Source organism: Pedobacter sp. L105 (genome assembly GCF_009765875.1).
Taxonomy (GTDB): Bacteria; Bacteroidota; Bacteroidia; order Sphingobacteriales; family Sphingobacteriaceae; genus Pedobacter.
In genome coordinates this window covers 1,239,348-1,297,018 of the sequence record NZ_LMUP01000004.1, presented here as the reverse complement: position 1 = coordinate 1,297,018, position 57,671 = coordinate 1,239,348, and the positions used below count along the sequence as shown (strand labels likewise).

Here is a 57,671-nt window from a genome sequence, read left to right as displayed (position 1 = left end):
GGTGTTTTCATGACAGTGCAGGATGGTTGTCAGGATGCCACAGGGTGCAATTTCTTACCTGACAACATAATTTAGTTTAACCAAATATAGAAGGGAGCTGTGATTTCAGCTCTTAAAATTATTTATAAACTAAATATACTGTTATGAACAAAAAAATTCTACTCTTCCTTTTTCGGGGTAAACATTGGCTGATGTTTTTGTGGATAGTGCTTTTCAGTACTATTTCTTATGCACAAGATTTAAAAATTAAAGGTAAGGTTACTAGTACGGATGATGGTACGCCTTTACCTGGTGTATCGGTGTATGTGAAGGAGACTAAACAGGGCACTTCTACCAATACTGAGGGGAACTTCGCCCTGTCAATTGCTAAAGGCAGTACGCTTGTCTTTACTTTTATAGGTTATGATCCTAAAGAAGTTTTGGTTAATAGTGATGCTCTGCTAAATGTTAAACTGAATGCCAATAGCGGGGCATTATCTGAAATTGTGGTAGTAGGTTATGGCGTTCAGAAAAAAAAGGACCTGACCGGAGCTGTCTCAACTGTATCCGTAGAACAAATCAAAGATCTGCCCGTAGTATCAGTTGATCAGAAATTAGTTGGCCAGGTTGCTGGTGTGCAGATCAGCACCACAACAGGATCACCAGGAGGTGGCTCTACCATCAAGATCAGGGGTTCGGGATCAATTGGAGCAGGTGATAATCCTCTTTTTGTAGTAGATGGTTACCCTATTTCCAATTCCAGCGGACATACTTATAATCCTTTAAATGTGATCAATCCGGATGATATTGAATCTGTAACGATATTAAAAGATGCGTCGTCGACAGCAATCTATGGATCAAGAGGATCGAATGGCGTAGTGGTAATCACAACAAAAAAGGGTAAAAGCGGTGAGCCTGTGGTGACGGTTAATTCATATGCAGGTACCCAGAGCGTTCCTGAGAAAGGCCGGCCTAAAATGCTGAATGGTGAGCAGTATGCCCAGTTTAGAAAAGACATTATCACAGATGATTTTGCTTTTAGGGGAGCTACTTTAACCGAAGCAGATATCCCTGTGGAATTTAGAAACCCTTCACAGTATGGTGCAGGAACGGACTGGTACAATACAGTACTGCGCACGGCCGTACAAAATAACCTGGATGTAGGAGTGAGCGGCGGAACTGATAATACACATTATAATTTTTCTGTAGGGCGCATCAATCAGGAGGGAACGATAAAATATACAGACTTTGAACGTTATGCAATCAGGGCTAATATTGAGACCAACATCAGTAAAAAACTAAAAGTTGGGATCAACCTTGCGCCGACTAATAGTGTCCAAAACCGGAATGATTTTGATTCCGGCGGCAGGGATGTAATTACCCGTACACTTTGGTTAAGTCCGATTGTTCCGGTAACTGATGCCTCAGGAAACAGGACTTCTTATATTTCCTCTCCGGGATCTATCGGCGCTCCAAACCCACTCAATTCATTGCAGTTTGCAGGGACAAATGATAAAATTTTCCGTGGTCTTGGAGGTGCTTTCGCAGAATATGAAATCATCAGGGGACTGAAAGCAAAGTATAGTTATAATGTTGATTATAGTAGTGAAAACTCATTCAACTTTAATCCTTCTACCGTAGGAGGAGAAAGTAACCCTGCACCGGTAGTGCCAAACTCAAATACCTATAAGAATACTACCTTTAACTGGCTTTCAGAAATGCTGTTAAGTTATGATAAAACGATTGCAACAGACCATCGTATCAGTGCGGTAATAGGTTATACCGCACAAAAGGAACGTTCAAATTCTATTAGCCTCTTTGCTGATAATTATCCTGATGATCTGGTTAAAACAATTAATGCGGCATCTATCATCAGTTCTTACGGAGAAGATATTCAAAAGTGGTCGCTAATTTCGTACCTGGCAAGACTAAATTATTCTTTTAAAGACAAGTACCTGGTTACCGCTACGGTGAGAACAGACGGCTCATCCCGTTTTGGAAGTAATAAACAATATGGTACATTTCCTTCTGCTGCCTTAGGCTGGCGATTATCACAGGAAGATTATGTCAAACAGATCAAGTGGCTGAGTGATTTAAAACTGCGTGCCAGTTATGGGAAAGCCGGGAATTTTAATATAGGTAACTATACCTATACATCAAACATTGGAACAGCAAATTATGCCTTTAATGGTAACCTTGCCAACGGCCGCGTATCTACTACACTGAATAATCCTGATCTTACCTGGGAGAACTCAAATGAACTTGATGCCGGTGTTGACCTGGGGTTATTCAAAGACCGTATTTATTTGAACGTAGATTACTACAACCGCTTAACTAAAGGGATGCTCTTTAATAGTGAAATTCCTCAGTCTTCAGGATATTCAAACGCAATTATTAATTCTGGTACGATTAGAAACAGAGGGTTAGAGATCGGCTTGTCTACACACAATCTGGAAGGAGGATTTAAATGGAATACCAACTTTAATATCGCTTTTAATAAAAACAAAGTGCTGGCCCTGAATGCAAACAATGATCCTATATACAGCGGTTTGAGTGGCGAAGGGTCTTACACACATATTACCCAGGTTGGACATCCGATCGGAGAGTTCTACGGGTATGTAGTAGAAGGTGTTTATAAAGATCAGGCAGACCTGAACAATTCGCCTAAACATGTAACTTCTGTAGTTGGCTCAATAAAGTATAAAGATGTAGACGGTAACGGGATCATAGAGCCGGATAAGGATTTTGCAGTGATCGGACATGCCCAGCCAAACTTCACTTATGGCTTTACCAACTCCTTTTCCTATAAGAGATTTGATCTGAATGTGATATTTGTAGGTTCACAGGGCGGACAAGAGCTGAAAACGGCAAACCAGTATTTGCTCAATATTGATGGGGTATTTAATGTTGATCAGAAAGTGCTGAACAGGTGGAGATCACCATCAGATCCGGGGGATGGAATGACTCCCACTACCAATGGCTCCAGGGTAATTTATCGCGATGTGAACTCTTCATGGGTTGAAGATGCAAGCTTCCTCCGTTTACAGAATGTAACGCTAGGATACAATTTTGCTTCCGGTTTCCTTGCCAGATCAAAGGTAATCAAAGGGGCACGTTTTTATGTCAGCGGGCAAAACCTGATCACTTTTACCAAATATAACGGTAATCCGGAAGCGAATACTGCTACTGGAAGTGCATTGACACCGGGCGAAGATTTCACCAATTACCCTTTGGCAAGAACGCTGATCCTGGGTTTAAATCTAACTTTTTAATCATTTAGAAAGCATTAATTAGAAATACCATGAAACATATTACAAAATATATACTCCTCCCTATTTTTACGATTATGCTGACAGCCGTTAGCTGTAAAAAGGATTTTCTTAACCAGGCACCGGAAGCAACTATCGTAGGACAGAATTTTTTCAAAACTGAAACGGATATCAAACAAGCGGTAAATGGTGCTTATAGCTCTTTAATAGGTATGGGCTTAACCAGTTACTGGCTTTTTGGTGAAATGCGCTCGGATAATACAACTTATCAGTATAATCCCACAGATAGAGGTCAGGAACAGCGGGAATTTGTAGATGAGTTTTTGGCAACCGCTACTTCTCCTAAAATTCAGCAATACTGGCAGGAAAGTTATACGGCTATATCCCGCTGTAATGATGTGCTGGATCATGTGGATAAAGTAACGATGACTGATCAGTCGAAAAATCAGTATATAGGTGAGGTTAAGTTTCTACGTGCTTTTCACTATTTTAATCTGGTGAGGCAGTTTGGCGGTGTTCCTTTGCGGCTAACGTCTGTTCAGTCTCCGGGTGATGCTATGTCTAAAGGCAGGGCATCAGAAAATGATGTTTATACGCAGATCATTGCTGATCTGACGGCTGCCTCAGGAAGCCTTCCTGCAAAATACACTGGTGTGGATATAGGCCGTGCAACAAAAGGAACAGCATTTGCCCTTTTAGGAAAGGTATATCTTACACAAAAAAAATATACTGAAGCGCTGACAGCTCTTCAAAATGTAACAGGTTATGCACTGTTACCAGATTATGCCAGCGTTTTTGATCCCTCTAATAAAAATAATGCAGAGTCAATCTTTGAAATACAATACCTGGGAACAAAACCGGAACTGGCCAGTAACTTTTTGTATCAGTTTGCACCTTATACCTCTGGCAGTATTGTTACGGGAGATGCAGGGACCCAATTGGGGAGCGGTAACGGATGGAACATCCCTACACAGGATATGATTGATGCTTATGAAACGGGAGATGTCCGTAAAGATATATCACTCGCTACAGGTTATACCGGTGCAAATGGTGTGTTCGTAAGTGTGCCTTATGTTAAAAAATATAACCATGGATTTGTAGACAGGGGCCGTACAAATGACGATTTCCCATTGATTCGTTATGCCGATGTGGTATTGATGATGGCTGAATGTTTAAACGAACAGGGGTTTGCAGCCAACGGACAGGCTTTTACTTTGTTAAATAGTATAAGAACACGTGCGCATTTACCGGAAAAAACCAGCGGAAATGCCAATACCGCATTGGCGGTTAATGATCAGGCTGCCTTCCGGGATGCCGTTATGCAGGAGCGCCGTGTGGAACTCGCGTTTGAAAATCAGCGCTGGTATGATCTGGTTCGTTCTGGTAACGCTGTTGATATCATGAATGCTCATGGACAGAGGCAGATTAAGCAATTTTCAAATATTCCCGCGGGTTCATATATTGTCACAGCGAATAAATTATTGCTTCCATTACCACAACATGACGTTACTCTTGATAATTTAACGCAAAATCCTCAATAGTTATGTACTTTTATGAATAACCAATCTAATATAAACTGATTATGATAAATAGATATTTATTCCGAATGCTATTGACAGGAGTAATCTTTTCAACTGTGTTTATCGTCCCCGTCTTTGCGCAGAAACTGCAGTTACAAGATCTGAAAGTAGAATACATGCATCATCCTATAGGTTTGGATAATGCACATCCCAGATTTAGCTGGAAACTGGAAAGTGCCCAAAGGGGCACCATGCAGCAATCTTATGAAATTCGCGTGGCAGCAACGCTAAGTGATGTCCAGTCGGGTAAAAACCTGATTTGGGAAAGTGGAAATGTCAAAAAGGACGAATCCATACAAGTGAAATATGCTGGTCCGGAGTTAAAATCCAAAACCCGTTATTTCTGGCAGGTGAGGGTAAGCGATAATCATGGAAATACTTCTAAATGGACTGCGCCGGAATTCTGGCAAATGGGTATGCTGAGCCCTGCAGACTGGTCGGCAAAATGGATTACTACTTTTGTTGGTGATACTTTGCTTGGTCCGAGTCCATATTTCAGAAAATCATTTGTTGCTGAAAAGTCGATTAAATCGGCTACAGCCTACATTACCGCTCATGGAATGTATGAGGCATATTTAAATGGTAAAAAGATAGGGGCTGATTTTTTTACCCCAGGCTGGACCAGCTATAACAAACACTTGCTTTATCAAACTTATGATGTAACTCAACTGTTAAAAAATGGGGGCAATACCCTTGGCCTTACTTTAGGAGATGGCTGGTACAAGGGATATCTTGGTTTTGGCGGACAACATAGTTATTATGGTAAACAGTTAGGCGGATTATTGCAGCTGGAAATTCAATTCACAGATGGTACCAAACAGATTGTACAAACTGATGAATCATGGAAATATCAGCTGGGGCCAATTATCACTTCAGATCTTTATAATGGTGAGAACTATGATGCGCGTTTAGAACTTACGGGCTGGGCAGAAAATGGCTATAACAGCAGTACATGGAAAGACGTGGCAGTGGTACCTGCGGGCAAGGAGCTTATTGAAGCTAGTATCAGTCCCCTGGCGCGTAAACACGAAGAATTTAAACCTAAACAGATCATCACCACTCCAAAGGGAGAAACCGTGATAGACTTTGGACAGAACCTGGTGGGCTGGGTGCAGTTTAAGATAAAAGGAACCAAGGGTACCATTGTCAAAATTGAACATGGGGAGGTACTCGATAAGGAAGGTAATTTTTATACGGCAAACCTTCGGACTGCCAAGCAGCTCGTTACCTACACATTAAAAGGAGCCGAAGAAGAATCTTACGAACCTCACTTTACCTATCAGGGCTTTAGGTATATTAAACTGGAAGGTTTTCCGGGCAAGCCAAATCCTGATGACTTTACAGCCGTTGCCATCTATTCAGATATGAAACCTACGGGTACATTTACTACATCTAATCCCATGCTCAATCAGCTTCAGCACAATATTCAATGGGGACAGAAGGGGAATTTTGTAGACGTTCCTACAGATTGTCCGCAGCGCGATGAGCGTTTAGGATGGACAGGGGATGCACAGGTGTTTTCCCGTACTGCATCATTTAATATGGATGTAGCAGGTTTTTTTACCAAATGGCTAAAAGATGTGCAGGCTGACCAATTGCCGAATGGAAGTGTGCCTTTTGTGATTCCAAATGTTTTAGGCGATGGATCTTCAGGTTCAACCGGCTGGGCAGATGTAGCCACTATTATCCCCTGGGATATGTATCTGGCTTATGGCGATAAGCAGCTGCTGAGCAATCAGTATAAAAGTATGAAGCTTTGGGTTGACTTCATGACTCAAAAGAGTACCGATAATTTATGGAATACCGGCTTTCATTTTGGCGATTGGTTATTTTATCATCCCGATGATGACAGTGACGGGCGGGCGGCAATTACGGATAAATACCTTATTGCACAGACATTTTACGCACATTCTACACAATTGTTAATTAATGCTGCAGAGGTATTGGGCAATGAGGAAGATGTGAAAAAATACACTAGCCTGTTAGCTGATATTAAAAAAGCATTTGTAAAAGAGTATGTTACCCCCAATGGAAGACTGGTTTCAGGATCACAAACTGCTTATGTGCTCGCCCTTAATTTTGATATGCTGCCCGAAGGGCTTCGTCAGCAGGCAGCCGACAGATTGGTGGCTAATGTTAAAGATTATGGTAATCATCTTACCACAGGGTTTTTGGGTACGCCATACCTTTGCCATGTATTGAGCCGTTTTGGTCATTCGGACGTATCCTATACTTTGCTTTTACAGGAAACGTATCCATCCTGGTTATATCCTGTAAAGGCGGGCGCTACAACGATATGGGAAAGATGGGACGGACAAAAGCCTGATGGATCTTTTCAGACAACAGGTATGAACTCTTTTAACCATTATGCCTATGGTGCAATTGGCGATTGGATGTACCGCAATATGGTGGGACTGGATACTGAAGATTCTGGTCCCGGTTATAAGAAAATAACGATCACTCCGGAACCTGGTGGAAATTTGAGCTATGCTGCTGCAAGTTTGGAAACCCTGTATGGAACTACAAGTGCCAAATGGACCATCGAAAATAATGTGTTTATGCTGGATGTAGTAATACCAAACAATACCACAGCAACGATTAAACTTCCCGGTGCAGCGTCTGCATCAGTTACAGAGTCGGGAGTTGCATTAAGTACAGCTAAAGGTATTTCTGCATCTGCTGCTGATGGCACCAGCTTAAAAGTTAACCTTGGTTCTGGTTCTTACCATTTCAAATATAACCGTTAAATATAAAAGCCTCCTGCTGACCTTAAATCAGAGGAGGCTTTTTTAAAACACACATTTATTTACCAGAATTTCACGTATAAAGCAGTAATAATTAAAAGGGTTAAAATGATTAAAGCCATAGTTTGCGGTGTAACCTTAAACATGCTTTTATCCAGTTCAAACGCTTTAGGATTAATTTTTGGTCCTGCAAAACTCATGATCACCATGATCAGCATGGTAAACCCGAAAGATAGACCCATGCAAATGTGGAATGGAATTTCATATCCTCCTGCGCCGTTAGGATAAGCAGTATACAGGATCGTTTCATGCCCCATTACAGCAGGGGCAAATTCGTTAAAGAAAACCGAGAACAGGAAACCTGCAATTACACCTGCGATAGCTGCCGCACCAGTAGTCCTTTTCCAGAACATTCCCAGGAAGAACATGGCGAATACGCCGGGACTAATAAAACCTGTGTATTTCTGGATATAGGTGAAACCACCTACACCGCCAATACCCAATAAGTCGTTCCAGGTAAAAAGAACCGCAAGGACCAGTCCGATGACAACTGTTGCTTTGCCTACAAAAACCAGGCTTTTTTGATCGGTATCTTTTTGGAAATATTTTGAATAAACATCCAATGTGAAAATAGTAGAGATACTATTTACCTTGCCAGCCAGCGAAGCTACAATAGCTGCGGTCAATGCTGCTACAGATAGCCCTTTTAATCCGGTTGGTAAAAAGGTCAATATGGCAGAGTATGCACCATCTTTACCGCCAATCAGCTGTGGAAGATATCCTTTGGCATACAATACATAAGCTGCAATACCAGGCAGCATCACGATTACAGGCATTAATAATTTTAATAGTCCTGCAAACAGGATACCTGTTCTTGCAGTTTGAAGATCTGCACCCAATGCCCTTTGTGTGATGTATTGGTTACAGCCCCAGTAGTTTAGGTTGATGATCCAGATCCCTGCAAGGTAAGACATCAGACCCGGGAACGTTAGATATTTACTGATTTCATTTTGAGTGGAAGTAGCCGTTGGCCGGGGAATGATCATCTTAAAATGTTCAGGAGCCTGATCCATTAAAACTTTAAAACCCGCTATGGCATTGCTGCCAACACCAAACTTCTGCCCAACAACGGTCAGGGCGATATAACTGGTTACCAGTCCCCCGAAGATGAGTACAGCTACCTGTATCACATCGGTATAGGCTACCACTTTCATTCCTCCCATGGCAATAAACAGGGCGAAAACAGCCAGTCCAATCATGATCACATGCAGGTATTGCCCGCCGGTTAGCCCGTTAATTGCTACAGCACCCAGGTACAAGATGGAGGTAAGGTTTACAAAAACATACAGGAACAACCAAAAGATAGCCATGATCAGTGCGACAGATTCATTATACCTTGTTTTTAAGAACTGAGGCATTGTATAAATCTTGTTTTTAAGATATACTGGTATAAACCATACGGCTACGATTATCAGCGCGATGGCCGCTATCCACTCGTAAGCGGCTACGGCAACCCCAAGGAAGAATCCCTCACCACTCATTCCGATGAACTGTTCTGCGGAAATGTTGGATGCAATGAGGGATGCTCCTATAGCCCACCAGGTCAGTGTACCCTCTGCCAGGAAGAATGCTTTGGCATCTTGTTCATTCTTTTGCCGTTTGTGATAGATGGAGTATCCATACAGGGAAACTGCTAAAAAATAAATGATAAAAACTACATAATCTGTAGTTGCTAAACTATTGGTCATAATTTTATATTTGGTTAGGGTATTTTATGTGACTAATGTTTGTTTAACTGGTAGTAGACCTCATTCCACTTTAATTCATTACGTAACTGATTTATGGTAGTTTGATTATCAATGCCAACATACTCAATTCCTGCGATATCTGCAAAATCTGTCAGGTGTTCGGCCGTTAAATTCTGACTGTAGCAGGTATGATGTGCACCGCCCGCATAGATCCATGCTGCGCATCCGGTTTTCATATCTGGTTGTGGTTTCCATAATACACGGGCAACAGGCAATTTAGGCAGTTCATGTTTTTCATCTACCCCATCTACAATGTTAACCAGCATACGGAACCTGTTTCCCATATCAATAATAGAAGCATTCAGCGCGGGGCCATTTGCAGCATCAAAGATCAATCTCACAGGATCGGCTTTGCCGCCAATCCCTAAAGGATGTATTTCACATTTAACAGGTCCTTTAGCTAAAGCCACATCAACTTCAAGCATGTGTGAGCCCAATACAAATGAGTTTTTAGGTTCAAAATGATAAGTATAATCTTCCATGAATGCATTGGCACCATCAAGACCGCTTCCCATAACTTTCATGGTCCTTACCAGGACAGCTGTTTTCCAGTCGCCCTCTCCTGCAAAACCATACCCCTCACTCATCAGGCGTTGCACTGCAATACCAGGAAGCTGGCTCATACCATGCAGATCTTCAAAAGTATCTGAAAAACCTTTGAAATTACCCTGCTCCAGGAAGCTGCGCAATCCCAATTCTATTTTGGCGGCTTCTCTCAGAGAAGCATGTTGTGCGCCGCCTTTTTTTAGCGTTTCGGCCAGCTGGTAGCTGTCGGCATATTCTTTTACCAGTTTATCAATATCAGTATCCAGGCTTTGGTTGATCACTGCTACCAGATCGCCAATGCCATAGGTATTTACTGAGTAGCCGAATTTTATTTCCGCTTCAACTTTGTCCCCTTCGGTTACGGCAACATTACGCATGTTATCGCCAAAACGTGCAAATTTAGCGCCTTGCAGGTCAAACCAGCCGGCAGCAGCCCTTAGCCAGGTATTCACACTTTCACGCACTTCAGGATCTTCCCAATGTCCTGCTACTACCTTACGGTTGATGCGCATGCGGGAAACAATGAAACCAAACTCACGGTCTCCATGTGCACTTTGGTTCAGGTTCATGAAATCCATATCCATGGTGCTCCATGGAATATCGCGGTTGAATTGAGTATGGAGGTGAAGCAATGGTTTTTGCAGGATTTTTAATCCGCCAATCCACATTTTTGCCGGGGAAAAAGTATGCATCCAGGCGATGATACCAATACAGTTTTCTGCAGTATTGGCTTCCTGGCAGATCTGATAGATTTCTTCGGAAGTTTTTACGGTCGGTTTAAAAACAATCTTTACCGGGATTTGCGGTGAGTCGTTTAAAGCACGGGCAATTTGCTGGGAGTGTTCGGCTACTTGTCTTAAGGTTTCTTCTCCGTATAAATGCTGGCTTCCGGTAATGAACCAGGCTTCTAGTTGTTTAAGGTTGGTTGTCATAGTTTTTCGTTTATTGACCGTAATAGGAATCTACTCCGTGTTTTCTATCGTAATGTTTTTTTATCAAAGCATCTTTCATCGGGCGCACATCATTTCTGATCTGTTCTGTAAGGAAGGCCATTTTTGCCAGTTCTTCTACTACTGCGCTGTTGTATACTGCTTTGTCTGCAGTTTTCCCCCAGGTGAAAGGCGCATGGTTACCCACCAGGATCATCTCTACTTCCGTATAACTTAAGCCCAGTTCGGTAAGGTGCTCCATGATCTGGAAACCAGTTTCATACTCATAGTTGCCTTTAATCTTTTCGTCTCTCATAGGAGGGGCACAGGGGATAGCTGCCGTGGTATGATCTGCATGGGTTGTTCCATAAACCGGAATTGACTTTAACGATTGCGCCCATGCTGTTCCATAAGTGGAATGGGTATGTACTATACCGCCGATGTTTTCCCAGTGTTTGTACAATACCGCATGTGTTTTGGTGTCTGAGGAAGGCCTTAAATTACCTTCCACAGTGTTGCCATCAAAATCTACGATCACCATGTTCTCCGGCGACAGTTCTTCGTAAGGAACACCGCTTGGTTTAATGGCAAATACTTTATTCTCCCTATCGGCAGCACTGGCATTTCCAAAGGTGAAAAGCACCAGTCCCAGTTTAGGCAGTTGCATATTGGCTATGTATGCCTTTTCTCTAATATCATGATAGTTATTCATTAGCTTTTATTGTTTTAGTGGCATTCATGAGCTCGCAGGCTCGGTTACTTATTAGCTATGATTTGGGTGTTGCTCGATGTAATTTCCTAAAGCCTTGTAATGTGGAAAGCGTGCGGCGTAATATGTTACGTTTTCCGCTACAGGGTGATATTCTGCATCGAAGCCGCGACCCATTCCTATCATCGCTGCTTCAACAGTAGGATAAACTCCTCCAACTACGGCAGCAAACATCGCCGCGCCTAAAGCGCAGGTGTGCTCAAACTGGTGAATACGGATAGGCATATTCAATACATCGGCCATCATTTGCATGATGTAAGGTGATTTTTTTGCCACTCCACCGATACCGATAATCCCCTCTACAGGAATCCCTTCAGAAATGAAGCGGTCTACTATATTTTTAGCACCAAAACAGGTTGCTTCGGCCAGTGCCCTGAACAAGCGCGGTGCATCTGTACCCAGATCGAGATTGCTTAGGGCTCCTTTAAGTTCCTGATTGGCATCGGGGGTTCGTCTTCCGTTAAACCAGTCGATCCCCAGTTCATCATCATTATTTTTAGGCAGCAAGGCCGCTTGCTTACTCAGTTCAGGAATGATCTTGTCCAGCATTTCCTCCTGCAGGGCATTTGCTGTTGCTTCGTCGATCACAGCAGATTGCAGCAGCAGGTTTTTTAGCGGCCAGGCCAGTATGTTTTTTAACCAGGCATAAGTATCTCCGAAAGCAGATTGCCCTGCTTCCAGGCCCATCATACCGGGAATGACAGAGCCATTTACCTGTCCGCAAATCCCTTTGATTAGCTTGCCGTCCATATCGGCCATTGGGGTTACTAGTATATCACAAGTGGAAGTACCCATTACCTTACTCAGGTGGTAAGGCTCAATTTGTCCGCCTACGGCACCCATATGGGCATCAAAAGCACCAACGCCAACCACAACCGAAGTGCTGAGCCCCAGTTTATCTGCCCATTCCTGGCTTAAAAAGCCAGCGGGAACATCAGAAGTATAAGTTTCCTTAAATAAGCGTGAGGTGTATCCATCCAGTAAAGGATCAAGGGCGGTAAAGAAATCATTTGGTGGTAAGCCATCAAATTCTTCTGCCCATAAAGCTTTATGGCCGGCAGCACAGCGGCTGCGTTTCATTTCTTTGGCATCAGTGCCTCCTGTAAGCAAAAAAGGGATCCAGTCACAGTGTTCTACCCAGGAATAACAGGCAGCTCTGACCTTTTCATCGGTACGAAGAGTTCTCAGCAGTTTGGCCCAGAACCATTCTGAAGAGTAAATGCCGCCGCAATAGTCCAGATAATTAATATCGTATTTTGATGCATGTTCGTTAATCTGCGCAGCCTCTTTTATCCCGGTATGATCTTTCCAAAGCACAAACATAGCATGTGGGTTATCCTGAAATTCCGGGAGTAGTGCCAGTGGCGTACCTGTTTCGTTGACCGCAACAGGAGTAGAGCCTGTTGTATCCACAGCAATTGCTTTTACTGCATCTGCAGCAACCTGGCCGCCTGCTTTTTGTAAACAGGTTTTAATTGTATATTCCAGTCCCTCCATATAATCCAGAGGATGCTGTCTGAACTGATTGATTGAAGGATCACAGAATAATCCTTTTTGCCATCGCGGATAATTAAAAACTGAAGAAGCGATTTCTTCACCATTTTCCGCGTTGACCAATACAGATCGAACTGAGTCTGATCCGTAATCCACTCCAATAACGTATATATTTGGTTTCATAAAATAGATAAATGTCTAATTAACGTTTATTTATTTTATAAATGAAATATATTAGAAATTTTTAGTGATTAAAAATTTTGTTACGCTGAAAATCATGAGTTTATAGTGCTCTTCAAGTGGTAGATATACTTCTAACAGCTCCACTGTTACTAGGCGTAGAAGACTCTTAAAGGACTAAAATCTCAACTAATTAAGTTTTCGGGGTTAGGGATAAAATTGAGAAAGGCCTGGAATTTTGCTTTATATTTTTTCTTATCCAATTTAAAATAAAAGGCACCCTTTTTTGAATTTGACTTATCCTTTTCTTCCAGTTTAATGAGCAGTCCGGTGGAGGTTAGTTTCCTGATAAAATTTCTGTTATCGATCTTCGTATTGTACACCCCTTCATACAAACTTTGCAGCTGAGGGATGGTAAACTTTCGTGGTAAAAGTTCAAAAAGGAGCGGATGTAAGGCGGCTTTATATCTTATTTTTTGTTTGGCAATTTCTACCATTTCGCCATGATCAAAAATCAGCTTAGGCATTTCATTTATTAGAAACCATTCTGCATGATACCTGTCACTAATTTGTGTTTCATACTTGTGGATATCGATCAGTGCAAAATATGCAACAGAAATAATACGTTCCATCGGATCTCTGGATGGATTTCCAAAAGCGTGCAACTGTTCCAGGTAAACCCCATCTAATCCCGTTAATTGTAGCAGGATTTTATTGGCGGCTTCATCCAAACTCTCGTTGGATTGAGTAAAACCGCCCATTAAACTCCATTTGTCCTTCTCTGGTTCAAATCCTCTTTTAATGAGCAGGATCTTTAAATTCTCGCCATCAAACCCAAAAATAATGCAGTCTACTGCAACCAACATTTTTGTTTCTATTGTGTTTTCAATCATTAAACGTATTTTAGGAATCGTTGATAATATTAAGTAAAAGATTTATCACTACAAATTTTACTGAGATAATATTAATCGTTGTTTTGACGGTTAATATAATTTTATCTACTTTGGTATTGACTATATATAAACTGTAAATATAAATATGAAAACGAATCAAAATTTATTTCTTGCATTGCTCCTGGTTTCTGGCATACTGGGAAGCTGCAATTCTTCATCCACAAAAAAAACGGTTTCGACAGACTCGGTAACCACAACAACTGTAACTACTGCCCCTGCAGCTAAGGTTCCCGATTCTGCTGCTTTTACCAGTACTGTAGACAACAAGAAAGTCCATTTATATGTATTGAAAAATAAAAGCGGAGATCAGGTTGCTATAACTAATTTTGGCGGAAGATTGGTTTCGCTGCTGGTCAAAGATAATAAAGATCAGCCGGTAGATGTGATTCTGGGACATGATAGTTTGAAATCTTACCAGCGTAAAGAGCAGTCTTTCTTTGGTGCCCTGATTGGGCGATATGGCAACAGAATAGCTAAGGGTAAATTTACACTAGAAGGTAAAGCTTATCAGCTACAGATCAATGATGGAAAGAATACATTGCATGGTGGTTTTGATGGATTCTTCGGGAAAGTATGGGATAGCAAACAGCTTGACGACCATACTTTAGAATTGAATTATTTTTCTAAAGATGGGGAAGCCGGTTATCCTGGGAATTTAAATGTAAAAGTTATTTATACCCTTCAGGAAGATCATTCTTTGAAGATCAATTATCATGCAACCACAGATAAAGCTACAGTGATCAATTTAACGAATCATGCTTATTTCAACTTAAACGGGGCAGGGGATAAAACCATCACCGATCACCTGCTTACCATGGAAGCTGATGAATATGTACCTATAGACAGTACTTCTATACCGACTGGTAAATTAGAGAAAGTGGCTGGTACTCCGTTTGACTTTACTAAAGCCAAGCTGATTGGTGCCAATATCAATGATACAGATCCGCAATTGAAAAACGGAAAAGGATACGACCATAACTGGGTGCTAAGAAAAGGAACAGGCTTGCGTAAAGCGGTTACGGTGAGCAGTGCAAAAACAGGTATTGTTATGGAAGTGTTAACTGAAGAGCCGGGCATTCAATTTTACAGTGGTAACTTTTTAACGGATAAAATGAATTATGGTAAAGGAAATGCAACTTATGGCTATCGTTCTGCGTTCTGTTTAGAGACACAACATTTTCCGGATTCGCCGAACCAGCCTGCTTTTCCATCAACAGTGCTGAAGCCTGGTACAGCTTATAATTCTGTGACTGTTTATAAATTTTCTGTCAAAAAGTAATTACAGGCAAACAAATCGGGAGAACTGATATTATTAAAGCATCATCATAAACATTTAAAAATGGATTCAAACAATAACATTGAGGAATTAGCTATAAATACAGTAAGAACATTATCTATTGATGCTGTTCAAAAAGCTAATTCCGGCCACCCGGGTATGCCTATGGGGGCAGCTCCTATGGGACACGTGCTTTACTCTCATTACATGAAATTTAACCCTAAGAACCCTTCCTGGGTAAACAGGGACAGATTTATTTTGTCGGCCGGGCATGGCTGTATGTTACAATACAGTTTATTGCATTTAACAGGTTTTAATGTAACGATGGATGATTTAAAAAGCTTCCGTCAATTAAACAGTAAAACTGCAGGTCACCCTGAATATGGCCTGATTGATGGTGTTGATGTAACTACGGGACCGCTTGGTCAGGGTTTTGCCAATGGTGTTGGTTTTGCTATTGCCCAGAAACATCTGGCAGCAAGATACAACAGACCTGGATATAGCCTTTTCGACTATAAGATTTATGCCATCTGCAGTGATGGTGATATGATGGAGGGCGTAACTTCTGAAGCGGCTTCCCTTGCTGGTCATATGGAACTGGGAAACCTGATCTATTTATATGATGATAACCATATATCTATTGAAGGTGATACTGATATTGCTTTTACTGAAGATGTGGCCAAACGTTTTGAAGCTTATGGCTGGCATGTGCAGACCATCGCTGATGGAAATGATGTCACAGCGATCATCAATGCTGTTCGGAATGCAAAATCAGAAGTAAACAAACCTTCCCTTATTAAAGTCCGTACACAAATTGCTTACGGAAGTCCGAATAAAGCAAATACTGCAGGATCACATGGTTCACCACTAGGTGCAGATGAGATCAAACTGGTTAAAGAATTTTTTGGTTTTGATCCTGAAAAATCATTTTATGTTCCTGCTGAAGTAGACGAATATTATCAGGCTGCAGGAAAAAAAGGAACTGAAGCAAACCAGAAATGGGATGAGCTTTATGCAAAATATAAAGAAGAGTTCCCTGAGCTGGCTGCTGAGTATGAGCAGGCAAAAAGTGGTGAACTTCCTCCAAACTGGAAAGATGCCCTACCTGTTTTTGCGCCTTCAAAAGATAAAATAGCTACGCGTATGGCATCTGGAAAGGTGTTAAATGCAATAGCAGATGTTATTCCTGGATTAATTGGTGGTGCTGCAGATTTAGCCCCATCAACAGAAACTAACCTGAAAAAATATACTTCATTTACACCAGAAGACAGAACAGGCCGTAATTTCCACTTTGGTATTCGTGAGCATGCCATGGGTTCTGCCCTGGTAGGGATGGCATTAACTAAAGGAGTAATTCCTTTTGGGGCAACTTTCCTGATGTTCTCTGAGTATATGCGCCCTCCAATCCGTTTGGCTGCGATCATGAAGATCCGTCCTATTTTTGTATATACGCACGATAGTATCGGATTGGGAGAGGATGGAACAACCCACCAGCCAGTAGAACAGCTGATCTCTCTGCGTTCTATTCCAAATATTACGGTAATCCGTCCTGCTGATGCCAACGAAACTGCACATGCATGGCGTGTAGCGCTGGAACATAAAGATGGACCAGTAGTGCTGGTATTTACAAGACAAGGTTTGCCAGTACTTGATCAGGACAAATATGGTAAAGCAGAAAATCTGGAGAAAGGTGCTTATGTTCTTTCTGATGCTGAAGGTGATGCAGAATTGATACTGATGGCTACAGGTTCTGAAGTCGCGCTGATCATGGATGCCCAGGCTAAATTGAAAGAAGAAGGAATCGCTGCCCGCGTGGTGAGCATGCCTTCATGGGAATTGTTTGAGAAACAGGATGCTGCTTACAAAGAATCAGTATTCCCTAAAGCCATCAGAAAACGTTTGGCTGTAGAAACCGGTTCTCCGCTGGGATGGCATAAATATGTAACTGATGAGGGAGATATTATAGCCATGCACACTTTTGGGGAATCTGCACCTGCTGAGGAACTGTATAAAGTATTTGGATTTACTATTGAAAATGTAGTGAATAAAGCTAAAGCACTATTGGGTAAATAATATTGACCAACGTTAATTAATCATAAAGCCCCTGGTCATACCGGGGGCTTTTTATGTAGAAGGGTTTATTCTGTTCTTGATTTTTTGAAATAAAGATGCCGCGTTTTCATACGGTTTCTCGTCTTTTTCCTGAAAATAACCGCTCAGGGTTTCATATTCCTTTTTGTAAACCTCATTTTCGCTAATGAGGCGTAGGAACTCCTGATTTTCGTCTTCTGAAATCTCATTGGATAATTTTCTGCCAAGCAATTCTGTAAATCGTTGATCAATCATGGAGAGCGTTTTTGCAATTAATATAGAGAGGTACCTTTTTTAAGAGGAATTGCCTACAATATGATTAATATTTGCAATAATGACAAGCGATTGCAACAAAATTATTACTGTTCCTGTATTTTTTTCAATTGGATGCCATAATAACCCTTAAGAATAATCCTCAGCTTGGCTATTGACCTGAATAACTGTGTCTGAACAGTACGTGGTGAAATTTCCAGAATTTCAGCTACTTCTTTGTACTTCATCCCGTTTTCTTTGATCAATCTGAAGATCAACCTGGCCTGCGTAGGAAGTATTTCAATTGCCTGGTCTAATTTATAATGTAGTTCTTTATTGTTTAACTGTTTTTCAGGATCGTTACCGTCGATGAAATGAATCCCCGGAGAAGACTCGATTTCTACTAAGCGCACGTTTGCGTTTTTTTTGATATGCTTTAAGGATTGATTTCTGACAGCGATGAACAAATAAGTTTCTAAGTTCAGAATAATCGTTGCGTTTTTCCTGTTCTCCCAGCAACGGACAAAGACATCAGAAACGATCTCTTCTGCTACTTCTTTTTGCCCAATATAGTACGTACAGAACTTGATAAGACGATTTAGCAGCAAGCTATATAAAACTTCGAAAGCTTTAATGTCGTCGTCTAAACACACGTTAGTCCAGAGGGATGATAAATCAGATTTCGATGTTTTCAAAAATATGTTTGTTTATATAAATGGGTGTGCAAATTAAAGGATAATAATAAGTGTTTTTCAAGTTTTGTTTGTCGCTGTAAAAATATTTTTTTTTCATGTAGGCAATTTCCGCCTGAAAGGGGTCTCTTCCTTGAATAACCAAAATATAATATTTAACAGTCAACACCAATATGAAAAAAACATTACAATTGACATGTTTATTGCTTTATGCCTCTGCACATCTGTTTGGGGCGGCAAAAACAGACCATCCCGTTTCCAATACATCCCCGGCGAAACAACTATTTGCCCAGGATGCGATCAAAGGAACAGTAAAAGACTCTACCGGCACTACCCTTCCAGGGGTATCGGTTCAGGTAAAAGGTACTAAACTTGTTACGCAAACTAACATGACCGGTCAGTTTGGTATTGCTGCAAAAGCAGGAGATATTCTTGTTTTCTCTTATATAGGCTATCAGCAAAAAGAAGTTACTGTAGGCAGTCAGTCTATGATTGAAGTAGTAATGAAATCAACTGAGCAAAATCTGAATACAGTAGTGGTAACTGCATTGGGTATAAAGCGGTCTGAAAAGTCACTGACTTATTCCACTGACCAGGTTTCCAATAAAGACCTGACCACGGTGAAAACAGATAACCTGATGAATTCACTGAATGGAAAAGTTGCCGGTGTAACCATCTCGCCAAGTGCATCAGGTGTGGGTGGTTCTGCAAAAGTAATTTTGCGTGGGAACAGATCGTTCTCAGGTAATAACCAGCCATTGTACGTAATTGACGGTATACCTATTTCTAACGGGTCTAACAGTAATGGTCAGCCAAACAGCACTTACGGTGGAAGTACCAACGTAGATGGCGGTGATGGTATCTCTAACTTAAATCCGGACGACATTGAAAGCATGACCGTACTAAAAGGAGCTTCTGCTTCTGCATTGTATGGTAGTGATGCTGCCAATGGTGTGATCGTGATCACCACAAAAAAAGGTAAGGCAGGAAAAACTACGATTAACTTTTCTTCTTCTGTTCAGGCAGACAATGTTTCCTACAAACCGAAATTCCAAAATGACTACGGACAAACCTCTGCAGGTGCACAGGATAGCTGGGGCGCTAAAATTACAGGCCCTGCTCAGGACAACTTAAATTCCTTCTATCAGACAGGTTATAACTTTACCAATTCGATTAATTTATCAGGAGGTAATGATGTTGCCCAGACTTATGTTTCTTATGCCAATACCAGTGCCACTGGAATAGAGCCGGGTAACAAACTGGAAAGGAATAACTTCAACATGCGTGAAACTGCAAAGTTTCTGAATAATAAATTAACAGTGGACGGAAACGTAAACTATATTGCGCAGAAAATAGACAATACACCTGGTTTAGGGCTTTATTTTAACCCGCTTACCGGATTATACCTTTTCCCAAGAGGAAACAACATCTCACCTTATAAAAACCAGTATGAATTAGCAGACCAGACAGGTTATGCCAGACAAAACTGGTTTATCAATCAGGATGTGCAACAAAATCCATGGTGGATCACCAATAGGAATCTAAATTTTGCCAACCGTAACCGTATATTATTAAACGGTAGTATAAAATATGATTTTACCAGCTGGTTTAACATTCAGGCGAGGGGCAATTTAGACCGCAGTCAGGATAGTTATGAGCAGGACTTATACTCAGGTACCAACTCTGTTCTGTCTAAAGCAAACGGTTCATTTATTTTGAACAACCAAACCGTAGAACAAAGATATGGCGATTTTCTTGCTACAGTGACTGTGCCAATGAAAGGTGATTTCAAGTTAGACGGAATAGTGGGTACAAGTTATAAAAGTATAGTTACCACAGGTACTAACCTGGGTTCAGGATTGGGTTTGAATACGCCTAATTTATTCATTGCCCAAAATACCCTGCTAAATTCTGCAGTAAGTAATGCTACAACAATTCCAAGAAATGATAATATAGTAGAGTCGATTTTTGGAAATGTGAATCTGGCTTACAAAGACTGGGCTTTCCTTGCTGTTACAGGAAGAAGAGACTGGTCATCTAACCTGGCCTTTACCCCTACAGATTCTTACTTTTATCCATCAGTTGGGCTTTCTGTACTGTTAAACCAGGCTTTAAAATTACCAGACGTTATCTCTTATGCTAAACTTCGCGGTAGTTATGCTGAAGTAGGTAATACTGTTCCTCAGTATGTAACCAACCCGGTAAACTATACAGATGCAAGTGGTTCGGTGATTTTGAATACCGTAGCTGCATTTCCCACATTGAAACCAGAGCGTACAAAAACCTGGGAAGGTGGTGCCGATTTTAGGTTCTTCCAGAATAAGCTGAGCCTTAGTGCTACAGTTTACAAGTCAAATACCTATAATCAGTTCATTCAGGTTACTCCGTCTGTAGCTACAGGCTCTTCTCTGGGTTATGTAAATGCCGGTAACGTTCAGAATACAGGATTTGAATTGTCACTGGGATATGAAATCATTAAAACTTCTAAATTCTCATGGAATACCAATTTAAACAGTTCAAGAAATAAAAACACTGTAATTGACGTAGACTCTAAAGACAATATCGATCAGTTCATCTTAACTCCAAGTGGAAATAACTCTTTTGAGTCAATCATCAGCAAAGGTGGTTCGTTTGGAGATATTTACGGAGTAACCCTGCAGCATGATGCTCAGGGCCGTGTGATTATTGGTTCAAATGGTGCGCCTCTAACCAATCCAGGATTTAATTATGTAGGAAATCCAAATCCTAAATTCCAATTGGGCTGGGGCAATAGTTTCACGTATAACAATTTCACCCTGAGCTTCCTTGTTGACGGTAAATTTGGCGGACAGGTAATGTCTATCACGCAATCAATGATGGATCAATATGGTGTTTCAGAAGAAACAGGTGCTGCACGTAATGCGGGAGGCGTAAGTGTCAATGGTGTAGATGTTAACGGAAATCCAGTGAGCTCCGTTAATGCTCAAACATGGTATACTGCCGTTGGTGGTAGAGCTGGTGTTTCTGGTCAATATATCTATAGTGCAACTGTAGTACGTTTGCGTGAAGCTTCCTTAGGTTATACTTTCCCTGTCAAAAACAGTGCGGTTAAAAGCTTCAGGGTATCTGCTACAGGACGTAACCTGATCTATTTCTATAAAAAAGCTCCTTACGATCCTGAGTTAACGATGTCATCAGGAAACGGACTTGCTGGTGTGGATGTATTTAATCAGCCTTCTACACGCTCTTATGGCCTTAACCTTAACGTCACTTTCTAATACCTTATTAATTTTCAAACACATGAATACAAATCATAAATTAATAAACAGCAAAAGCCTGACTAAAAGTGGTCGTGGTTATACGGCTGTTATATGTGCCGTCCTGTTACTTACAGTAGCAGGCTGTACCAAAAACTTTGAGAAGAATAATACCGATGGTACCGGGATTCCACTTTCTCAGGTATCTATTCCTACTTTATTCCCGCCTTTACAATCCGCTATTTTCCATGATTATCAAACCGCGCAAAATTTAAGTGCTGATGGCTTCGCTGGATATATGATGTCGCCAACTCCATTTAAAGCTGCTTATGATTTAAACTACGGATTGGTTGATGACTGGGATAAAAATGGTTTTAATGATGCTTATACCCTTGTAATGGGACCCCTGATCAGAATTGCAGCATCTGGTTTGAAAAAAACTGCTCCTGATCTTTGGGCAGTAGGACTGATCACAAAAGTTGAAGCAATGCACCGCGTTACTGATAAATTTGGCCCTATCCCCTACAGTCAGGTAGGTAAATCTTTAACAACAACTCCCTACGACAGTCAGCAAGCTGTGTATACACAATTTTTTGCCGAGCTGGATACAGCAGTAACCAGCCTGCAAAGTTATGTAGCAGCGAATCCTGGTAAAATGCCTTATAGCACTTATGACAGGATCTATGCTGGTGATTATACCAAATGGATCAAGTTTGCCAATTCATTGCGTTTACGTTTGGCGATGCATATTGTAAAGGCAGATCCTGCCACTGCAAAAATTCAGGGAGAAAAAGCACTGAACCCGGCTAATGGCGGTGTGCTGACTACTGTTTCTGATGATGCGGCTATCGCTGTTGCTCCGGGTTCTGAAAATGATTATTACCTGTTGTCCAACGATTATGGCGATTGTCGCTTAAATGCAGCTATTGCTACCTATATGACTGGTTATAATGATCCAAGGTTGCCATCTTATGCTTCACCTGCTACAGATGCTCTTTTCCCAGGTCAGTATATCGGTATCCGTATCGGTTCTGCAATTAAAGCTAAAACTGATTATATCACTTATGCAAATATCAACATCAGCAAAACCTTTTTACTGGCTACACCTCCTGAGCAGATCATGACTGCTGCTGAAGTATGGTTCTTAAAAGCAGAAGCCAGTTTAAGAGGATGGGCAAATTCTGGTGATGCCAAAAGTGATTATGAAACAGGTGTACAAACCTCTATGCAGCAGTGGGGAGTTGACGGAACTGCTTACCTGAATGATGCTACCAGCACACAGGCAGCGTATGTAGATCCAAAAAATTCAGCTAATAATTCTCCGGCAGTGTCTACGATCACCATTAAATGGGATGCTGGCGCAAGTCAGGAGCAAATGCTGGAACGTATTCTTACACAAAAATGGTTAGCTGTATTTCCTGAAGGACAGGAAGCCTGGACTGAATTTCGCCGTACAGGTTATCCAAAGCTGTTCCCTGTTGTGGTTAACACCAGTAATGGTGCTATTGATACACAGACTCAGATCCGTAGGCTGGCTTATCCATCAAATGAATATAACACCAACGGTGGTGAAGTATCAAAGGCTGTTCAGTTACTTGGAGGAAAAGACAATGGTGGTACCCGCGTATGGTGGGACATCGCCAAAAGCAATTTCTAATTTAACCTAAATACATCTTATACAAGATTTTTTCGTTCTTTAGAGACGAAAGAATCTTGTATTTTTATTTTATAACAAATTTTAATGAGCAGGAAAACAGCTTACCTGACCCTTATTTGCGGTGTCATTTTCAGTACGGCGTCAGTCGCACAAACAAATTTAACTCAATATGTTGATCCCATTATAGGTTCTTCCGGTCACGGACACGTATTTGTAGGCGCCAATGTACCCTTCGGTGCCGTACAGCTTGGGCCAATCAATGTTTTTGAAGGCTGGGACTGGTGCAGCGGTTATCATTATTCCAGTAATACCATCGTTGGGTTTACCCATACCCATCTGAGCGGAACAGGTATAGGAGATTTAAACGATGTTTTAATTATGCCGGCTACCGGTACCTTACACCTAAATAAAGGGACAAAAGAAGATACAGAGAATGGATACCTGTCTACTTTTTCTCATGACCATGAAGTAACGAAAGCCGGATATTACAGTGTGGTATTGGATAAGTACCATATCAAAGCAGAACTTACAGCTACTGAAAGGGTGGGGTTTCATCGTTACACTTTTGCGCCAAACCAAGATAAGCCTCATGTGATGCTTGATCTGGGTGATGGCATAGGCTGGGACAGACCGGTAGATACCTATATCAAACAAGTAGATCCAACAACTTTGGTGGGCTACCGTTATTCTGCCGGCTGGGCAAAGGATCAGCGTTTGTATTTTGCCATTAAATTATCGCAACCCATTGATCATCTGGTGCTTTATGACAGTACTGTTGTAGTACCAGGTGTTGCCGGAAAAGCCGTAAGGATGAAAGCTGTGCTGAATTTTAAATCGATTAATAAAAATGTGCTGCAGCTGAAAGTTGGTATTTCACCGGTAAGTTATGAAAATGCCCTTGCTAATATCACAGCGGAAGCACCTGGCTGGAGTTTCGATGAGATCGTAGCACAGTCCACTTCCAAATGGAATAAAGAATTATCAAAAATTCAGATCAAAGGCAGTGACGATGTAAAAAAAGTTTTTTACACCGCGATGTACCACACCATGATTGCCCCATCAATCTATAATGATGCCAATGGCGATTACCTGGGAACCGATAAAAAAGTATACCATCAGCCAGGATTCAATAACTATACAACCTTTTCTTTGTGGGATACCTATCGTGCTTTCCATCCCTTGTATACGATCCTGCATCCTGATAAGGTATCTGATATTGTCAATACGTTTCTGGCTATTTACAAACAACAGGGACTTTTGCCGGTATGGCATTTAATGGGTAATGAAACAAATACCATGATTGGCTACCACGCTGTACCAATTATTGTAGATGCCTATTTAAAAGGCTTCAGAAATTATGATACAGCTCTTGCTTATGAAGCGATAAAGAAATCTGCCATGCAGCAAACAGACGGTATAGAGTATATTCAGCAATTGAAATATATTCCTGCTGATAAAGTAGGTGAAGCCGTAGCTAAAGGTCTGGAATACGCTATTGATGATTATTGTATTGCCCAGATGGCTAAAGCGATGCATAAAATGGACGATTACGCTTACTTTAGTAAAAGAGCTGAGTTGTATAGTAACTACTTTGACCCAAGGGTGCAATTCATGCGCGGTAAATTAGCAGACGGTAGTTTCCGTACACCTTTTGATCCCATCGCTTCTGTACACCGTAAGGATGATTATACAGAAGGAAATGGCTGGCAATATACCTGGCTGGTTCCGCAGGATCCTGAAGGCTTAATTCAGTTATTTGGCGGCGAGGCCGGATTTACCAAAAAGCTGGATTCTTTGTTTACGATGAAAGCAGTAAAAGAGGCAGGCAGTTCACCTGATATCAGTGGCCTGGTTGGTCAGTATGCACAGGGTAATGAGCCCGATCACCATACGCCCTATTTATATGCCTATGCTGGTCAGCCATGGAAAACAGCCCGCGTAATTCGAAGTATTACAGATTCATTGTATACTTCTAAACCTGATGGGTTGTGCGGTAATGAAGACCTAGGCCAAATGTCATCCTGGTATGTGTTCTCTGCCATGGGATTTTATCCTGTTAACCCTGCAAATGGAAATTATGTCATCGGTTCCCCTCAGGTGGATGATGCCGTAATTCATGTTTCAGCAACAAAAACCTTTGAAATTAAAGCTGAAGGGAACAGCAAGACAAATATTTATATCCAGCGGGCAGAGTTAAATGGAAAAACTTATCCTTTTTCCTATTTAAAACATACAGATATCATAGCGGGAGGGAAACTCACCTTGTTTATGGGTGACCAGCCTTCAGCTACCTGGGGAGTTAAAATGGAAGATCGTCCTAAGTCTGATGCCCTAAGGTAAAAGGTCATCCCTATTCTATAAAAAAATCGGTATGTTATATTTCGGCTGAAACCTTTGCTCGCTGCGCTTGCAAAATTTCTAGGCCGAAATATAACATACCGATTTTTTTACAGGGTTTCCTTGGGATTATTCTAACCCCACCATGCGATTAACATCATCAAGGCCAACCTGCTATAAGCACTATGCAATGGATAACCTCCAAAAAAAAGCAAGTGCTAAATCATTGCCTCGAAATTTTGCAAGCGTAGCGGGCAAAGGTTTCAGCAATGATTTAGCACTTGCTTTTTTTCAGCGAAGCCAGATTTATCTTTTATCGGCTATTCCAGACTAATCAGTCATCTATTTAGTCAAGTTTAACCAAATGAGCTTCGATCTGTTTACGCTGCGACTCATACTGGGCAGGAAGTTTTAAGCTTTTACCCAATTCTTCCAGAGGTTCGTCAACTGTAAATCCTGGATTGTCTGTAGCGATTTCAAACAATACACCTCCTGGTTCCCTGAAATATAAAGAATGGAAATAATTACGGTCAATTTGCGGTGTAATATTTAATCCCATTTTGGCAATTTTCTCCCGGAAAGCCATTTGTATTTCATCATTTTCCACTCTAAAAGCAATATGATGTATGGTACCACCCGCATTATTAGCTCTTTTTTCTGAAGGTAACTCTAATAAATCGATCACATTTGCATGGGCAATGGCATCAGTACTGTAACGGTAACGGTTGCCTTCCTGGGCTACCAATTTATAATCGAATATATCAGTAAGTATTTTAGCAGTAGCAGTAATACTGTTCAGGGTTAAAGTGGTATTGTAAAATCCCAAAGTTGCTACGTCTGCCTTTACTTCATCAGTCTCGTAAGGTTTCCTGATATCGGTTTCTTTAGCTTCAAATAATTCAAGTGTTAAGCCATCAGGATCAGTGAAGGAGAGATATTTTTCTCCAAAACGTTCAGCAGGCTGATCATAAGGTACATGATAAGTTTCAAAGCGTTTCATCCAGAAATCAAAACTTCCTTTAGGGACTGCATAACCTATTTCTGTCGCCATGCCAGCACCTTTACTGCCTTTTTGTATATTTCCCCATGGGAAGAAAGTTAAGATCGTACCGGCACTGCCTTGTTCGTCGCCAAAGTAAAAATGGTATGTGCCCGGGTCATCAAAATTTACAGTTCTTTTTATAAATCTAAGTCCCAATACTTTAGTGTAAAAATCGAAATTGCGTTTTGCATCACCAGCGATAGCTGTAATATGGTGAATGCCTAATATTCTATTTTCCATAATTAATTTTTTTGATACCTCAAATATCGGCTATATTAAAAGCTGCGACGTTGAGGTGTGATAAGAAATAGAGGGTCCTGCAGAAAAAATGCTGATAAAAATCTTTGGTTAAGGCAACCTTTTCTTGTTTCTGTTCGTGATAAGCAACAGCAAGCAAGCAATTATAAATGGTCCCTGTATCGATTGTTATTATCACGAAAAATGAAGCTGAAGGTATAGCCGACTGTTTAAAGATGGCTGTACTGATCAGTGATGATATCGTTATTGTTGACAATGACAGTACGGATGAAACATTAGCTATTGCACTGGCACATGGGTGCAGGGTATATCAGGATTGCTGGAAAGGATATGGCGCCAATAAAAATGCAGGTATTGAGCAGGCCAAATACGATTGGATATTAAGCATTGATGCAGATGAGGTTCCTGATCTGGACTTGATCCGTTCCCTGCACAACTTAAAACTGAATGATATTTCATCGGTATATGATATCAAATTCAGGTTATACTTTGGAAAAAAACCTGTGCGCTTTGGTTACTGGGGCAGAAAACATCATGTGCGTTTGTTTAACCGTAAGCTGGTAAAGTGGTCTGAACAGCAAAAAGTACATGAAAATTTAATCTTTCCGCAGGGGGTAAAGAAGAAAAAAATTGAGGGTTGTCTGCATCACTACTCTGTTAAAGATGTTCATGAGTGCAGGAGTAAGGCTGTGTTTTATGCTAAACTAAGTGCCGAAGAATATCTTCAGCGGGGAAAAGAAGCCAACTTTATTAATTTATTTATCTCTCCGGCCTTTAGTTTTTTTATGGGTTACATCCTGCTCCTTGGATTTTTGGATGGGAAGGAAGGATGGATTGTCTCTAAAACCATATTCATGAATAAATGGCTGAAATATCATCATCTGAACAGAAAGAAACAGGGACGAAGGAAGAGCCCTTTGCTGGAATTGACCTCAAGTTGAATATGAATTGAATGGGCAAAAAACTGTCGGGCAATCTTTCCATCAATGCACTTCAATTGGTGTTAAACCAGATCCTCGGGCTGGGTATATTTTATGTGTTGTCTTATGGGTTGAGCAAAAGTGATTTCGGACAACTGAACCTGGCACTGGCAATTCTTCTGGCTGCGTTTAATGTGCTGTCGCTGGGAATCGACCAACTGATTATAAAGAAAATAGCCTCAGGAGCTGCTGTTGAAGATACCCTCTCGCTCTATGTTTGCCATGTGCTGATTACCGGGCTTTCATTTTATGGAGTGTTATTAGCCGGTAAGTATTTATTTCCGCAGCTGGAAATTTATAACCTTGTATTGCTGATTGGAATAGGTAAGTTAATGTTATTCTTTTCTACTCCTTTTAAGCAGGTGGCTAATGGGATGGAGCAATTCAATTTATTGGCTTATATGTCTGTAATTTCAAATCTGGTACGCTGTGTAAGCTTATTGATTTTTGGCTTCTTACATCTCCTGTCAGTACAAACGATCATCATTATATTTATAATGGGCGACCTGGCTGAATTACTGGGTGCTGTCTTTTTGTTTAAAAGAGGTACCCATACCCGGGTAAAGATAACGTGGAACAAAAGGGGTTATATACAGCTGCTCCGTGAATCCCTGCCACAAACCGGAGTGGTGGTGATCACTTCTGCACTGGCACGGTTTGACTGGATCTTTATTGGCTTTATCCTGTCTGCTGTTAAACTGGCTGAATATAGTTTTGCCTATAAAATCTTTGAAATAGCTACTTTCCCTATGCTGGCTATTGCCCCTTTGCTGATACCGCTTTTTACAAAAATGTTTCAGCAGAAAGATATTGCCGCGGAAAAGCTAAAGTTCTTAATCAGGATGGAGCTCATCGTTGCGGCATTTACTGCTTTAATACTCAATATCTGCTGGAGCCCGCTGATAGACAGGGTCACTTCTGGTAAATACGGAATGGTCAATGCAAAAACTATTTTCATTTTGTCGTTATGCATGCCCTTATTGTATATAAACAACTTCTTGTGGACAATCAGCTTTGCACAGGGACGGCTCAAAATGATATTATCTTCCTTTATCATCACCCTTGTGGTCAATGTTGCAGGAGATATCCTATTGATCCCGGGGTATAAAAATGAAGGTGCTGCATTTGCATTTTTATTATCCTGTCTGGCTCAGACTATCTTTTATTGCAGGAAGAATAATATTTCTGAACTCAATAACAGCTGGTATTCCCTATTGGTCTGTACTGGCTGTGCATTACTTAGCGGTCTGGCTGCAAATGCGATCCTTTCAAATATATGGCTGATCCTGATAGCTTCCATTTTTTTTTATCTGTTACTACTGGTTCTTACGGCACAGCTGCGGCTAAGCGACAGGCGGAATTTTCAAAAACTGCTTCATTGGTAAAATAAGAAACATTCAGTACCGATTAAGGCAACCTTTTCTTTCCGCCAACCGTAATCTTAACGATTCATAAAAAAGGGAGGGAATGAATATCAAGGCAATTATTTTAGATTTAAAAGGGTTAAAGAATAAAGTAGACTGGACGCTGCTATTGTTCCTTCTCCTTTTTTTGGATGTAAAATTAGGTGTCAAGATTATTGCAATCCTGTTGATCTATTCGCTGCGGTTTAATTTCCGCTTTGGCTTTAAACTAAAGGATTCCAGGCTACCTCTTTTTTATGTATTGATCGTGCTGATTGGAATAATTGGCTTTCTAATAAACAGGAGTTACGCTGTACCTGATTATGCACTGGTACTTGGTAGTGGAATAGGGTTTTGGTTATTAAGTATCCTGGCTATTCATCAGATTAAATTGGCAGTTGAGCGTAATGATGTAATGGTCATTCACCAGACTATACTATTGTTTTTTTTGATTAACGCAGCTTTCTCTTTTTTAAAGCTGGGTTTGATTATAGTGGAAACACACAGCATTAACCCTTATACTTATCAGGGGAATTTTCAAAAATATTTCCTGGGTACAGGTGATTATATCAAAGGTGTCACATTTGATACATCCACTACCAATGCGGTTTTAAATGCATTTGGAATTGTTTACTTCCTGAGCAGGAATAATGCTGTTATGCTGCTGCTGTGCATGACCGTGCTCTTGCTTACCGGAAGTAATTTTATCAATCTGACCCTGCTTTTTATCCTGGGGTTATTATTCATTTTCAAAAGCACTAAAGATCAAAAGAGCCTCATTGTCTTGTGCCTGGTATTTCTGGTAGTGTTTATGGCCAAGGTATCTCCCCAAAACAATAGTTATGTTATAGAAACGCTCAGGAATGTTTTCCACCAGAAAAAAATAGTTAATGAAGAACAGCAGGGGCCAATCGTGCGCATTACTGAGCGGCCGGATCAATCCCTCAGCCCTGATGAAAAGAAAGAAAAGATTGCAACATTATATATAGACAGTATTTACCGTACCAGTGAAAAAGTCAGGTTAGAAAAAGAAAGGGCACTTCCAAACCTGGCTAAAACCGCATGGATTACAAATGACGGAAGGATTAACGTTCCAAAGGATGATATCAATTCAGCTACTTTTCAAAGTTTAACCAGTACACCTGTAGAGCAGTTGCAATTGGTGCAATTTATTAAAAAGCATCAGGCAGAACTCCCCATTTCTGGAAAGCAGGACCAATGGTTTTCTTTACCCGGAAAAGTTATTAGTCTGCTGCAAACTGTAAATTTCTTTAAACACCATAGCGGTAAGCTGATCGCCGGTGCCGGTATGGGCAATTTTTCGTCAAAACTAGCTTTCAGGGTATCTGGGCTTGGTATTTCCGGAGGTTATCCTGTGAAATATACTTATATCAATCCTGCCTTTCTTGCAAATCACCTGGATCTTTATTTGAATTTCTTTAGCAAGCGTGCAGGTTTACATTCCCTAACGAATAGCCCTTTTTCAGTATATGACCAGCTTTTTGCTGAATATGGATTATTGGGTATGCTGGCTTTTTTTACCGCTTATATATATTTTTTTACCAGACACTGGAAAGTGTTGACTTATGGGTTACCTATACTGATCATCACTATGGGCGTATTGTTCATCGACTACTGGTTTGAACAATTATCCATCCTCATCTTTTTTGAATTATTTCTTTACCTGAACATCAAGGAATCTTCAGTTACAACTATACAGCTATGAAAACCGCTCCAGAAATTACAGTTTTGATGCCTGCTTATAATGCCGGGAAGTATATAGCTGAAGCTATAACGTCTGTACTAAAGCAGTCTTTTCGCAATTTTGAATTGCTGATTGTAAATGATGGATCAACTGATGATACAGTAAAGATCATCGGATCTTTTAACGATCCCAGGATTGTAGTGATCCACCAGGAGAATAAAGGTATCGCTGCTGCCCTGAATTCCGGTCTTGAAAAATCCCGGGCACCCTATATCGCCCGCTTTGATGCCGATGACATCTGCAACCGTGACAGGCTCAAAATACAGTATGATTTTATAACCGCTTATCCTGAATATGATATTATAGGCTCTGCAGCTGATTATTTAGATGTAGAAGGCTGTTACATTTTTACCCAGCACCCTGTGGCCCATCTCAATGAAGAGATTCAGGCCCTGAAATATACGGTATGTCCTTTTATTCATTCCAGTGTGTTTTATAAGAAAGAAGTGATCTTAAGCAATGGCGGTTACAACGAACATGCCTACACTTTTGAAGATCACTTTTTATGGGTAAATATTCTTCAGCATGCAAAAGCATGTAACCTGTCGAAAGCGCTGATTAAAGTAAGGCTAAACCCTGAGTCTATTACTATCGATGAAAAATGGCGTACCCGTAAGTTCCGTAAAATTAAATACAGCACGCTTAAAAATCAACGGATTACAGCAGCAGAAGGGCTTGAGTTACAGGAAATCGGCGAAAGCCAGTATCTCCCAAAGATAAAGGAAGGTGCATATTATGCGCTATGCTGTAAAAAATTCCTGGTGAACAATTATCAGCCCGAAAAAGCCCGCTGGCACGTGACCAAAGCTATAGAACTCCATCCTTTACGCATAGATAATTACCTGTTATACGCGATAAGTTATTTCCCCGAAAATTTCATTAACTGGTTTTATAAATTATGAAAGTAGCCATGATTGCAAGATCTACCTTTTTTTCTGCTCCTGGCGGTGATACTGTTCAGGCAGTACAGACGGCAAGGAACCTGACGGATTTAGGTATAGAGACAGATGTACGTTTGTCTAACGAAACCATTGTGTATGAAGACTATGATCTGCTGCATTTTTTTAATCTCATACGCCCTGCGGATATTCTTTACCATAGCAAAAAGGCAGGAAAACCATTTGTTGTTTCTACGATCTTATGCAATTATAGTGAGTACGATAAATTTCACCGTAAAGGTGCGGGAAAGCTGTTTAGCATTTTACCTGCCGATGGGATCGAGTATTTAAAAACGATGGCACGCTGGCTGCTGAGGAAAGACCATTTATCTGGAAAATCTTATATCTGGAAGGGGCAGCGCAGAAGTATTATCGAAATCCTGAAAGGGGCGGCTATGATCCTGCCCAATTCTGAATCAGAGTACCAGCGGGTAAAAAAAACATATGCAGAAAAGGCGAATTACCTCATCGTACCTAATGGTGTTAACCCGGCTCTCTTTCAATACGACTCCTCGATAAAGAAAGATCTCCGCCTGATCTTATGTGTGGCCAGGATTGAAGGACTTAAAAATCAGCTTAACCTGATCAAGGCATTAAATAACACTCCTTACAAGTTGTTAATTATAGGGTCGCACTCCCCCAATCAGGCTGCTTATTACCGCCAGTGCCGTGAAATTGCATCCGAGAATGTCAGTTTTATCGATCATATCTCACAGGAAGCCCTGGTGAAATATTACCAGAAAGCAAAAGTACATATCCTGCCCAGCTGGTTTGAAACCACCGGATTGAGTTCAATTGAAGGAGCACTGATGGGTTGCAATATCGTGATCACGGATAAAGGCGATGCCAAAGAATATTTTGGTGACGATGCCTTTTATTGTGACCCCGGAGAACCTGAAAATATTCTTGCTGCGATAGAAAAAGCTATTGCTGCGGATATCAATGAAGGGCTGCGGCAAAAGATACTGGAAAAATATACCTGGCAGCATGCGGCATTACAAACACAAAAATCTTATCAATTAGCGATCAATCAATGAAATTAAGAATAGCAATACTAGGCACCCGTGGAATTCCTAATTATTACGGTGGATTCGAACATATTTCTGAATATGTTTCTGAGGGATTAGTTAAAAGAGGACATTCGGTAACGGTATACAACTCACATAATCATCCTTATACCAAAAGCAGCTGGAATGGAGTGGAGATCAGGCATTGTTATGATCCTGAATACCTGATCGGTACAGCAGGGCAATTTGTGTATGACCTGAACTGCCTGCTGGATGCCAGGAAAAGAAAATATGATGTGATCCTGCTAATGGGTTATACCAGCAGTTCTGTATGGGGTAAATTGTATCCGCAGAACAGTGCCATTATTACCAATATGGACGGACTGGAATGGAAAAGATCCAAATATTCTAAACCTGTACAGGCTTTCCTGAAGTATGCAGAAAAATTAGCTGTGAAACATAGCCAGTATTACGTGGCTGATTCCATGGTGATCCAGTCTTACCTGAAAGATAAATATAAAATTGACAGCAAATATATTCCTTATGGGGCCGACCTGTTTTCTGAGAATGAAAGGGAGCAGTTCACCAAATCAGAAATCTTAAAAGAAGATTACTTTCTGCTGATGGCCAGAATGGAACCGGAAAATAATATTGAAACGATTTTAGAAGGTTTTAACCAGAGTACTTCGGAAAGAAAATTCAAGGTGCTGGGCGATACCGGTAACCGCTTTGGAAAATACATTACGCATAAATTTAAAAATGACGACCGCATCCAGTTTAAGGGATCAATTTTCGATAATGCTAAAGTGAGGTCTCTACAGAATAATTCTTATTTGTATTTCCACGGGCATAGTGTTGGAGGTACTAACCCATCATTGTTGGAAGCAATGGCCAGTGAAGCTTTAATAGCGGCCCATAACAATCCTTTTAACAAGTCCGTATTACACACAGATGCCTTTTATTTTAACAATGCCAATGAGGTGAAAAACATCGTTGAAACAGTAAAGCGGATGGAAACTGAAAAAAACATGGTGAACAACAACCTGTATAAAATTAAGAACCAGTTTAACTGGGAAACCATTGTTGATCAGTATGAAGAATTTGTGCTGGAGTGTTTCTATAATTTCAATTATGAGAGAGTTATTCTTTATCAGGGATAACCTGGCCAACAAAATCAGTTATTACCATGTGCTGCTGTTCATGGCTAGTTTGCCTTTTGACCGGTTTTATAGCCATCTGATTTTAATCAGCCTGATTGTACATACGCTGATCCATTTTAAAAGGGAAGCTGTTCAACCTGTTTTTAATTTACGCATGCTGATGCCGGTTTCGGTTTTACTGATCACTATAGGCAGTACAATTTATAGCATAAACCGGGCAGACGCCTATAACGAATGGAGCAAACAAATTACTGTTTTGCTGTTCCCTTTGGTGTTTTGTGTAAACCCGCTTGATCTCAGGAAATGCAGGGCATCGTTATTACTTGCTTTTTCGCTCGTCTGCACAGCAACTGTAACCTATCTTTACCTGGATGCCATCTGGTCGGTCAGGTATTATGGGCTTCCCGTTTCATCGTTGTTCTCCTATGCCTTTACCAATCATAATTTCGCATCGCCTATTGATATGCATGCTACCTACCTTTCCATGCAGCTAGCCATAGCGCTGATCTATCTATTCTCTGTATTGATTAAAGAACGGGGCTTTTATGACAGGTTATTCTACCTGGCTTGTATAGGCATACTTTCGGCCGGATTGGTTCAGCTTGGGGCTAAATCAGTTTGTTTTTGTGTGCTGCTGATTGTTATTACTGCTGTTCCCTGGTTTTTACTGAAGGGGTCGGCACGCTGGAAATTTATGCTGATCACAGCTTCCATTTCCTTGTTATCTTTGTTGCTTGTTGTAAAGCAGCGGACGTTTAGAGAACGTTATATCAATGACCTGCGCTTAGATTTATCCACAACCTCAACAGGACTGGTAGAAGACCCACGAGTGGCCAGGTGGTATGCTGCCGGTGAACTGGTGGCCAGATCTCCGCTAATCGGGTATGGAGCTGGTTCAGAAATCGCCCTGCTGCGCCCGCTTTTCTTTGATAAAAAATTCTACAACTCCTATTTGCACCGGTTAAATGCGCATAATCAATACCTGAGTTTTCTGATCAAATCGGGCGTCATAGGACTACTTGCCTACATGGTTACGCTGATCGCTGGATTCAGACTGGCATTGCGCAGAAAGGACCTGCTCTTTTTTCTGTTCTTGGTATTGGTCACTTTTGTTTCTATATCCGAAAACATACTGGATGTAGATAAAGGTATTTTATTCTACGCCTTCTTCTTCTCCTTTTTTGTATATGCTACGGAGCGGTCATCGGAAATTGTTGAAATTTAATTTAACGAAAAATTTAATGATCTGTGGCAACCAATCAGTTAGTCGCTCCGTTATCATTATATAGTTATCGCAGCCTCATTATTCAAGCTCATTACGGGAATCAGAAACCATCCAAAAAAACAGCAATGCCGGAAATTAAAGAAGACATATTAGCTACCCTTGCTTATTTTGATATATTCGACTATCCGCTGAGTAGCGTTGAGATCTATTCTTTTCTCAGGAACGGATATGATCAGTATAATTTTGATCAGACTTTAGTAATGCTGATTGTCCAGGGAGCTGTTTACCAGTTTGATCAGTGGTATTCGTTGAAAAATGATTACTCGCTGGTGCCCCGCCGGCAAAAGGGAAATGAAAAAGCAGCAGAATTAATTGATGTGGGTAAAAAGGTGAGTGATTTTTTAATTCAGTTTCCTTATGTACGCGGAATTGCAATTTCAGGATCACTGTCAAAAAATTATGCAGATGAAAAATCCGATATTGATCTTTTTATCATTACTGCCAGGAACAGGCTCTGGATTGCACGTACACTCATGCACATCTTCAAAAAATTAACCTTTCTGGTTAACAAGCAGGATTACTTCTGCATGAATTACTATATTGATGAGCAGCAGCTGGAGATCCTGGAGAAAACTACTTATACGGCTATAGAAATCGTTACCCTGATAACCCTGCATGGAGCTCCGGCATTTGAACAGTTCGGGGCTGCCAATACATGGACAGCAGATTATTTGCCAAATAAGACTATCGATCTTTCACAAGCAAAAGCTGTTAAAAACTCCCTGTTAAAAACACTCTTTGAAAAAGCCTTTAACAATGCTGCCGGTAATGCTATTGATAACGCCCTGATGAAAATTACGGCTGGCAGATGGCGTAAAAAAACAGCACTGAAAAAGTTGAATGCTAAAGGCTCGGTAATGGGAATGGATGCGAATAAACATTACGCAAAACCTGATCCCAAAAATTTCCAGCATAAGCTGTTGAAGCAATATGATCATAAAGTAGCTGATCTTTTGCAGGACCCCAAAAGCAGTTTAGCGCATTAGCTTATTTTTTTACGAAGGAGATGATATAATAATCCCCAATTGAATTAAAGGGCCAGCTGTATCTTAATTTCTCTTCAGTCTTTTTGAGTGTTTTGTATACGGCGGGATGTTTCTCAGCAAAACCTTCTATATAAGAAGGAGGTACAATCGTACACAGGCCTTCTACAGACAAAAGATCAAATGAAACTTTCATTTTGTTGATTACATAGGATGGATTATAATACCAGCAATTAAAATAGGTGCCTTCTAAATGTGCTTTACGGCCATTCTTGCTAAAGAATCTTCTAAAGGCGGTTTTAAACTTTCCTTTGAATACCAATAAAACCTCCCATAAACAAAATTGTGGTAAAATAACCAGGGTAACTACCCCATTTTGTTTTAACAAAGAGGGGAAAGATGCCAATACCTTATCGAGATCGCCAGTGCAGTTTAAACCTGCAAAATTTGAAAATATATGGGCATAGGGACCCTTATTTTTTAACTGGTGGAGCTGGGTATAGGAGCACATTTCATTGCTGATCAGGTGTTCCATTTTATTGTCTTCAACTTTTTTCCTTAATTGGCCCTGCATGCCCTGTGAAATATCTGTAGCATGTACCCGGTGTCCTTTTTTAGCAAAAAATAAGGCGTCGTCACCCGTTCCGCTGTTGAGTTCGAGTATCGATCCGGATTCATTTAAATATTTCAGCACATGTGCCCTTACCCGTTCCCGTTTATAACTTACAATCGTATTGCCCGCATAAATTTCATCAAAAATCAGAGACTGCTTACTAAAGGCTTCTGCAGCATACTGTTCTTTAGTTGTTCCTATCATGCTTTTTCCAGTCGGTTAAGTTTGAGTTTTTCAATAAATGTTGCCGGCGTATAATATAAAACCGACGCTGCCTTTTTTAAGCTTTTGAAATTAGCTTTAAAAGGGTTTTTGATCAATTTTAACAAACTGTTCTTTGCCAGGTGCTGATGGTAATTTCTGTGGACATATTTTGGCAGCTGTTTATAATAGGATGCAGGATAGGTGTTGTTAAATAATAAGGCCATTTCATCCGAGTCTGTCCAGTTGGTTTTGTATTTCAAATCGGCCTTAACCCTCTCATAAAATACCGTTCCCGGCAGGGGATAAGAGATAGAAATACCGATTTCAAAAGGCAGTAGTTCATTGATCATCCGGATGGTGAGCTGAATATCTTCTTTATGTTCTCCCGGATAACCGAATTGTATGAAGAAACAGGGATGGATGTGATGCTTTTTCATCAGCATAGTAGCCAGATGAATTTGTGCTATCGTGGTGCCTTTGTCCATGGCATCAAGGATCTTTTGAGAGCCGCTTTCAGCGCCTATCCATACGTTGTCACAGCCGGCTAAAGCCAGGGCTTCCACTACTTCTTCTTCTGCAAGCAGATCGGCTCTTGATTGTATTTTAAAGCGGATACTCAGGTTGTTTGCCAGCAGTAATGCAGAGAGATCGGCAATCCATCCCGGTTTTAAACCAAAGATATCATCACTAAACCAGATATGGTCTATCTGATAATTATCCTTTAGCAGTTTGACTTCTTCTATTACGTTCTCCGGACTTCTTGAATTGTAGCGGTTACCATAAATAGGTTTGGCGCACCAGTTGCATTTAAAAGGACAGCCCCGGGTGGTATTCATATTGATGGAAAAATAACCTGAACTTTCCATCCAGGTGTCCCTGTAGCGGTCTATATTAACCAGGTCCCATGCAGGAAGAGGGAAACTGTCAAGATCTTTTAATACAGATCTGGGTGGGGTTTTAACAATCTTACCGTCCGCAACATAAGCCAACCCTTTTACAACCGAGTAATCCTGCTGATCATCCTGAAGATAGTTTGCCAGTTCCAGCAGGGTATGTTCTGCTTCGCCGATGATAACGAAATCTGCACCTTCATTCAGGTATGCTGCATATCGGTCCGTGGAATCAGAACTGGCAACAATTACCTTACATCCTGCTGCTTTTGCCAGCTTGCACATGCTGAAGGCAGCTTCACGCATATTGGTAAGGCACATTTTGGTGAGGTAATTGAAACCATCATCATAAATTACAAAAATATCAGGCTCAGCCTGACGAATAGAAGGAATCACTTCATCAGCATTTGCTGAAAACATAGTGTCAAATAAAGATACCTGGTAACCATTTTCCCGTAAGAATGAAGCTGCATAAAGCGTTCCCAATGGTGGGTAGGGTTGCCCTAATGCCCACTGTTTAGGATCAAACCTTGAAAAGTAAGAGTGTGTAAACAGGATATTCTTCATTTTATATTTTTATAAGATGTTTTTTATTCATTAGGTAAGCTTTGCAAGTGGCGATAAATTCAAAGTACATACACACTTTGCGCAGGTGCTGTTGGTATGGGTATTGAGGCCTTTACGAAAACTGATTGCTTCGGGACTGTTTAACAACTGGTCTAAGGAAGCATCCCGGATATTACCGATGGCCTCATGAAAAAAACAAGGGCGCACACTTCCGTCTGCTTCAATTACCGTTGATACCCAGGGGGCATTACATTTTTTAAAGGGAAATTCATTTAAGCCATAAAAAGCAGCATAATACTGGTAGATATCCTGTATTTTTTTTGGTGATTCTGCCATAAACCCATTACTGAATTGATGTTGGTTAACTTCCAGTAAGGCCGTCACCACGGCTTGAAGCTCCGGTAGCTGCTGTTCTGAAATCAGGATCTCATTTTGCTTGGGTTCACTCCATGACTGCTGACGGTTAAATGCATGACTGCTTACATCTGCAGGCAGGAAACTCACCTCATCTATGCCCATTTCGGCGGCAGCATCAATAATAGCCTGCCACTGCCTGAAATTAATCTGGTGGATAACAGTCCTGGCGGTGATCCTGTAGCTGGGCTGTAAGGATTTAATGTGTTTTACACCTTCCCTAAGCTTTTTAAATGCATTGGGTATATTTCTGATCGCATCGTGTAATAACTCATCACCATCCAGTGAAACGATCAGATCGTCTACCCACTCCAGCAGTTGATCGGCGTTATTTTTAATAGAAAGCCCCGTAGTGAGCAGACTGATTTTTATATTTTCCTTTTTAAGGATCTGGCAAAGCCTGAAAAAGTTAGTGTTCAGTAACGCTTCGCCACCAGACATCACTACCTGCTGTGTGCCGAATTTTTTTAACGCGGTCATTAATTCGCTCACATCCTGTTCACTTAACTGCTTCAGATTTTTGTTATCTTTCCATATATCACACATCACACAGCGGCAATTACAGGCGCTGTGGGGCATTAAGATAACTACAGGTAATGCAGAGATAACATGGGTTTGTAAAGTCCTGTAGCGTTGATAGGTGTGATATAGTGATTTGACCGGCATAATACGATGGATAATGAAAACCTTTTAAAATCCCTGTGTTTCAGGCTGCCTGTACTTCCATACTTTTTGCAGCAGCTTTATTTCATAGGGGTACTGATATAAATTCGTTTTGTAACGAAGGGTAGAAGCAAACCTGATCAATACCTTTTTTAAATTGCTTAAGCGGATATCGGTAACTGTGGGATAAACACCATTCAGCACGGTTTCAAAATTTCTGATCTTATCAATCATTTCGGGCGTTAACCAGGGTGTAAGCGGGTTTTTACGCAGATCGAAATTTTCCCAGGCAGGGCTTATCCAGTCTTCCAGTGTTTGAGGGAAACTAAACCCGCTTTCTATAACCTGTTTATATAACTCAGATCCTTCTGTAGGCACGGGGCTATACGTATAAATAATGATTTCTGTTTTAGGATTAATTGCTTTAACCTGCTTGATGAAATCTATTTCAAAATCAATTTGTGCCTGTACCTTTTCGGGAGTGGGTGCAGGCGTACCCAATACAAAGGAATATTCAGGGATAATATTAAATTTCTTCAATCTTTCTGCAAATTCAAGGATCTGCTTACCGGTTTGTGTTCCTCCCTTATCCATTTGTTCTAAAATGGCATCATTTCCGCTTTCTGCACCAAAAAATATAATTTTACATCCCGCTGCACGAATGGCTGCCAGTGAGGAATCTTTAAATTTACTCATGGTATCTATGCGCGCCATTCCCCACCAGGTCATGTTCTCATCCTTAATCAGATTGGAGAAATCTACTGCCCGTTTCTCTGAAACAAAGAAATTATTATCATGAAATTCTATAGAATCAGCTCCCCATTTATCTTTGATATATTTTACATCATTATAAACTGTTTGAGCCGATTTAGCTTTCCATCTTGCCTCGTAAATAGGCACAACCGCACAAAATGAACAGGTAAAAGGACATCCGATACTGGAATGATAGGCTAAGGTTTTCTCCCCCAGGTATGTTTTTCCCAGGAATTTGGGAATATTGTAAAATTCATTTAGTTTGTCATAAGGAAGTGCAGGGAGTGAATCCTGGTCGATCAAATCTTCTTTGGCCGTTTTAAAGATCTTTCCATCATGAGCTTTGTAAATCAGGTTTTTGATGAACTCAAACGGCTGATCATTTTCCAGTGCATCAATAAGCCGTGGGAAAGCATGATCTCCGGGCCCGTTAATGATAAAATCAACATATCCTGAATACAATACAGAATCGGAGTGATTTGAAGGGAAATAACCTCCCCATATCATTTTGGTAAATGGAAACTTTTCTTTGACCGCTTTTGATGCGAGAATAGCCTGTCTCAATTGAGGGCCAGGCATAACGGTAAATCCAAGGTATTTAAATTCACCCGTTTTTAAGTAGGATTCCAATTTAGCTATTGGGTCTGCTTCACAATTTCCATCCACAATTACCCATTCATATTTTCCTTCAATGGAAGCCGCAATATTTAAGATAGAGTTAGGGATGCGGTATTTATTGATAGCGCTCTTTGGATTAAATAACAAAATCTTACTCATTGTATATGATTTGATTAATACCGGTTTTATAATTTATTACTGTTACGTGCTGCCGGATAAGGGGGTTGCCTCTAAGTAGAAATAAACAGGCAGGCAACCATTACAGATCGGGTGCCGTATTTAGAACATGCTGCCAACGCTTTAAATCTTACCGTTATGTTCAAAACATTAAAAAACATCATCAGTAAAAGTGCTTTTTTTGCCGCTCCCACTTTAAAAGGATCGGAAGAAGCTTATGACCTTTGGTCACAGAATTATGATGCACAGCCGGGAAACCTCATGCTTGATATGGATGAAGAGATCTTTTCCAGACTGCTGCGCGGGATTAATCTGAAAAATAAGCGGGTTGCGGATATTGGTTGCGGTACCGGCAGGCACTGGGCGAAGATCTTTCAAAGAGATCCCCTCACCCTGACAGGATTTGATGTTTCAGCAGGCATGCTTAACCGTTTACAGGAAAAGTTCCCTAAAGCCTACATCAGTAAAATAACAGATAATTTATTTAGTACTACCGCTGATGCTGCGTATGATGTAATTCTTTCAACGCTCACCGTGGCGCATATCGAAAATATAGAAGAAGCTTTGCAGTCCTGGTCGAGGATATTAAAAAAGAACGGTGAAATTATTATCACTGATTTTCACCCTGATGCGCTGGCATTTGGCGGGAAAAGAACATTCGAACACCGGAAAAAACAGATAGAAGTACAAAATTACGTGCATTATATCCATGATATTGAAGGTATACTGCTTAAAAACAATTTTCACATCGTGAAGAGGGAAGAAAAGATTGTAGACGAATGGGTAAGGCATTATTACGTTTCAAAAAATGCACTGCCTGTATATGAAAAGTTTAAAAATTCAAGGATCATCTATGGTATACATTTAAAACGTGGATAAGCATGATCTTATATAACCTGGTCTTAGCAGGCGATAACCGGGCAGTAAATATTAAAGTTGATGATGGCAAGATAACTGGTTTTCCTGAAGAGGCCCTGCCAGATCAGCTGCAGCTTAGCTTTACAGACGCACTGGTTTTCCCTGGTTTGATTAATTCCCATGATCACCTGGATTTTAATCTATTTCCCCAGCTGGGAGATAAGTTTTATAGTAATTATACAGAATGGGGCCGGTATATTCATAAAAACTATAAAGACGAGATCAATGCGGTATTAAAAGTTCCTATCGCCTTAAGAGAGCAATGGGGGATTATTAAAAATTTAATCTGCGGCGTTACGATGGTAGTAAACCATGGTGAAAATGTAAAGATCAAAGAAAGATTGATTGGTATTCATGAACAATATTACTTCCTGCATTCGGTGCAATTCGAGAAAAAATGGAAACGAAAGCTCAATCATCCTTTAAGGATCAAGCATCCGGTAGTGATCCATGTTGGAGAAGGTACTAACAGGGCGGCGCAGGACGAAATTGACCGGCTGATCCGCTGGAACCTGCTGCGCAAAACACTGATCGGCATACATGCTGTGGCGATGTCTGCCGCACAGGCCAAAAGGTTCAAAGCCATAATATGGTGCCCGGAATCGAACCACTTTCTATTGAACAGAATAGCACCGGTTAATCAATTTAAAGCAGTTGCAAAAATCCTGTTTGGAACAGATTCTACCCTTACAGGTAACTGGGATATCTGGAAGCATATCCGTTTAGCCCGGAAAACAAATATATTGACCGATACTGAACTGTTTGAAACGCTCAATCGAAATCCTGCGGCTATCTGGGGAACACAAAATGGAGAAATTACACCTGGAAAGGATGCTGATCTGGTAGTTGCCCGAATAAAAAATAACCAAAATGGTATGGAATCTTTTTTTGCAGTTGAACCAAAGGATATACTACTTGTGCTTCATCAGGGAAATATCAGGCTCTTTGATGCGTTATTGTATAAGCAGTTGATGCATCTTGATCTGTCTGGATTCAGTATGATCCACATTGAAGGGGTTAGCAAATATGTGCAGGGTGATATACCGGAATTAATAAAGAATATAAAACAATATTATCCTGATGCTGGTTTTCCTGTTGATGTTAATTAACTATGAGAATTTCTGATAAAATAAGATCAAAGTTATCTCGTGAAGCCCGCTATCTGGGAAGAGAGCTAGGTTATGCCTTGAAATTCAAAGAATCTTTTTATCGAAAAGCAAGGGGAAGCAGGATTATGATCTATCATGGGATCACTATAACCGATCATACACGCTTTAATCCCATTTTTCTAAGGTTAAAAACTTTCGAGTCGCAGCTTAAGCTGTATAAAAAGTATTGTAATGTCATTTCGCTGGATGACTTTTATAACCAGCGTTTCAGTCAGGACAAATTTAATATCTGCCTTACTTTTGACGATGGCTTTGCCAATAATTATAAGTACGTACTGCCATTACTTGAAAAATATCAACTGCCGGCTACATTTTTCGTTACTGCTATCCGCGACGCAGGTTATGATATATTATGGAATGATTTTTTAGGTATCGCCAGTAAATACGGGCCTGAAATCCTGCACTATAATGATGAATATTACCATAAAGATCGTTTTCAAAGATATATATCTGCAGGTAATAAAATCCTTCTGGGTGAAAAGCTGCGTTCGGCGGGGTTTGAAGAAAAGGAAGAAATGATGAAACAGCTTTATCCCCTGGTACCTTTTCGGGAAACCGGTATAAATGAAGATTACTGGTTGCAAATGACTGTTGAACAAATCAGGGAATTATCCGATTCTCCATTTGCAAGCATTGGCGCACATAGCTGTTATCACAATGATCTGGCAAGGATAAGCATTGAAGACGCCATCAAGGAAATGGTAAAATCAAAACGATTTCTGGAATCTGTTACCGGGAAACCCGTAAATAGTTTTGCTTTTCCATATGGTACTTATACAAGGGAAGTAGTAGAAGAAGCTAAAAAGGCAGGTTATACCCAGCTTTTGGCAATGGATTTTAATTTTGCCGGCGACCTCGTAGATCCGGCAATGCGGGAACGTTTTACGGTGAACCCTTTTATATCGCCAATTAATCAGCTTCATGCTACCATCACACGTAAGTATGAAAAATATAGTTGACGCTGTTACTTATCATGAGGAAAGGTTAAGCGCAGAAAACATCGGTGACCTAATTACTTTACATGCTGCAGTTTACCGAAGAATATTACCACTGGATTTTTTTCAGAGAAAATATGATACTGCCTATACCGGGGTGAGCTATATAGGTTTTATTGCTTATAACGACCGGCAGCCTATAGCCTTTTATGGTGTTATTCCCTGTTTAATGAGCTGTAATAAGCGGGTTACGCTGTCAGCACAGTCGGCCGACACCATGACACACCCTGATTACCGAAAAAAGGGATTGTTTGTAAAGCTGGCAGAGCAGACCTTCGAATTGTGCCGTGAGACAGGTATCCACATTATCTTTGGTTTCCCCAACCAAAATTCATTGCCTGGTTTTGTTCAGCAGTTAAACTGGCAGATCAATGAAACTATGGATTGTTTTATTATTCCAGTAAAGACTATTCCTTTAGAAAGAATTTCGGTTAAATTTCCTGTTTTAAAAGCCTGGTATTCGGGATATCAGCAGAGGGTGCTCAAAAAATATGCAACGCACCAGCAGGCTGATATCAGTTCGGTATTATCGGATGGATACGATGGATTATTAAGGAATACTCGTTACCTGGATTATAAAAAATATACAAATACACAGTTGATTGTTATTTGCGGTGCTGTCTTTTGGATAAAAATCAATAACGGACTGCTGATTGGTGATGCTAATGTCAGGGCAGATAACTTTGCTCAGGCAATGCCCGCGCTGATTAAACTGGCAGGCAGGCTGGGTTTAAAACAAATACAATTTCATACCAGCTCAGGAACCAAACTGCATACATTATTTGCTGCGCGTTATCCGTCAATTCCCTCATTTCCTGTTATCGTCAAAATTCTCGGGGGCAGCTTACCGGTTGATCAAATCAAATTTACCTTTGCCGATATCGATATTTTTTAAAGGAATTTACACCAGGATAGGAGCTCTTTGCTTCCTTTTCTGATGGAGGTATAGTAGATAATGAATATGGTATAGGTGGCCTGAAGATTTTTTTACAACACATTTGTTGATCACTTCGCCAAAAAGCAGCATATGACTTCCCAAATTAATTGTTTTATCTATCCTGATTTCTTTATAACTATCTGCCCACTCCGGGAGATAAAAACCCAGTTTTTCTGTAGGAAATACCTTAAAAGGCAATAAGCCTACCGGTGGAGGGCCAGCGCTATGGTGTGACCCCAGTTGATAGATCGTCTCTTTATGATTAAAGGGGATCTCGGCCACCACTATTTTTTTTGTGGTTATAATTTTTGAAAGCGCTGTGTTTGTGTGTCTTAACCCAAATACATATTTATTGGACTGACTAATATCACCTAATAGATCCATAGGGAAAATATTATAATACTCATCTTCTTTAAAGGAGACTAGCCTTACTCTTCTTGGATAACTGTAGGCGGCAACTAAAGCCTTTAAGTTTGCAAAGGAAAATCGGGGCTTTTTGTAATACTTATAAAAAAGTAACTGTGTTTTGATCGCGTTGATATGGTAAATACTACTTTTTTTGAGTTTTAAGAGGAGTAATGATCCATCTTTTTCATCCAGCAGATCCATATATTCCAGAGTCACCTCGGCCAGCGGCTCTTTTATTTGATGACTGTCTCCATTCGCTGAAGAATCCGTAAAATACATTTTGTATGTCTGGTTTGGGCCGGCATGTATAACACTTTGCTCCGGGTTTATCCAAATCCCAAAAACGATGGGATTAAGACAAAGCAGCCACTGACTTTCAGAAATATCAAGCCGTGTTTCATCAATTTGGAGAAACACTTTTTCATTGATCTCTTTATCAATGGTTATCGTTGCATACTCCCTGATATCTGCATCTCCGAATAAAAACTCCCTGAGTATACGGCTCATTTCCTGGTAAAATGAAAAAGGGTGAACTCAAATAAATTTTCCTGACTGTGACATTCAAACCAGGGGGCGGCAGCTTTGATCACTTTCTTTTTGGAGTAAAGATGTACAATTTGCTGATAGTGGTTATGCTGGATATGTATGATTTCAGTTTTACCTGAAAGAGATCTCGATAATTCCTTTAATTTCCAGCGCCATGTTTTTTTATACCTGTTATTTAACATCAGGGCCAGTACATGTCCGCCGGGTTTGATTAATTGTGCCAGGTTTTTGAATAACAATTCAATATCTGCAATGCAATTGATCACTGCGAAATCAGAAAGTATAGCATCAACTTTTCTAGTAAAAGGCGGTATGATATGCCAGTTGCTAAAATCAATCTGAGGATTATCTAAAAAGGTGATGTTACTTTTTAATGGATGTTGGACATATTGATCGATTGCTTTTTTTCTCATTCCTTCGGATGGTTCACAAAATACAACCTGATATTGATGATCGATCAGCCAATATAAATCGCGTCCGGTTCCTCCTCCAAAATCAAGAACATAACCTGGCTTAACCAGGTCAATGAATTTTTCTTTAACCCTTTTTCTAACCGTTTCATTTGAAGTTTCTTCATCTAAAATCTGATCATACTTAATGGATATTTCATTATAAAAATCAATATTTTTAAGACTGGTTTCCTGTATTTCTTCCATTATTTAAATAAACATGATGAACTGTTTTTATACCTTAAAAATACGAAATAAAACCCGTTTTTCTGTATATTTATAAGCATTGTTACATCGTAATAATGAAACTTATTTTTCCGGTAAATAATTGAATATGAGTTTCTTTATGATTATTCAATTGATGATTTTATGCTATGGTCTTTTTATTCCTTTTATGAATTTTGTTTTTGTCAGTTATAATTATTCGCCCGAATTTTCTTCCCCCGAAAGCTGGCTAAAAAGAATTGAAGGGTACAGCGGCGTCTATGAATATTTAGCCAAAATTGCTAGGGTTCATGATGTAAAACAAATTGATTATGAAGGCGATTATATCCATCAAAATATCCACTATCATTTTGTGAAATTTGATCGGCAAAAAAAACACTTCTCCCTGCAGTTAAACCGTTTTGTTAAAGAGCTGATTCCTGATATTGTAGTTGTTCATGGACTACACCTGCCACTGCAATTGATTCAATTGCGACTGATCTTACCAAAAAAAACAAAGATTATGGTGCAGCACCATGCCGAAAAACCATTACCGGGAATTAAAAAATATGCACAAAGGATTGCTGACATTGGGGTAGATGCTTATTTATTTGCTTCTCACGGGCTTGGTGACGACTGGGTGAAAAAAGGAAATTTGTCTTCTTCAGAAAAGATACATGAGGTAATGGAAGTTTCTTCAATTTTTTATCCTGTGGAAAGAAGCAGCGCCAGGTTAAAAACAGGAGTTAAAGGTCAACCTGTTTTTTTGTGGGTAGGAAGACTAAATGAAAATAAAGACCCTCTTAATATAGTCAGCACATTTTTAAAATTCGCAGCTGTTGAACGGGAGGCGAAATTATATATGATCTATCACACTGACGAATTATTGTCTTCCATCAAAGAACTGCTGAAAGAACACCCAAGCCGTGGAGCTGTCATTTTGGTTGGGCAAATTCCTCATAGCGATTTACTGTATTGGTTTAATAGCGCCGATTTTATTCTTTCCGGTTCATTTTATGAAGGCAGCGGAACCGCAATTTGCGAAGCGATGTCCTGCAGATGTGTTCCCATTGTAACAGACATTTCTTCTTTTCAAATGATTACCGATCATGGAAAATGCGGTATTTTATATGAGGCCGGGAGTGAAACTGCATTGCTGGCCGCATTAATGCAAACCAGGGAAATGGATATAGAAGAAAAGCAGCGGTTGTGCCTGGCTTATTTTAAATCAACACTTTCCTTTGAGGCTATTGCCAGGCAGATTTATGAAATTGCCGGCTCATTATAATCAAATAGGCCGATCATCTTTTTCGCATTATCTTGTATGGTATAGGGCAATACAGGCTGGCGGGAAATAATGGGCTGCGCTAAAAGCTGTTTTAACAATTGCAGCATTTCATATTTATCAGCAGCAATGTGCCAGTTTGTTATGGCTGTATCCATTGGTTTGACAAAACTAACTACATCTGCACCAGCGTAAAGGGCTTCCAGGCAAACTGCACCAAAGCCCTCATAATCCGATGGATGCAGAAATATCCTTGACTTTTGCATATAAGTCAATACTTCCTGGTGGGTTAATCTTCCAAGTAGTACCACATTGTCATCCAATTTCATCAATTCGATCAACGCTTGCAATTCTTCCCTTTCAGGACCATCCCCGCAAATGGCAGCTTTAATTTCCGGATGAAATTCTTTCAGGGCACTGATCATGGTAATAAAAATACGGTACTGCTTAAGCGGGATCAATGAACCAGCACCTAAAATATCGATATTCCTCCTTTCATTGATTTGCTTAAATAAAGAAGTATTTATTCCTACCGGAACAATGTGCGCTGGTACAATGCCGTAGTTTTTACTGAATTCCCGGACAATAAAATCAGACAGGGCGATTAAAGATTCCCCTTCGGGATTGATTTTACGAAAGTATTTGTTACCTGCCTTTGCATCTTGCCCTAAGATCCAGCTGTAATGTTTTAAATGGTACTTTTTAGTAAAAAGATTACCCAGATAGGCACATTTTCCAAACCAGAAGCTTAACAAACCAATTATTTGCTCTTCTCTTCTTAATTTCCTTAGGGTTGCCAGAATTCTTACATTCATAAATAACCGATAAAGCCGGCCCTTATTTTTTCCGCCAAAAGAGATCACCCTGACACCATGCCAATCATATTTGGCTGAAAAGAACGGATATTGAAAAGTTAAAACAATAATATTGAGCTCCGGATAAACTTCTTTTAATGCCTTTACGAATATTTGCTGCGGTGGAAGACAGGTACTATCAGCTTCATTTTCCGGGAAACCCGGACTAAGGATAACCAGCGTTTTACGTTTATTAGTCTCCATTTAACAAGATTGTTTGGTTACAATAAGAAAGGCTGGCTTTGTGATGAGTGATCATGATGATCATTTTGCCTTTTTCAGCCAGTAATTTCAATGAAGTAAGAATTTCTTTTTCGGATTTTTCATCCATTTCGCTAAAAGGTTCATCTAAGATCAGTAAATCAAAATCATGATATATTGCTCTCGCCAGCATGATGCGCTGTCGTTGTCCACCGCTTATATTTTTTCCATTTTCTGTAATCAGGTGGTTGTCCCCATCCGGACATTGAGCGGACATCCTGTCGATTCCTGCAAATGAAAGGGCATCCGCTAAGCGTTCAGTATCATAACCGGCATCCGAAAAAGTGATGTTTTTCAGGATAGAATCATTGATCAGAAAAGGCTGCTGCTTAACATAGGAGATTCTTTGCCAGTAATGCTGCCGCTCAAAGCAGGTGGTGCTTTGGTGATTAAAAAAGATCTCTCCGTTATCCGGTGTCAGGAAACCCAGGATAAGGTTAATAATCGTAGTTTTTCCCTGGCCCGAATTGCCTGAGATGCCCACGAAATCTCCGGGCTGCAGATCGAAACTAAAATCCTTAAGTATGGATTGCTGTTTATATTTAAATCCGGTCTGCTGAAATTTTATGGATTGTATCTGCTCTGCTGACTGGTTAAAAACTTTGCCGGTTTTATCTTCAGGTAACAGATCATTTAAAATGAAGCTATACGTTTTGATTTGCCCGGTACTGTTTAAGATCTTGACAATGCCTGGAATAACTTTATAGGAAGCGGCCATAAAAATTCCTATCGTCAGTAAATCAACAAAAGGAGTATGCATAGACCATTTATTAATGGCTATCAGAATAAAGAAACCAAGGACGGCAAAAACTTCTATCAACCTTGAAGGCAGGCTTTGCAGACTTTGCTGGGTAGCAATATTTTTATTCAGCTGTTCCTGGTAGCGATCATAACGGTCCACAAAAAAGTCGTTTTTACCATAAATATTGCTTTCTATATATCCCGAAAGTGATTCCTGTAAATGCTGTATAGATTTCTCTCCTGTTATTTTTGTATGGGCACGGATGTGCTTCATTTTTTTTCTAATGAAATAAGCCAGGGCAATTACTGGGGGCGATAACAATAAGAACAGCAATAGAAACAGGGACGGATGATAGCAAAAAATTCCTATAATGGTACAGCAGATCAGGATGCCCTGGGAAACGACCGATTGTACATTCGTTAATATGTAATTACTGAATTCGATAGGCTGCTGGCTTATTTTACGAATCCGGACAGAAGAATCGATAGCTACAAAATTGATATAGTCGTCATTTAAATAACGTAGAATATTTTGCCTGGATAATCGTGAAGAAACCTCGTAAAAGAAAGAACTCTGAGCTGAAGTAAGGAGATAACCCATCCAGTTTTTTAAGCTGAACAGTAAGAAAAAGAGCCCTGGAAGAAGTAAAGGATTTCCACTGCTAAAAAGCTGTAGCAGCCGGGAATTACTGGTATTGTTGTTCTTTGTGTAAAAGTTAATCAGCAGTAATAAAAACCCTAAAAAAGCAATATCTAAAATGCCGATAATCAAATCAAAAATGGTCAGGATGGCCATTTTTATTTTCTCTTTTCGACCTAATATCTGAGCGATTTTTTTGACCATAATTATACTTATGGTACGGCTAAAGATGTTATCTAGTTGCCTTGTACTACGAATTAATTCAATATTTGATACGATCAGCCAGAATTATTCATTTTGAGCCAGCAGATTTCATGGTTTTAGGATGATCCAGTAAAAGCCCTGCTGATGGGTAAGTTTATTCCATAAAGTATGGGGGCTAAACATGATTTTGTGCTTAAAAGAGTAAATCTCATTGAATAGATGATGAAAATAATTTCCACTCATTAAGGGCAAACCTAAAGCATTAAAATATGCAACGCACCTCTCTTTGGCTATTTGCAATTCATCTTCTTTATAAAAATTGGTGTCTAAAATATGGAGGTAGCCATTAGGATTTAATAAGGCAAATGCATTTTCAATGACCTCTTTAAATATGGGGAAGTATTGTAAAGAGGCTGCAAAAATAATCACATCAAACTTTGGCTGATCTTTAAACAGTTGTTCGCTAAAATTGCCGGTGATAAACCTTAAATTACTTTTTTTAAATACCCTTTGTGCCTGTTCTGTTTCAATGTTATTGGGTTCAAGTCCAGTCACTTTTACATTTTCGATCTTTGCAAGTTTGGCCGACAGCCAGCCATTGCCAGACCCGACTTCTAAAATATTTAAAGGTTTCCTTTGCTTTTGTAAGTGATTAACCAGGCGGTCTGATGACTGTGTTCTGATCTTCCACTCTTTTTCATTTGGATGTTCTGGTTTAATGTAAGGGAGTAAAGCCACTTGTTCATCCGTATATGTTCTTCCCTCTTTATTTCGCAAAACGGTATACATGTCCTCGAATGTCTCCCCTGCAACTAATAGTGTATGTTGTGAAACAGAGGCATGGCTGGTCTTCATATGATGGTTAATTAAATACCTTAATGCTCCTTATACGTCTCAACATTGGCTATCGTTGCCAGCGAACCATTCTTTGCTAAGAATAAATTAAATTTTTTGTTGCGCTTTTATGGCCAGGTACCTGTTGACTACGCTTACTGTTAAGTTTTCAGGGCTGGTAAGGATACTTAATATACCATGTTTTGCCAGTTCTTTTACCATTGATTTTTTCTCATAGGCAAATTTCTCAGCTATAGTTTTAATGTAAATCCCTTCTACATCCTTTGCAGGGTTTTCACTGATTGATTTTACCGCTGTGTTTTCAAAGAACACAACCAGTAAAAGGTGGAATTTTGCAATGTGTTTCAGGGATGGCAATTGCCTGTTGAGTGCGGATACAGTTTCAAAATTGGTGAAAAATATGATCAGGCTACGCTGTTTTAAAACCCTCCGGATGGTGATGTGCAGGGCTTCCATATTTGCTTCCAGGTACCTCGTCTTCTCCAGGTATAACACCTCCATGATTTTACCCAGATGTGCAGGCCTGCGGTCTGCCGGGATAATGTTCCCTACCTTTTCTCCGATGGTGATCAGCCCTGCTTTATCTTCTTTGATTAAAGCCACATTCAGCAATACAAGACTCGCATTAATGGCATAATCCAGTAAGCTGAGGCCTTCAAAAGGCATTTTCATAGCCCTGGATTTATCAATGACACAATATACATGCTGTGCCCGCTCATCGGTATAAGAATTTACCATCAGATCGCCTTTGCGGGCTGTGGCTTTCCAGTTGATGGTCCGGTAGTCATCACCCTTTACATAATTTTTTACCTGGTCAAATTCAAGGCTATGGCCAATACGTCTTATTTTTTTGATGCCTATCTCTGTTAACCTGTTGGATGCTGCCATCAATTCGTATTTGCGTAATTGCAGAAAGGATGGATAAACAGGAATAGTGATGTCGGTGCCGAAGTTAAACCTCCTGCTGATTAACCTTAATGGGGATTCTGCATATAAACGAACCTTACCGAATAAGTATTCCCCTCTTTTTGTCGGGCGCAGTGAATAGGTTATCATTTTATGTTCACCCGGTTTTAAATCACTTTTAAACCAGAGGTCTCTTTTTTGAAACTGAAAAGGTATTTCATCGATAATGCCAAGCCGGATACTAAAAGAATAGAAGTTCTCTATATAAATACTAATCTGGTTATCATCACCATTGCTTAATCTTTCAGGGAGTTCCCTGCGTAAAAAAACAGTGCGTTCAGCTTTGTATAAAAGTAAAAGGTCAACGATGAATAAGATAACCAATACCCAAAAACAGATATAAGGTAAGTCGCCCAGCCAGGGAAGGAAGAAGGCAAACAGGAACAGCGTTACACAGAGGCCTATCCCGGCAAAAAGTCTTTTGCCCAGAAAAAGGTCCTGGTAATATTTTTTGAAGAGGGATTTCAATAGCGTAGTTTTTACCTTGGTATCTCTATTTTTTGTATGATCTGGGCGATGATATCGGCAGCGGTCAGACCTTCCATTTCTTTATCAGGTGTAAGCATAATTCTATGGGCGAGCACCGGTACAGCTACTTTGATAATATCTTCGGGTGTTACAAAGTCACGTCCTTCCATAGCAGCAATAGCTTTGGCACTATTGATCAGTGCTAAGGATGCACGTGGGGAGGCACCTAAATAAATAGATTTATTGATCCTGGTTTCATGAACAATCTTAGCTGCATATTCAATCAGTTTTGAATCCACATGGAGTGCTTTTATCAATGCACGGCAGGATATAATCTGTGTGATACCGAGCACAGCTTCTATTTTTTGCAATTCAGTTTCCACTTTGTGCTGATGCTGGTTGAACAGGATTTCCACTTCTTCTTCCAGTGTTGGATAACCAATCTCAATTTTAAAGAGAAAACGATCTAATTGTGCTTCCGGTAACCTGTAGGTTCCTTCATGTTCTATCGGATTTTGAGTAGCCAATACCATAAAAGGCTCATCCAATAGGTAAGTATGCCCATCTATAGTGATCTGCCGTTCTTCCATTACTTCAAATAGGGCCGACTGTGTCTTTGCGGGGGCGCGATTGATTTCATCAATCAATATAATATGTCCGAAAATCGGGCCTTTTCTATATTCAAAAGAAGCAGTCCTGGGATCAAACACCGATGTGCCCAGAACATCTGACGGCATCAGATCGGGCGTGAACTGTATACGTGAAAAAGAGGCATCAATACTTTTTGCCACCAGTTTAGCAGCTAAGGTTTTGGCTACTCCGGGCACGCCTTCCAATAAGATGTGCCCATCGGCCAGCAGTCCGGCGATTAAAAAGTTTATCGTCTCTTTCTGTCCTACAATGATCTTGCCCAGAGTCTGCCTGATTCGTTCTACTGCAGTATTCAGCTCGGTCAGATCCGTTCTTTGATTAAATATTTCAGGTTCCATAATTTATTGGGCTTGTATATAAAAATTCTCCATGAGTTTATTCAGATTGATGAGCTGCTGGTCACTCACTTTTTTTAAAGGGCTTATCCCATTGATGGCGTCCAGTAATTGACGGATATTTTCTTCGGGTACCCCGGATTTTACGGTTAAAGCCGTCACCAGTTCTTCATCTATTGTGGTTGTTTTCAACCGGTAGGTGGTACGGATATATTCAAGGAAATAGCTGATCTTCTTTTGGGAAATATCCCTATTATCGCGCTGCTGATAATATACCTTGCCTACTACCTGTATAAAATCTGCCGACGAATTGTTTAAGGGTGCTACAACAGGGATAATTCGCTGTCTGCGTTTCATCTCATAGAATACAAAGATTAGCAGGCCTCCTATAGCTAATTCATAGGCCCACCGTAATGGGGCATGTGCAAAAATTACCCTGAAAAGAGAGCTGCCTTCTATGCCTCCTTTGGTATTGTTTTCGTCCCAGATCAGGTTATCCGCATTCGGTAAATAGGAGAGTGCCCGGGTTGCATAGGCTGCACCATGTGGGGTCAGCAGGCTGTAATTGGTTAACAGCTGTGGATTGGGTAAGATGTATAAAGCACCTTTGCCAAAAGTGTATTTTACAAAATTGACCTGCCCATCGGCGTTTTTCCCTAGTATGGTTGCCCTTAAGGTATCGATTTTACCAAAATGCTGGTCGCTGATCCCTTTGTCAAAAATGTAATCACCATGGTTCTGAAGTGCCGGGTTTACAAAACTGACAGGAATACTTTTCTTTTCCGCAAAAGTAAGTACCGTTTTGATCCGGAGCTTTAGCTTGTCATTCAGTAAATCCCCGATATCGGTAGCCGCGATAAATACATGGTTACCTCGTTTCATAAAAGAAATTAGTTCCCGGTAGTCCAGTGCGTCAAATTTCAGGTCTCCTCCTATAAAGAGATAGTTTGTATGACTCAGGTTTTTTCCTCTTAAAGTATTATAAACCGGTAACCTCGATGTTTTTATACTGGTGCCCGGAAACAGGGTTCCCATTTCCTGTTGCAGCAGGTAAAGCCCAAAAGGGATTTTATCTTCCCTTAAATAAGTCGGCGTCCAGTCGGTAGGTTTAGGCTTGTAATATTGTGCAATCAGGTAAAGGACCATCACCACGGCACTGCCTATCAGATATAAGCGGAGCCCCTTCATGATGTTTCCTGGTTAAATAGGTCAAAGCTGGTCTTTATCCTGTTAAAATTTTCTTCATCAAGGGAAAAATCACCATACCAGATATATTCAAACTGGATAGTCAGCAGTTTAAACCGCTGTCTCTGCTGAAGATTTTCCAGCTCATTGATATAGGTCTGATTGGTTTTTTCCGGCTGCCAGCTGATAAGTTGTTTATCGTTAAGTTTTTTTAGGGAACTCAGGTAAAACAGCCTTACCGCAAGCCGGTAGTTTCCTGCGCTTATAGCCTGCTTCAATTCTTCATTGAAGTTGATCTCATTGATGTTGTCCAGAGATTCACTGTAAGGAATGGCAATAGGTTTGGATTTACCGGTAAAAATCCGGAGGTCAATACCTGTCATTTTAAACGCTGCAAAAACAATGAACACAATTATTGCTGCAAGGATCAGGTATCCCAGGATGGCGCCGGACTGTTTGTTTTTAAACAGATGATCAATCAGGTTCCAGAAACCCATCCAGAACCTTTCCCACCAGGTTAAACCCGGAGCGGTATCCTGATAAATAAACGCGGTCTGTTTCCGGTAGCCGGCTATCTTTTGCAGGTCAAAATTCCTTATCGAGATTTTAGCAGTATCATATTTAAGGACAGTTTCTTTTTGGGTGGCTGCCCGGGTTATGTTAACAGGGAGAGCCACAGCAAATATGCCCTGGAAAAGAATTGCCAAAAGAAACCGGTACATATTAATAAGCTTCGTTGCTATTAAAATTTTCCTTTGTTTCACCCAGATGGTTAATGCGCTCCATTAATCCCACGTTCTCCCGGCGTTCCACTAAATTGAAGTAAATGAATGAAACACAAACAATAGGGATGATCATAAATACCTGACAGATAGACTGGCTAATGGAAGAAACAATGATCACGGTATTGCTTAGCGTATGAGACGAAGAGGCGAATACCCCAAATAAAGTTAAAGCCATGGCGGGTAGAGAGGCGATAGATGAACAGGCACTAGTGATGATCCAGATGATCAGTAACGTTCCGGCGGTACTCCACCACTGATCTTTCAATAATTTAAATGCACGGCCAAAAGAATGGCTAAGGCTGCCATTTTCCATGATCATCACAGGAAAGAAAATAGACAGCGCCGGGAATACATAAATTCCTGGCAGGATTAAACAGACAAAACATAGGCCCGCGAATATGGAGATCACCACAAAGCTTCCCATTGCACGAAAGAAAAAATATTTAAAATAAGCCCATACTTCTTCTACGGTCGGGGCTATATTTCCTTTTTCTACATACAGGCTGATAAAACACAGGATAGAAAGGTTCATGGCGGTGAAACTTGCTAAACCAAAAACGAAAGAAAAGAAATATTCCACTATCATTAATGGGTTTAACAACCTGAAATTAGGAAACCGTCCAGGTGCCCCCGTAATCTTCTGAAGGTTGATCTGTTGATTGATACCTATGATCATGCTGGCCAGGATGAAAAATCCACACAGGTAAATGAATACCTTGAGCAAAGGTTTGAAATTCTGTTTTAAAAACAGGAAAGTGTCGTTAATAATTTCCCCGAAATCTCTGATTTTCTTGAATTCTATTTTGTTAAGCATTATTTATAAGTTTTTGATTGCGTTTTGAAAGTCTTATCGGGTATAAGATCACATACCAGATAATGAAAAGGAGGGAACTGCTTAAAATACTTAAGCTAAGCCATAAGGGCATTTGGGTATGACGGGTAACAAAACCTTCCAGTAGTGCAGCGACCAGTAAGATCGGTACAATACCCAGGGCCATCTTTGTGCCGTCTTTTGCACTGTTTTTAAAAGCCTGCAGACGGGTATATGTTTTCGGGAAGAGTAATCCGTGACCAAGCACTAAGCCTGCGGCACCGGCAATAATGATAGCCGATATCTCTAAAGTTCCATGAATCCAGATGACCAGTATAGATTCCAGTCCCAGGCCCCTGCTGAAAAAGTAATATTCAAATGAACCCAGCATGACGCCGTTTTTTAACATAAAAACAATAGGGCCTACAGAAAAAAAGAGGCCGCTGACAAAGGTGATCATGGCTACATAAATATTATTGGCCGCAATCATCA

At 40.4% G+C, this 57,671-nt stretch carries 44 protein-coding genes (1 of these 44 only partly in view); 21 read left to right on the top strand and 23 right to left on the bottom strand.

The genetic code is table 11. The features are described from left to right. The first annotated feature begins 143 nt into the window (after nt 1-143). Genes GSQ84_RS10760 through GSQ84_RS10750 form a run of 3 tightly spaced genes read left to right on the top strand, consistent with a single transcriptional unit; the run spans nt 144 to nt 7,575 of the window. Entirely contained in the window at nt 144-3,251 is a 3,108-nt protein-coding gene (locus GSQ84_RS10760; RefSeq protein WP_158797212.1) for a TonB-dependent receptor, read from the top strand. A gap of 29 nt (nt 3,252-3,280) precedes the next feature. Next, on the top strand, nt 3,281-4,789 hold the full coding sequence (locus GSQ84_RS10755; protein WP_158797211.1) for a RagB/SusD family nutrient uptake outer membrane protein: 1,509 nt from the start codon (nt 3,281-3,283) through the stop codon (nt 4,787-4,789). A gap of 41 nt (nt 4,790-4,830) precedes the next feature. Then, nucleotides 4,831-7,575 (top strand): alpha-L-rhamnosidase, encoded by a 2,745-nt coding sequence (locus tag GSQ84_RS10750; protein WP_254070825.1) that lies wholly within the window; start codon nt 4,831-4,833, stop codon nt 7,573-7,575. A gap of 59 nt (nt 7,576-7,634) precedes the next feature. Here the strand turns inward: GSQ84_RS10750 and GSQ84_RS10745 are convergent, their stop codons facing one another. The 5 genes from GSQ84_RS10745 to GSQ84_RS10725 form a co-directional block, all read right to left on the bottom strand. After that, the gene (locus GSQ84_RS10745; RefSeq protein WP_158797210.1) at nt 7,635-9,320 is read right to left on the bottom strand and encodes a sodium/solute symporter; all 1,686 of its coding nucleotides are present in this window, start codon (nt 9,318-9,320) and stop codon (nt 7,635-7,637) included. Nucleotides 9,321-9,352: 32 nt separating this feature from the next. Beyond that, nucleotides 9,353-10,858 (bottom strand): L-arabinose isomerase, encoded by a 1,506-nt coding sequence (araA, locus tag GSQ84_RS10740; protein WP_158797209.1) that lies wholly within the window; start codon nt 10,856-10,858, stop codon nt 9,353-9,355. A gap of 10 nt (nt 10,859-10,868) precedes the next feature. Continuing rightward, complete coding sequence (gene araD, locus GSQ84_RS10735; RefSeq protein WP_158797208.1) at nt 10,869-11,567, bottom strand: L-ribulose-5-phosphate 4-epimerase AraD; 699 nt, start codon at nt 11,565-11,567, stop codon at nt 10,869-10,871. Between the two features lie 51 nt (nt 11,568-11,618). Continuing rightward, the gene (locus GSQ84_RS10730; RefSeq protein ID WP_158797207.1) at nt 11,619-13,301 is read right to left on the bottom strand and encodes a ribulokinase; all 1,683 of its coding nucleotides are present in this window, start codon (nt 13,299-13,301) and stop codon (nt 11,619-11,621) included. 182 nt (nt 13,302-13,483) lie between these two features. Further along, nucleotides 13,484-14,191 carry an NUDIX domain-containing protein gene (locus GSQ84_RS10725; RefSeq protein WP_158797206.1) on the bottom strand — a complete coding sequence of 236 codons (708 nt, stop codon included), beginning with the start codon at nt 14,189-14,191 and terminating at the stop codon, nt 13,484-13,486. 145 nt (nt 14,192-14,336) lie between these two features. Here GSQ84_RS10725 and GSQ84_RS10720 point away from each other — a divergent pair, with 145 nt between their 5' ends. Both GSQ84_RS10720 and tkt read left to right on the top strand, forming a co-directional pair. Then, nucleotides 14,337-15,530: an aldose epimerase family protein gene (locus GSQ84_RS10720; protein WP_158797205.1), complete on the top strand. Its 1,194-nt coding sequence runs from the start codon at nt 14,337-14,339 to the stop codon at nt 15,528-15,530. A 60-nt stretch (nt 15,531-15,590) separates the two neighbouring features. Continuing rightward, nucleotides 15,591-17,600, top strand: a complete 2,010-nt coding sequence (tkt, locus tag GSQ84_RS10715; RefSeq protein WP_158797204.1) for a transketolase — start codon at nt 15,591-15,593, stop codon at nt 17,598-17,600. A 51-nt stretch (nt 17,601-17,651) separates the two neighbouring features. On the opposite strand, the gene GSQ84_RS10710 is transcribed toward tkt, so the two are convergent. Both GSQ84_RS10710 and GSQ84_RS10705 read right to left on the bottom strand, forming a co-directional pair. Further along, nucleotides 17,652-17,873 (bottom strand): hypothetical protein, encoded by a 222-nt coding sequence (locus GSQ84_RS10710; RefSeq protein ID WP_158797203.1) that lies wholly within the window; start codon nt 17,871-17,873, stop codon nt 17,652-17,654. Between the two features lie 104 nt (nt 17,874-17,977). After that, complete coding sequence (locus tag GSQ84_RS10705; RefSeq protein ID WP_158797202.1) at nt 17,978-18,565, bottom strand: RNA polymerase sigma-70 factor; 588 nt, start codon at nt 18,563-18,565, stop codon at nt 17,978-17,980. Between the two features lie 170 nt (nt 18,566-18,735). Here GSQ84_RS10705 and GSQ84_RS10700 point away from each other — a divergent pair, with 170 nt between their 5' ends. The 3 genes from GSQ84_RS10700 to GSQ84_RS10690 all read left to right on the top strand — a co-directional run bounded on the left by GSQ84_RS10700 (nt 18,736) and on the right by GSQ84_RS10690 (nt 25,795). Continuing rightward, nucleotides 18,736-21,819, top strand: a complete 3,084-nt coding sequence (locus GSQ84_RS10700) for a SusC/RagA family TonB-linked outer membrane protein (RefSeq protein ID WP_158797201.1) — start codon at nt 18,736-18,738, stop codon at nt 21,817-21,819. 22 nt (nt 21,820-21,841) lie between these two features. Beyond that, entirely contained in the window at nt 21,842-23,455 is a 1,614-nt protein-coding gene (locus tag GSQ84_RS10695; RefSeq protein WP_158797200.1) for a SusD/RagB family nutrient-binding outer membrane lipoprotein, read from the top strand. An 84-nt stretch (nt 23,456-23,539) separates the two neighbouring features. Then, nucleotides 23,540-25,795: a GH92 family glycosyl hydrolase gene (locus GSQ84_RS10690; protein ID WP_158797199.1), complete on the top strand. Its 2,256-nt coding sequence runs from the start codon at nt 23,540-23,542 to the stop codon at nt 25,793-25,795. A gap of 343 nt (nt 25,796-26,138) precedes the next feature. Here GSQ84_RS10690 and GSQ84_RS10685 read toward each other — a convergent pair whose 3' ends face one another. Continuing rightward, nucleotides 26,139-27,074, bottom strand: a complete 936-nt coding sequence (locus GSQ84_RS10685; RefSeq protein WP_158797198.1) for a ring-cleaving dioxygenase — start codon at nt 27,072-27,074, stop codon at nt 26,139-26,141. A 167-nt stretch (nt 27,075-27,241) separates the two neighbouring features. On the opposite strand from GSQ84_RS10685, the gene GSQ84_RS10680 reads away from it, so the two are divergent. The 8 genes from GSQ84_RS10680 (at nt 27,242) to GSQ84_RS10645 (ending at nt 36,616) form a co-directional block, all read left to right on the top strand. Then, nucleotides 27,242-28,033, top strand: a complete 792-nt coding sequence (locus tag GSQ84_RS10680; protein ID WP_158797197.1) for a glycosyltransferase family 2 protein — start codon at nt 27,242-27,244, stop codon at nt 28,031-28,033. Between the two features lie 11 nt (nt 28,034-28,044). After that, on the top strand, nt 28,045-29,457 hold the full coding sequence (locus GSQ84_RS10675) for an oligosaccharide flippase family protein (RefSeq protein WP_158797196.1): 1,413 nt from the start codon (nt 28,045-28,047) through the stop codon (nt 29,455-29,457). Nucleotides 29,458-29,539: 82 nt separating this feature from the next. Beyond that, nucleotides 29,540-31,201 (top strand): hypothetical protein, encoded by a 1,662-nt coding sequence (locus tag GSQ84_RS10670; RefSeq protein ID WP_158797195.1) that lies wholly within the window; start codon nt 29,540-29,542, stop codon nt 31,199-31,201. Next, nucleotides 31,198-32,142: a glycosyltransferase family 2 protein gene (locus GSQ84_RS10665; RefSeq protein ID WP_158797194.1), complete on the top strand. Its 945-nt coding sequence runs from the start codon at nt 31,198-31,200 to the stop codon at nt 32,140-32,142. The genes GSQ84_RS10670 and GSQ84_RS10665 overlap by 4 nt, the downstream gene beginning before the upstream one ends. Further along, entirely contained in the window at nt 32,139-33,215 is a 1,077-nt protein-coding gene (locus GSQ84_RS10660) for a glycosyltransferase family 4 protein (protein ID WP_158797193.1), read from the top strand. Before GSQ84_RS10665 ends, GSQ84_RS10660 begins: the two co-directional genes overlap by 4 nt. Next, nucleotides 33,212-34,345, top strand: a complete 1,134-nt coding sequence (locus tag GSQ84_RS10655; RefSeq protein ID WP_158797192.1) for a DUF1972 domain-containing protein — start codon at nt 33,212-33,214, stop codon at nt 34,343-34,345. Before GSQ84_RS10660 ends, GSQ84_RS10655 begins: the two co-directional genes overlap by 4 nt. Then, a complete protein-coding gene (locus tag GSQ84_RS10650; protein ID WP_158797191.1) occupies nt 34,317-35,570 on the top strand; it encodes an O-antigen ligase in 1,254 nt (417 codons plus the stop codon). The genes GSQ84_RS10655 and GSQ84_RS10650 overlap by 29 nt, the downstream gene beginning before the upstream one ends. Nucleotides 35,571-35,695: 125 nt before the next feature. Next, the gene (locus GSQ84_RS10645; protein ID WP_158797190.1) at nt 35,696-36,616 is read left to right on the top strand and encodes a nucleotidyltransferase domain-containing protein; all 921 of its coding nucleotides are present in this window, start codon (nt 35,696-35,698) and stop codon (nt 36,614-36,616) included. Nucleotide 36,617: 1 nt separating this feature from the next. On the opposite strand, the gene GSQ84_RS10640 is transcribed toward GSQ84_RS10645, so the two are convergent. The 4 genes from GSQ84_RS10640 to GSQ84_RS10625 are packed head-to-tail and all read right to left on the bottom strand — an operon-like array spanning nt 36,618 to nt 41,494. Further along, nucleotides 36,618-37,430 carry a bifunctional 2-polyprenyl-6-hydroxyphenol methylase/3-demethylubiquinol 3-O-methyltransferase UbiG gene (locus tag GSQ84_RS10640; RefSeq protein WP_158797189.1) on the bottom strand — a complete coding sequence of 271 codons (813 nt, stop codon included), beginning with the start codon at nt 37,428-37,430 and terminating at the stop codon, nt 36,618-36,620. Continuing rightward, nucleotides 37,427-38,887 carry a B12-binding domain-containing radical SAM protein gene (locus GSQ84_RS10635; RefSeq protein ID WP_158797188.1) on the bottom strand — a complete coding sequence of 487 codons (1,461 nt, stop codon included), beginning with the start codon at nt 38,885-38,887 and terminating at the stop codon, nt 37,427-37,429. The genes GSQ84_RS10640 and GSQ84_RS10635 overlap by 4 nt, the downstream gene beginning before the upstream one ends. A 30-nt stretch (nt 38,888-38,917) precedes the next feature. Beyond that, nucleotides 38,918-39,967, bottom strand: coding sequence for a radical SAM protein (locus GSQ84_RS10630; protein WP_158797187.1), 1,050 nt, complete (start codon nt 39,965-39,967; stop codon nt 38,918-38,920). Between the two features lie 24 nt (nt 39,968-39,991). Continuing rightward, a complete protein-coding gene (locus tag GSQ84_RS10625; protein WP_158797186.1) occupies nt 39,992-41,494 on the bottom strand; it encodes a radical SAM protein in 1,503 nt (500 codons plus the stop codon). Nucleotides 41,495-41,650: 156 nt separating this feature from the next. Between GSQ84_RS10625 and GSQ84_RS10620 the strand changes: the two genes are divergently transcribed. From GSQ84_RS10620 to GSQ84_RS10605, 4 genes are read left to right on the top strand one after another with little or no spacing between them, the layout of a single operon-like run. Continuing rightward, nucleotides 41,651-42,391, top strand: coding sequence for a class I SAM-dependent methyltransferase (locus GSQ84_RS10620; RefSeq protein ID WP_158797185.1), 741 nt, complete (start codon nt 41,651-41,653; stop codon nt 42,389-42,391). A 2-nt stretch (nt 42,392-42,393) separates the two neighbouring features. Further along, a complete protein-coding gene (locus tag GSQ84_RS10615; protein ID WP_158797184.1) occupies nt 42,394-43,539 on the top strand; it encodes an amidohydrolase family protein in 1,146 nt (381 codons plus the stop codon). A 2-nt stretch (nt 43,540-43,541) separates the two neighbouring features. After that, nucleotides 43,542-44,558 (top strand): polysaccharide deacetylase family protein, encoded by a 1,017-nt coding sequence (locus GSQ84_RS10610; protein ID WP_158797183.1) that lies wholly within the window; start codon nt 43,542-43,544, stop codon nt 44,556-44,558. Then, the gene (locus GSQ84_RS10605) at nt 44,542-45,489 is read left to right on the top strand and encodes a GNAT family N-acetyltransferase (RefSeq protein WP_158797182.1); all 948 of its coding nucleotides are present in this window, start codon (nt 44,542-44,544) and stop codon (nt 45,487-45,489) included. The genes GSQ84_RS10610 and GSQ84_RS10605 overlap by 17 nt, the downstream gene beginning before the upstream one ends. 6 nt (nt 45,490-45,495) lie before the next feature. Here GSQ84_RS10605 and GSQ84_RS10600 read toward each other — a convergent pair whose 3' ends face one another. Together GSQ84_RS10600 and GSQ84_RS10595 are read right to left on the bottom strand one after the other, a co-directional pair. Beyond that, nucleotides 45,496-46,446, bottom strand: a complete 951-nt coding sequence (locus GSQ84_RS10600; RefSeq protein ID WP_158797181.1) for a hypothetical protein — start codon at nt 46,444-46,446, stop codon at nt 45,496-45,498. Next, on the bottom strand, nt 46,443-47,141 hold the full coding sequence (locus GSQ84_RS10595) for a bifunctional 2-polyprenyl-6-hydroxyphenol methylase/3-demethylubiquinol 3-O-methyltransferase UbiG (RefSeq protein WP_158797180.1): 699 nt from the start codon (nt 47,139-47,141) through the stop codon (nt 46,443-46,445). The genes GSQ84_RS10600 and GSQ84_RS10595 overlap by 4 nt, the downstream gene beginning before the upstream one ends. 187 nt (nt 47,142-47,328) lie before the next feature. Here GSQ84_RS10595 and GSQ84_RS10590 point away from each other — a divergent pair, with 187 nt between their 5' ends. Continuing rightward, the gene (locus tag GSQ84_RS10590) at nt 47,329-48,426 is read left to right on the top strand and encodes a glycosyltransferase family 4 protein (RefSeq protein WP_158797179.1); all 1,098 of its coding nucleotides are present in this window, start codon (nt 47,329-47,331) and stop codon (nt 48,424-48,426) included. Here the strand turns inward: GSQ84_RS10590 and GSQ84_RS10585 are convergent. The 9 genes from GSQ84_RS10585 to GSQ84_RS10545 form a co-directional block, all read right to left on the bottom strand. Next, nucleotides 48,402-49,481: a glycosyltransferase gene (locus tag GSQ84_RS10585; RefSeq protein WP_158797178.1), complete on the bottom strand. Its 1,080-nt coding sequence runs from the start codon at nt 49,479-49,481 to the stop codon at nt 48,402-48,404. The two genes, GSQ84_RS10590 and GSQ84_RS10585, sit on opposite strands and share 25 nt — an antisense overlap. Further along, on the bottom strand, nt 49,471-51,123 hold the full coding sequence (locus tag GSQ84_RS10580) for an ABC transporter ATP-binding protein (protein WP_158797177.1): 1,653 nt from the start codon (nt 51,121-51,123) through the stop codon (nt 49,471-49,473). The genes GSQ84_RS10585 and GSQ84_RS10580 overlap by 11 nt, the downstream gene beginning before the upstream one ends. A gap of 108 nt (nt 51,124-51,231) precedes the next feature. Next, nucleotides 51,232-51,978 carry a bifunctional 2-polyprenyl-6-hydroxyphenol methylase/3-demethylubiquinol 3-O-methyltransferase UbiG gene (locus GSQ84_RS10575; RefSeq protein ID WP_158797176.1) on the bottom strand — a complete coding sequence of 249 codons (747 nt, stop codon included), beginning with the start codon at nt 51,976-51,978 and terminating at the stop codon, nt 51,232-51,234. 87 nt (nt 51,979-52,065) lie between these two features. Beyond that, complete coding sequence (locus tag GSQ84_RS10570) at nt 52,066-53,412, bottom strand: DUF58 domain-containing protein (RefSeq protein ID WP_158797175.1); 1,347 nt, start codon at nt 53,410-53,412, stop codon at nt 52,066-52,068. An 11-nt stretch (nt 53,413-53,423) separates the two neighbouring features. Further along, on the bottom strand, nt 53,424-54,401 hold the full coding sequence (locus tag GSQ84_RS10565; RefSeq protein ID WP_158797174.1) for a MoxR family ATPase: 978 nt from the start codon (nt 54,399-54,401) through the stop codon (nt 53,424-53,426). 3 nt (nt 54,402-54,404) lie between these two features. Further along, nucleotides 54,405-55,586, bottom strand: a complete 1,182-nt coding sequence (locus tag GSQ84_RS10560) for a DUF4350 domain-containing protein (RefSeq protein ID WP_158797173.1) — start codon at nt 55,584-55,586, stop codon at nt 54,405-54,407. After that, the gene (locus GSQ84_RS10555) at nt 55,583-56,305 is read right to left on the bottom strand and encodes a DUF4129 domain-containing protein (protein WP_158797172.1); all 723 of its coding nucleotides are present in this window, start codon (nt 56,303-56,305) and stop codon (nt 55,583-55,585) included. Before GSQ84_RS10555 ends, GSQ84_RS10560 begins: the two co-directional genes overlap by 4 nt. A 1-nt stretch (nt 56,306) precedes the next feature. Beyond that, nucleotides 56,307-57,182: a hypothetical protein gene (locus tag GSQ84_RS10550; RefSeq protein WP_158797171.1), complete on the bottom strand. Its 876-nt coding sequence runs from the start codon at nt 57,180-57,182 to the stop codon at nt 56,307-56,309. Next, nucleotides 57,175-57,671, bottom strand: partial view of a stage II sporulation protein M gene (locus GSQ84_RS10545; RefSeq protein WP_158797170.1) — the 3' portion only. Its footprint extends 466 nt past the window's final position; 497 of the gene's 963 nt are visible here — the last part of the coding sequence; the start codon falls outside the window, past its right edge; it ends in the stop codon at nt 57,175-57,177. Before GSQ84_RS10545 ends, GSQ84_RS10550 begins: the two co-directional genes overlap by 8 nt.

Bases quoted from the DNA above. Each gene is read 5' to 3' on its own strand.
- GSQ84_RS10590 (WP_158797179.1), top strand. From the start codon at position 47,329: ATGAATTTTGTTTTTGTCAGTTATAATTATTCGCCCGAATTTTCTTCC.
- tkt (WP_158797204.1), top strand. From the start codon at position 15,591: ATGGATTCAAACAATAACATTGAGGAATTAGCTATAAATACAGTAAGA.
- GSQ84_RS10745 (WP_158797210.1), bottom strand. From the start codon at position 9,320: ATGACCAATAGTTTAGCAACTACAGATTATGTAGTTTTTATCATTTAT.
- GSQ84_RS10720 (WP_158797205.1), top strand. From the start codon at position 14,337: ATGAAAACGAATCAAAATTTATTTCTTGCATTGCTCCTGGTTTCTGGC.
- GSQ84_RS10610 (WP_158797183.1), top strand. From the start codon at position 43,542: ATGAGAATTTCTGATAAAATAAGATCAAAGTTATCTCGTGAAGCCCGC.
- GSQ84_RS10710 (WP_158797203.1), bottom strand. From the start codon at position 17,873: ATGATTGATCAACGATTTACAGAATTGCTTGGCAGAAAATTATCCAAT.
- GSQ84_RS10585 (WP_158797178.1), bottom strand. From the start codon at position 49,481: ATGGAGACTAATAAACGTAAAACGCTGGTTATCCTTAGTCCGGGTTTC.
- GSQ84_RS10555 (WP_158797172.1), bottom strand. From the start codon at position 56,305: ATGTACCGGTTTCTTTTGGCAATTCTTTTCCAGGGCATATTTGCTGTG.
- GSQ84_RS10685 (WP_158797198.1), bottom strand. From the start codon at position 27,074: ATGGAAAATAGAATATTAGGCATTCACCATATTACAGCTATCGCTGGT.
- GSQ84_RS10580 (WP_158797177.1), bottom strand. From the start codon at position 51,123: ATGGTCAAAAAAATCGCTCAGATATTAGGTCGAAAAGAGAAAATAAAA.
- GSQ84_RS10650 (WP_158797191.1), top strand. From the start codon at position 34,317: ATGAGAGAGTTATTCTTTATCAGGGATAACCTGGCCAACAAAATCAGT.
- GSQ84_RS10670 (WP_158797195.1), top strand. From the start codon at position 29,540: ATGAATATCAAGGCAATTATTTTAGATTTAAAAGGGTTAAAGAATAAA.
- GSQ84_RS10615 (WP_158797184.1), top strand. From the start codon at position 42,394: ATGATCTTATATAACCTGGTCTTAGCAGGCGATAACCGGGCAGTAAAT.
- GSQ84_RS10645 (WP_158797190.1), top strand. From the start codon at position 35,696: ATGCCGGAAATTAAAGAAGACATATTAGCTACCCTTGCTTATTTTGAT.
- GSQ84_RS10655 (WP_158797192.1), top strand. From the start codon at position 33,212: ATGAAATTAAGAATAGCAATACTAGGCACCCGTGGAATTCCTAATTAT.
- GSQ84_RS10695 (WP_158797200.1), top strand. From the start codon at position 21,842: ATGAATACAAATCATAAATTAATAAACAGCAAAAGCCTGACTAAAAGT.
- araD (WP_158797208.1), bottom strand. From the start codon at position 11,567: ATGAATAACTATCATGATATTAGAGAAAAGGCATACATAGCCAATATG.
- GSQ84_RS10660 (WP_158797193.1), top strand. From the start codon at position 32,139: ATGAAAGTAGCCATGATTGCAAGATCTACCTTTTTTTCTGCTCCTGGC.
- GSQ84_RS10600 (WP_158797181.1), bottom strand. From the start codon at position 46,446: ATGAGCCGTATACTCAGGGAGTTTTTATTCGGAGATGCAGATATCAGG.
- GSQ84_RS10625 (WP_158797186.1), bottom strand. From the start codon at position 41,494: ATGAGTAAGATTTTGTTATTTAATCCAAAGAGCGCTATCAATAAATAC.
- GSQ84_RS10575 (WP_158797176.1), bottom strand. From the start codon at position 51,978: ATGAAGACCAGCCATGCCTCTGTTTCACAACATACACTATTAGTTGCA.
- GSQ84_RS10565 (WP_158797174.1), bottom strand. From the start codon at position 54,401: ATGGAACCTGAAATATTTAATCAAAGAACGGATCTGACCGAGCTGAAT.
- GSQ84_RS10675 (WP_158797196.1), top strand. From the start codon at position 28,045: ATGGGCAAAAAACTGTCGGGCAATCTTTCCATCAATGCACTTCAATTG.
- GSQ84_RS10755 (WP_158797211.1), top strand. From the start codon at position 3,281: ATGAAACATATTACAAAATATATACTCCTCCCTATTTTTACGATTATG.
- GSQ84_RS10750 (WP_254070825.1), top strand. From the start codon at position 4,831: ATGATAAATAGATATTTATTCCGAATGCTATTGACAGGAGTAATCTTT.
- GSQ84_RS10690 (WP_158797199.1), top strand. From the start codon at position 23,540: ATGAGCAGGAAAACAGCTTACCTGACCCTTATTTGCGGTGTCATTTTC.
- GSQ84_RS10605 (WP_158797182.1), top strand. From the start codon at position 44,542: ATGAAAAATATAGTTGACGCTGTTACTTATCATGAGGAAAGGTTAAGC.
- araA (WP_158797209.1), bottom strand. From the start codon at position 10,858: ATGACAACCAACCTTAAACAACTAGAAGCCTGGTTCATTACCGGAAGC.
- GSQ84_RS10760 (WP_158797212.1), top strand. From the start codon at position 144: ATGAACAAAAAAATTCTACTCTTCCTTTTTCGGGGTAAACATTGGCTG.
- GSQ84_RS10560 (WP_158797173.1), bottom strand. From the start codon at position 55,586: ATGAAGGGGCTCCGCTTATATCTGATAGGCAGTGCCGTGGTGATGGTC.
- GSQ84_RS10630 (WP_158797187.1), bottom strand. From the start codon at position 39,967: ATGCCGGTCAAATCACTATATCACACCTATCAACGCTACAGGACTTTA.
- GSQ84_RS10680 (WP_158797197.1), top strand. From the start codon at position 27,242: ATGGTCCCTGTATCGATTGTTATTATCACGAAAAATGAAGCTGAAGGT.
- GSQ84_RS10620 (WP_158797185.1), top strand. From the start codon at position 41,651: ATGTTCAAAACATTAAAAAACATCATCAGTAAAAGTGCTTTTTTTGCC.
- GSQ84_RS10665 (WP_158797194.1), top strand. From the start codon at position 31,198: ATGAAAACCGCTCCAGAAATTACAGTTTTGATGCCTGCTTATAATGCC.
- GSQ84_RS10700 (WP_158797201.1), top strand. From the start codon at position 18,736: ATGAAAAAAACATTACAATTGACATGTTTATTGCTTTATGCCTCTGCA.
- GSQ84_RS10635 (WP_158797188.1), bottom strand. From the start codon at position 38,887: ATGAAGAATATCCTGTTTACACACTCTTACTTTTCAAGGTTTGATCCT.
- GSQ84_RS10725 (WP_158797206.1), bottom strand. From the start codon at position 14,191: ATGATTGAAAACACAATAGAAACAAAAATGTTGGTTGCAGTAGACTGC.
- GSQ84_RS10640 (WP_158797189.1), bottom strand. From the start codon at position 37,430: ATGATAGGAACAACTAAAGAACAGTATGCTGCAGAAGCCTTTAGTAAG.
- GSQ84_RS10550 (WP_158797171.1), bottom strand. From the start codon at position 57,182: ATGCTTAACAAAATAGAATTCAAGAAAATCAGAGATTTCGGGGAAATT.
- GSQ84_RS10730 (WP_158797207.1), bottom strand. From the start codon at position 13,301: ATGAAACCAAATATATACGTTATTGGAGTGGATTACGGATCAGACTCA.
- GSQ84_RS10595 (WP_158797180.1), bottom strand. From the start codon at position 47,141: ATGGAAGAAATACAGGAAACCAGTCTTAAAAATATTGATTTTTATAAT.